The organism is Endozoicomonas sp. ISHI1 (assembly GCF_024606225.1).
Taxonomy (GTDB): Bacteria; Pseudomonadota; Gammaproteobacteria; order Pseudomonadales; family Endozoicomonadaceae; genus Endozoicomonas_A.
In genome coordinates, this window is the sequence record NZ_JAGRPU010000004.1 from 57,312 (window position 1) to 114,982 (window position 57,671).

The window sequence follows — 57,671 nt, forward strand, 5'->3', positions numbered from 1 at the left end:
CGGACAAGACTGTGTCTGTTTCAGACTGATCATAATGAGAACATTTTTTCATCGACAGCGCTGAGACATCGACTCATGACCCGAGATTGCTCCCTGAGGAATTGACATGACTCTGAGAATTAATGACGTTGCCCCTGATTTTGCGGCTCAAACTACCCAAGGCTCCATCCACTTTCATGACTGGATAGGTGATTCCTGGGCCATCTTATTCTCCCATCCAAAAGACTTTACACCCGTTTGTACGACAGAGCTTGGCTATATGGCTCGACTGCAACCAGAGTTCGAAAGACGCAATTGTAAGCTCATTGGCCTGAGTGTGGATCCTGTTGATGATCATGAACGCTGGGCCAGAGACATTGAGGAAACCCAGGGGTACCTGCCCCAGTACCCAATGATTGGCGATACGGACCTTAACGTAGCGAAGCTATACAATATGTTGCCTGCTGACGCTGGAGATACCTCAGAAGGGAGAACAGCTGCCACCAATGCTACGGTAAGAACCGTGTTTATCATTGGGCCTGACAAGCAGATTAAACTGATGATGACCTATCCAATGACCACTGGCAGAAATTTTGATGAGATCCTTCGCTCACTGGATTCTATTCAGCTAACCAGCCGTTGCAGCGTGGCTACGCCAGTGAATTGGCAGCCTGGTGAGGATGTGATCATTCCACCTTCGGTTACGGAAGAAGAAGCCAGAAAGCAATTCCCGGAAGGTTGGATGACACTGAAGCCTTACCTGAGGATGGTAGCTCAGCCTGATTGATGCTGGAATGAATGTCTAAACCACAAATAAAAACAGCAGACCATGAATCTGCTGTTTTTGTTTGTGGTTTGCAGTTTCAAAAAATGGGTCTGGCGGCCTTTCAAACTCATGGCAAGAAGGCAAGAAGGCAAGAAGGCAAGAAGGCAAGAAGGCAAGAAGGCAAGAGGCTGGGCTCTCTTTACTGAAATTCATGCTCTAAAGACTGCTTCCGACGGGCTCCCGGGAGAAGTGATTCGAGGTTTTCAAATGCTTCCCCAGTGATAAAATTCAACCTACCTCAACATGTTGTGAGCAAAAGGCGAATGGCCAGTTCTGTCGTAGTACAAAATCATCCGGATCCTGATAAGCAGGCCTATCTTGATACGCTGCTTCGTGCAATGGATGAAACCTGTCTTATTATGAATCCAGCTGGCTGTGAGGAAGATCAACTTCTTCTTGGTTTTGAAGATGATCGTCTTTCCCTGAAGCGGGCTAATGGCAAGGAAAACCCCATCAGTGTTGACTTTGTGGGTGGCAAGGCGGGCCATAGAAGAAAGTTCGGCGGCGGGAAAAGCCAGGATATAGCCAAAGCGGTGGGCTTGAATAAAGGTGTCAAACCTCATGTGCTGGATGCCACAGGAGGGCTTGGTCGAGACGCATTCGTGCTGGCCTCGCTGGGTTGCAAGGTGACCATCATTGAGCGTTCTCCCGTCATCGCCGCTTTGCTGGAAGACGGTATCAGAAGGGCGATGGAAGATCGGGAGGTCTCGGAGATTGCCGGACGTATGCTGTTGATTAAACAAGACAGTCGTCGTGCAATGGAGTCGAGTATGTCCGCTGGAAAACAGTTCGATGTCGTCTATCTGGACCCCATGTTTCCGCATAAAGGGAAATCGGCACAAGTTAAAAAGGAAATGAAAATCTTTCAGGCGTTATTATCGGGTGATCCTGATGCAGATGAGCTGCTTGAGCCTGCGCTGAAACTGGCCCGATACCGGGTAGTGATTAAAAGGCCCAGGCTATCACCGGAATTGGGCAATGCTTCGCCCACCTACAAACTGCAAGGGAAGGCATGCAGGTACGATATCCATGCTCTTAAGGCATTTGAGTAAAGGTTGTGAATTAAGTATCCAGCGACCGCCATCTTTCAATATCCGCTAAATCCGATGGTGAAAGATGGCGTCTGCACGGGCGCTGTAACGGCAGTGAGTTAATGCTCTTTGATAGGAGTAGGTTGTGTTTTGGTGGTTTGCAGTATGCTGTGGCGGACTTCGCTGGTCAGAACCTTGAAGGCTTCATCGGCGACCATTTTGACTTCATCGCCAAAGTTGAGTTTGTTAGTCTGGGTAATCTCCACTACGTTATTGAGCCGTAATTGCTCGATAAAGTTTTTGAACAGAGCTTTGTCAAAGAACTCGGGAGCATTCAACCCGTGGATAATGGACAGCCTCTGAGCCAGGACTCGACTCTGGTTTTCCAGTGTCTCCTGTTTAATGTTGCCATTGTCATTACTGATCAGCAGGCTGATGACCATGAAAAAGCGCTCGAGCGTCTGGGCAATGGCACGGGAAAGCACTGTCAGAGTGACAAACTGAGCTGAACTGTACTCAGGCTGACGGTAGTAGCCGTCATGGTCGCTGATAATCAGGCCTTCGCTTTCCAATGTTTCCAGCCATTTGACGACCACTTTCAGGAAACTTCTTTTGCTCCACTTCAGAAAGAGTTCAGATTTAAGATAAGGGTACAAAATGGAGCAGACCCGGAAAATTTCTCTCTGCGTCATGGCGCTGTTATTAATAAACAGACAACTGAGCAGGGAAGGCACGGCAAACATATGCAGTACGTTATTCCGGTAATAGGTCATCATGACAGCGGTCTTTTCGTCAAGGCTGTAGACATCACCCAGAGAATCACTGAATTTATTGAGTAAATCCAGCTTCTCCGCATAGCGGATGACGCCATAGCCATCCATATCAGTAATAACGGTCTTGTCGCTGTAGGGGGATTTGCTGAGCAGCCGCTGATAGATCTCTATCAGCAATACCAACTCCTGTTCACCCAGGGCATGACGAGGCGATGAAAGCAGGGCCATGGCGACCAGGTTAACCGGGTTGATGACAGCAGCTGAGTTGATCTCGCTGGCAATTTTGAATGCCAGAGTATTGGTCGCTTGCTTTAACCACTTTGGTTTAAAGCCTTCAGACTGATCTTCCTGCCATTGAGGAACTTCCTTATCCATGAATTCACCCATGCTGACAGGGTTGCCAAAGTTGATCCAGGCTTTGCCAAACTGATCCTTCAATGCTGCCAGTGTTCGCACAACGTCCAGAGGGGACTCTTTTTTCTTACTTTTGCCCCTTAGTTCACTCATGTAAGTGCTGACTTCCAGCAACTTCTCATAACCAATATAAACCGGCACAAACACTATGGGCTTGCGATTATCTCTAAGGTAGCTTCTCATGCTGATAGAGAGCATGCCGGTTTTCGGGTTCAGAGTCCGACCGGTTCTGGAGCGGCCGCCCTCAACAAAATATTCAATGGGGAATCCGCGACTGGACAGGGTATGCATGTATTCATGAAAGACGGCACTGTAAAGGGGGTTGCCTCTGAAGGTTCTTCTCATGAAGAAAGCCCCACCTTTACGGAGAATGGTACCCACGATGGGCATATTCAGGTTGATACCGGCAGCAATATGGGGAGGCGTCAGTCCCTCATAGTAAAGAGCATAGGAAAGCAGCAGGTAGTCGATATGGCTGCGGTGACAGGGCACGTATACAATACTGTGCTTCCGGGAAAGTGCTTTGATCGGTTCAATGTTATTGATCGACAGGCCGTCGTAGAGTTTGTTCCAGAACCAGGTCAATAGAATATCCAGGAATCTGAGGACCGGATAAGAATAGTCAGATGCGATTTCATTGGCGTACTGCCGAGCCTTGTTTTCAGCCTCAATCAGGGTAATTTCCTGGGCGGCGGCTTCGGTCTCTATGGCTTTGCGAATCTGTGGAGTATGGAGCAGACCATTGACCAGTATTCTCCGGTGAGAGAGATCAGGACCAATGACAGACTCCCTGAGCTGACGAAAGTGTACCCTGAGAATTCGACCCACCTTGCGTAGTGTGCGGGTATGTTCCTGACCTTCATCCACCATGTCTCTCAGGGACATGGCCGGGTTAAAGTGAACCATGGTCTGTCTGCCATGAAGCAGGATGGCCATAAACTTTCTGAAGCGCCCTCCCAGACTGAAGTTCCAGTCAAAAAGGAGTTTCAGGGCGGACTGCTCTTTATCCGGAGCCCGTCCCCAGAAAATACTAACAGGAACCAACTGTACGTCCCGGTCGGGATGCTCCTCGGTTTCCTTGAGCAGGTTTGCCAGTGTATCTGCCGTTTCCGGATGCTCTCGCTGAAGCAAAACACCTCGTTGTTGAGTCAGGTAAAAATAGGCTTGATCACCGTTCTTGCACTCTTTGTGAATAAACGCATAGGGACGAGGAAGACCGGCTTTTCGACACTCCTGCTCAACCACCATCAGATCAGACAGGGAGCGGTTACGAAGTACGTAGCAGACAGTCTTGTCTGGTTGAATCCCAAGACTTTCTGTAGTGTTGTTATGAACTGTTGTTCTGACCCAGATGAATAACAGCTTTCTCAAGCTATGAAACAAAACGCGACTGAGAGTATTGGGTTTGTGCATTGGGCTGGCTGCGGCCTGAAATCAAGAGGGTAAATGGCTACCGGTGGATTCTAGCTTGAATAGAGGCAGTGGCGCAAAGAAGAAAGTGTATATTTGCCGGATCGAAAGCACGCCCGTAAGGCAATTATTCTTTCCTGACAGGGAAAGCCATGGGTAAAAACCAGAGATGCTGAGTAGCTTCTCTGGCGGCAATAAGATGTCAGAGGGCATTTGGCCAGGAAACTGTGCTTTCTTCACCTGTTTCCGTCATCTGCCACCATTCATCCATATCTTCACCGTCTGACCAGGGGGCCGCATTGGCTCTCACCCGGCATTTGGCAAACTGGTTCAGGCTTCTGGCACAGGCCATGTCATCACTCCATGGGGTTTTATTGGCTTTGAACCAGATGCTGGTCCAGGCTTTGCCAACAGCGCCCTCAACAATCATGACGGGCGCTGATCCTTCCTCGCCATGCAGCAGAAAGTCGTGAACTTTCTTGCCGCTACTCAGCACTTCAAGAGTATCAAAATGAGCTCTGAGCCATTTCCGGATCATCTCCAGGCTCAGGTCTTTGGCATAGATTTCAATATCTTCAATGTTATTCATAGAGGGTTATAGCGTTATAAATGGAGCATAAATTTACGTCAGGAGTCGCTTCAGGATGCCCTGATAAATCCTGTCGAGATGATTAAGGTCACCGGCTTTGATGCATTCATTTACTTTATGGATGGTTTTATTGACCGGCCCCAGCTCAACCACCTGGGCACCGGTTGGCGCTATGAAGCGGCCATCGGAGGTACCACCGGAGGTCGACAGCTCAGCATCCAGGCCGGTTTCAGCTTTGATGGATGCTTTGGCGGCATTTACCAGTGCACCGGGGCGGGTAAGGAATGGCTGGCCGCTGACATGCCATTCAATATCGTATTCAAGGTCATGTCTATCCAGAATGGCCAGCACTCTTTCTTGCAGCGCTTTATCAGTGACTTCGGGAGAAAAACGGAAGTTAAAGTTGACTTCGCACTTTCCGGGAATCACATTGCTGGCACCTTCTCCGGCATGAATATGCCAGATCTGGAAGCTGGTGGGCGGGAAGAACTCATTACCCTGGTCCCACTCTTCGCCAGTCAACTCTGATAGCGCCAATGCCACTTCATGAACCGGGTTTCTCGCCAGATGTGGGTAAGCGACGTGTCCTTGAATACCATGAATTACCAAGTGACCGTGCATTGAGCCGCGGCGTCCATTTTTGATGATATCGCCCACCTGATGGGTGCTGGAGGGTTCGCCTACGATGCACCAGTCTATCTTTTCGTTACGGGCTTCCAGGTACTCAATGACTTTTACGGTTCCATGCCGGGCAGGGCCCTCTTCATCGCTGGTAATCAGGAAAGCGATAGAGCCTTTATGGTCAGGGTTTCCAGCAACAAAAGTCTCACAGGCTGTCACCATGGCAGCCAGACTGCCTTTCATATCGGCTGAACCACGTCCCTGCAACATGCCTTTTTCATCGACAAAGGGAGAAAAGGGAGGGTTATCCCACTTTTCTACAGGACCCGTGGGGACAACGTCGGTATGACCGGCAAATGCCAGTACCGGCGCAGTGTCTCCCCTGCGAAGCCAGATGTTTTCGACGTCGCCAAACCGCAGTTTCTCTACTTTGAAACCCAGTGGTTCCAGGCGGCTGATCATCAGATCCTGACAGCCCTCATCTTCGGGAGTGACGGAGGGACGCTGAATCAGATCTATGGCAAGTTCAATCGTGGGGGTCATGTGCGGTTTGTCTGTTCTATGGTTTACAGTTTTTCACTTGGAACGGTGATTGTACCACGTCATGAACTTGCCAGCCGAGCCAATAAAGTCTCCGGAATACCAGGGTTTTCAGTTTTGTTGCCCTGGCTATCAACAAGACATTGGCTCAGCCCAAGATCAAGACCAAAGGCTTAATCGATCTTGATCTTGGTAGGGTCGGCCAGATCCGATAACGCTTTTAGCGTCATTGATTTCTGTAATTCATCGGTTGAAGACTGCTCCAGTTTTTCACAAGCATTCTCGAAGGCCTGTGGCTCAAGGTAACACACCTTAAAAATTGTTTTCAGCCTTTCTGCCAGTTCAATTCTTTCCGCACGAACACAAAAGTCAATGAGCGGGTTGAGCAGGAACAATTTGTCTTTGACCGGTCCGGAAAGCAGACAGGTATAACACCGGATGAAACTCTCGAAACCTACAATCTTGTGAGGTTCCATGCGATCAACATCGACCAGAGTTTGTTGCAAAATATCCAGAACGGTGTCTTTAATTATCTGATGGTCAGCTGCCCCGGGATATCCCTGTTCTAGCAGTTTCACGACAGAGCCCCGGTAAAATGGATCCCTGAGGGCTTTGCAAAGATCCTTGTCGTTAAGGCGGATACTGACCGATGCAATTTCTTTATCCCATTCATTCGCCCATTTCTCCGCCCAAGTGAAATGACCCCTGGTAACCAAGAGATTCAGGAGGGAGTAAGCCAGCTCTGCATCCTTGATGCCGAATTTGAAAAATTCCATAAAACACTTCCCAATATCCTCAAAATCTCTTTCGTCCAGTTTTCGCAGCCATTTGGAGTCTCCCAGGCATTTTTCCAGCCCGTCAGCGAGCGTTTTCCTGGCAATCTCCATGGTTTGATGATCTTGCATATTTGCCAGGGCCAGTATCGCTTTGCCGTGGTCATGAAAGTAGTGTCCGTGAGGTTCGTCGGTATGTTTAGTGTATGGCGCTTCATTCTGGACCAGTTTAGCGAGGGCTACCTGAAAATGATTTGCTTCCAGAGTTGCCTGATGTTTATTTTTAAAATACTGGGCATGTGGCAAATCTCCCCGGACGACAAAAAGATTCAGAGCTGAATTCGCCAGTGCATTACCACCATTGCCACAGCTGGTCACCAAAGAGTCGATAAGCTTTTTCAGCTTTACGTACTCTTTTTCGGGTATTTTACGAATAGATGGATAATTATCCTGCAAAATGGTTTTAAGGTTATCTTTGGCTAATTGCGCAGCTTGATCCGGAGATGACAGTTTCAGCGATGCCAGCAATGATTTTACCCGGGCGGCATCTTTTGCATCTATGGCCTCTGCCAGAGCAGGTAAAACCTCTGTTAGTTCCATCGGACTTACTGGTTGTGAATCGGCTGTCAGTTTGGAGCCCGTGTGTGCGGAGCTGCCGGAGACAGAAGAAGCGATTGTCCTTTCCGAAAGCGCTGCTGCAGCAGTCACTGTACCCGTTTCTCCGTAGCCAATAGCGCGGAAGAAACCGTTATAGATAGCGCCAAACCAGCTGTTTACAGCCCTTCCGTTTTCAGCCCTTCCTGAGCTTTCTGTTGACTGGACAGATAGCTCCTGCCTGATCGAGCTGTTCTGTTGCAGTGTTGATTGGGAATTAACAGGTTGCATAATTTGTACCTCTCTGAGTTTAATTGAATTTAATTTAATATTGTCAATGTCATCTTGGACAACACAAAGTGCAACTAGTTCCAGACAATCAAAATAGAAGAGCCAAACGTGTTTTCTCTTTCAATCATTGCAGGGACGATACCGATAATCCCATTATCAACCAGCACACTGGCAAAGTACTTACCAGACGGATTCTGCTAACAAGGGTGTCCATTTCTCTGACCTATAAATGAACTCTTCGGAACCTTCTGGCGTCTAATTAATAACGAGCGGTATCGCAATACCTGACTTGCTACTCAAGGTGCTTTTCAGAGGAGTCAAAGTGCTATGAATCGATTACACCATTTATTACTGACGAGTCTGCTATTTTTTTCTGTCCAGGTTTTTGGCGGGGAATTCTCACCCGGCTATCCGTCGGCATACCGCTACTACCCAGAGCTGGCAGGTGCACTTGATAAAGACTTGGATGGCTTGCTCTCTTATGATGAGCTTATTGAGGGCTACCATGCACCGTATCTGAACAAAGACCTTTATCAAACCATCAGGCTCTACCTTGTTAATTTCGAGTCATGGCAAAACCCTGTCACTGCCTCATTAAACAGGGAGAGCATCGAGCTGGCTGAACTGTCGGGGCGAGTCGCAAAGTATCACCACGAGAAAGACAACATCTTCTGGGATGCCTGGCTTGCAAAGCCCGAACGGCAACTGTTTGCCGAGGGCTATAGACGACTTTTTCCCCACGGTCTGACCAGTGTTACTGCGGATAATCTCCTGCAGGAGTATTTTCCAGATTGTGTTCTGATCGCTTCGCTGACCTCAATAGTCAGCTCAGAAACGGGAAAAAGGCTCACATTCAATTACTTTTACCCCATCGATGAACAGACGTTTGAAATTGTTTTTCCCGGGATTGGTAGAGGTGAGGTGATTCAATTCAGAGAAGTTGAGCGTTACTCACACTTTGCCAAAACACGCGACGGCGGTAACTGGCTGGCGATGCTGGAGGCCGCTTTTGCTCATCTGTCGAAAAGATATTATAACAAACGCGGAGGAGATGATCAGGTGCGATTCCAGTATCATCAATATTCTGAGCTGGACCGGGTACTCCCATCAATAGCCATTGAGGCACTCATGAATTCGCCTTCCTGGCACATCAACCCGCAATTTGATACTCAGTATCGGTTAAAGAAACTACTCAACTCTTTTGTGGATGATGAAAAAATAGCAACTTTTTATATTGCCCCAGAGTTGTCAGCCCCCTTGAAGCTAAGGCCATTCGCGGGAATCAAACCCCAACACAGCTATAGTCTGATTGGTTATGACAAAGAAAAAGAGATTGTTTATATTCGTGACCCCCATGGTCAGACTGGTGCGCGTGAAAATCTCTTTACCATTAATCGACATATCCAACCTCTTTCTTCAGAAAATAGCGTCATATATGAATACATGGCTAGTAATCCAAGTTCCCCTGATTATGGATTCGCTTTAGGCCTGACGAAGTCCCAAGTAACCGTTATTCTTAATCAAACTTATCCGGAGGAAATGGCTGCAAGACCGGGTGTCATTCCTTCAAATATTGCAAGGTCGAAGTCTACATCTGAGAGAAGCCCCGCGAATACCGGCATCATCGAAATGACCGTACAACAAGTCATTGATACCTTTAATCTCATGTACATCAGTATTTGCGGGCCGTACCAATGCCCAAATGACTAATGAGAATAAACCGATAAAAAAATACATCGTACAAATACCGTCTACACTCCTCTGCCCTATCTACCAATAAACATAGAGTTGTTATGACTAAATTAATGACGACTTTGTTTTGACCTTGCCAGAAAAAAACGATGAATTTTTGCTTTTATTCCCTTTAATTCTGGAAGGTTGATAGCAGGTTTTTCAAAATCAACCGTGATCTGTTGAGTCATTGACAGGATTACTAACCGGAATACTTTGATTTGAATTTCGGAAATCTGGCTCAGCCCTGAAAAACTATCGAAAACAATACAGGCAGACTCATAAGGAAAGAGTTTTCACAGCATTTTAAAAGGCCCACGATGATTCTGCTAACAAGAGTGTCGATTTCACGAACCCATATATGAACTCTTCGGAACCTTCTGTTATCTAATTAATAGCGAGTTGTATCACAATAACTGACGAGCTACTAAGGTGCTTTTTTGAGGAGTCAAAGTACTATGGATTGCTTATACCATTTATTACTGACGAGTCTGCTGTTTTTTTCTGTCCAGGTTTTTGGCGGGGGAGGGGGGCCAGGCTATCCGTCGGCACACCGCTACTACCCAGAGCTGGCAGGTGCACTTGATAAAGACTTGGATGGCTTGCTCTCTTATGATGAGCTTATTGAGGGCTACCATGCACCGTATCTGAACAAAGACCTTTATCAAACCATCAGGCTTTACCTTGTTAATTTCGAGTCATGGCAAAACCCTGTCACTGCCTCATTAAACAGGGAGAGCATTGAGCTGGCTGAACTGTCGGGGCGAGTCGCAAAGTATCACCACGAGAAAGACAACATCTTCTGGGATGCCTGGCTTGCAAAGCCCGAACGGCAACCGTTTGCCGAGGGCTATAGACGACTTTTTCCCCACGGTCTGACCAGTGTTACTGCGGATAATCTCCTGCAGGGGTATTTTCCAGATTGTGTTCTGATCGCTTCGCTGGCCTCAATAGTCAGCTCAGAAACGGGAAAAAGGCTCACATTCAATTACTTTTACCCCATCGATGAACAGACGTTTGAAATTGTTTTTCCCGGGATTAGTAAAGGCGAAGTGATTCAATTCAGAGAAGTTGAGCGTTACTCACACTTTGCCAAAACACGCGACGGCGGTAGCTGGCTGGCGATGCTGGAAGCCGCTTATGCTCATATGTTGAAAAGATATCGTAATGTACGCAGACGAAATGATCGGGCGCGATTCCAGTATCATCAATATTCTGAGCTGGCCAGAGTACACCCATCATTAGCCATTGGGGCACTCATATATCCAACTACCGGGCACACCAACCCGCAATTTGAAACTCAGGATCGGTTAAAGAAACTACTCAACTCTTTTGTGGATGATGAAAAAGCAGCAGCTTTTTTTATTAACTCAGCGTTTTCAGCCCCCTTGAAGCTAAGGCCATTTGCGGGAATCAAACCCCAACACGCCTATAGTCTGATTGGTTATGACAAAGAAAAAGAGATGGTTTATATTCGTGACCCCCATGGTCGGACGAGTGCGCGTGAAAATCTCTTTACCATTAATCGACATATCCAACCTCTTTCTTCAGAAAATAGCGTCATATATGAATACATGGCGAGTAATCCCGGATCCCCTGACTATGGATTTGCTTCAGGCCTGACGAAGTCCCAGGTAACCATTATTCTAAATCAAACTTTTCCAAAGGAAATGGCTGCAAGGCAGGGCGCCATTCCTGCAAATGTTGCAAGATCGAAGACTACAATCAAGAGAAGCTCTGCCAATACTGGTATCATTGAAATGACCGTACGACAGGTCATTGATACCTTTAACTTCATGTACATCAGCATGTGCGGACCCTACCAATGCCCAAATGAGGAGTGAGAATAAACCGATAAAAAAATACATCACATAAATACCGTCTATACTTCTTTGCCCTATCTACCAGTAAACATAGAGTTGTTATGACTACATTAATGCCGACTTTATTCAGCTGCCCCAAATGGAGTTTCAAAGAGTATTGGCAGTCTCTCAGGTCTAGTATACGACATGGTTTTTTTAAAAAAGTCTATCGATCCGCCTTTTTTGTTCTGGCTCTGATATTTCTCAGTCCCGCAGTGTTATCAGACACCCTGAAAGTTGCGGTTGCATCCAACTTTTACCCGACCGCTGTTGAATTGAAAAAAGTCTTTGAAAAACGCCATTCGGACATTGATCTTATGCTTGTGATGGGTTCGAGTGATGACCTGTTCGGCCGTATTGTGAATGGTGAAAACTTTGACGTCTTTCTCAGCGCAGATGAAACCCATCCGGCCACGCTGGAGCAACTGGGTAGAATCAAGAAAGATTCACGGAAAACCTTTGCCTTTGGCCGACTTGCATTCCTGCACAAGATGGGTAACCAGACCGATGATCATGGTCACGGTCATGGAAAAGAGACAATATCGGTGAAGGAGTTGAGTGAATTTATGGCCAAGCATAGCGGTCAGGACGTCTATATTCCGGATCCTCAGGATTCTCCCTATGGCAAGAGGGCAAAAGCGCTGCTTGACTCTACAGGGTTGTACTATTCCCTTAATGAAACGGGGAGAATCAAGATCGAAGACAGCGCTCATGATGTCTGGGATAACAGCAAGAATAAAACGGAGGTATTTGCCTTGCTCCCGGCCTCGTTAGTGTTTCACGGAGATGATGATCACTCCGCGGATACTCATGACGTAAAGCACGGTTACCCCGAAGTCGATGAAGTGTCCCTGTTAAAAGACACTGATTTTCACCGTCTCAAGCAGCAGATGGTGATACTCCGTAACGCTGCTAACAACAAAGCCGCTGAAACCTTTACAGCGTTTATGCTGTTACCCAGTATTCAGTCCTATATTGGCGATCATGGTTACTATCCGGCAAGTTATTCTGATGAATGCAATCCTGTTGATGCTTCATCCGCTGTTTCTTATGTTTCAGCTATTCCTTCTGGCGGTGTTTTGTATGTTGTTGTTTCCGCAGTCGTTGTTTCCTTTATTAACGGAGGTTATCGCCGTTTCTAATTCCCGGCTTTGAGCTTGTCGAAGTCTTTCGACAAGCTCAGGACGAGAGGGGGCTCTATGTCTTGGATCAGGAAATCTTTTCCTTGAATTCACACAAATCTTCGATAATACAGCTGCCGCATTGAGGCTTTCTGGCTTTGCAGACGTAGCGTCCATGAAGAATGAGCCAGTGATGGGCGTCCAGAAGAAAGTCTTTGGGAACCAGTCTGACCAGTTTTTTTTCTACTTCGAGCACATTCTTGCCCGGAGCAATTCCGGTGCGGTTGGAAACCCGGAATATGTGAGTGTCCACAGCCATAGCAGGCTGTTTGAAAGCGGTGTTCAGCACCACGTTTGCAGTTTTTCTACCCACACCGGGTAGTGCTTCCAGGGCTTCTCGGGTATCAGGGACTTCACCGTCATGCTGTTCCAGCAGCATTTTACAGGTTTTAATGACATTTTCGGCTTTGGCATTGAACAGGCCAATAGTTTTGATATATTCCTTCAGGCCTTCAACACCCAGATCAAAAATGGTCCGGGGTGTATTGGCCACCGGGAATAATTTATCCGTTGCCTTGTTCACGCCAACGTCCGTTGCTTGAGCTGAAAGAATCACAGCGATCAAAAGCTCGAAGGATGAGGAGTAATTCAGTTCTGTCGTCGGGTTAGGGTTTTGGTCCCGCAAACGGCTAAAAATCCGGGTTCTTTTTTCCTTATTCATCGGATATTTCCAGTCACTCGAACACGTTTACTGCCAACCTCTGATAACGGTTCTTGAGCTTTTCTGGCTTCTTCCTGCTTTTTGTCGATGACATTTTTGATAGCAATCAGAAACCCCATAAAGACAAAGGCTCCCGGGGGGAGGATGGCGAACAGAAACTGTTTGTAATCCTGGAAAACGACAATTGACCAGTTTTGAGCGGCAGGGCCCAGAAGCAGATCCATGCCCGAGAACAGTGTTCCCTGACCAATCAGTTCCCGAAGTGCTCCCAGCAGAACCAATATGGCAGCAAAGCCTGCTCCCATCATCAATCCATCAAAAGCGGCAGGAATCACAGGCTGTTTAGAGGCGTAGGCATCTGCACGTCCCAAAATAATGCAGTTGGTGACAATCAGGGGAATGAAAATACCCAGAATTTTATACAACTCATAGGTGTAAGCCTGCATCAAAAGCTCGATACAAGTGGTAAAAGAGGCGATGACCATAACAAAGACAGGCAGGCGAATCGCATCAGTCACCTGATGTCGAATAAGGGAAACAACTATGTTTGAGCCCATGACCACCAGCATGGTAGCAATACCAAGCCCAAGAGCGTTAACCACACTGTTGGATACACCCAGAAGGGGGCAAAGACCCAGCAGTTGGACCAGGGCCGGGTTGTTATGCCAGAGCCCGTTCCAGGCAATCCTGGCGGCTGATTGATCGGCGAACAACGATTTTTTCTGCAGCGCTGAATCAGTAGCAACATCATCCGTCATTGTTCTGCTCCTTTTCTCGAAACTTTTGGCTGTGCCAGTGTTTCCATGGCTGCTTCACCCTCTTTAAAGAGTGTATCCCTGTGAGAGGCAAAATAGTTCAGGGTTCGATAGACGGAGCCCACAACAGCTCTGGGGGTAATAGTAGCCCCGGTGAACTGGTCAAACTGGCCGCCATCCTTCTTGACTCCCCAGTCTTCAGGGGCAGGGTCTGTGAGAGACTTACCCCGGAACTGCAAGATCCAGTCAGACACTTTGGTGTCTATTTTATCACCGAGTCCAGGCGTTTCCTTGTATTGGGTGGCTCTTACTCCAGCCAGAGTCCCGTCGGCGTATATGCCCACCAGTAGCTCTATTTTTCCAGCATAGCCGTCAGGAGCTATGGCGGGAAGAATGACAGCAACAGGCTTGTGATGCTTGAAAGCTACGTAGCCATATTTTTCAGTAGAGGTTGCCAGTAAATCATTGGCCGGGATGACTATCCGGGCATCCAGAATGCTGTTGTCGTGTGTGTCATCCGGAAGAATTTCTTTCAGAGCCCTGGCTTCAAAGGCGCGAACCTGGGCATGAATCTTCTCTTGCGTGAAAACAAAAGTCAGAGCAATGAGGCCCACGGTGAGAATGGCAAACATACCCAGTGTCAGACTGTTGCGAACGATGCTGCTGGCAAGGCCGGCAGAAGGTATCTTCCGTTCAGAAGATGGATTTGGGTCATTTTGACTTTCTTTATCCGTGGACATTCGTGAGTCACTCATTTCACATTCATTCACTAAGGGCTGCTTGGCTCAGGGCTGCTTGGCTCAGTGCTGCTCTGGCAGCCCCTTGTTCGGCTTCTTATGACCATAGGTTCTTGGCTGGGTATAGTAATCAATCATGGGCGCTGCCATGTTCATTAGCAGCGTCGCGAAGGCGACACCGTCAGGGTACCCGCCCCAGGTGCGGATAACATAGACAAGAATGCCTGTTCCGGCACCAAAGATCAGCCTTCCCTTGTTGCTGGTAGCACTGCTGACGGGGTCGGTAATAATGAAAAAAGCACCCAGCATGGTGGCACCACTGAATAAGTGGAACAATGGCGAACCGTGGCTGCCAGACCCGGCTCCGCCCCAGAAAAGGGTAGACATTACCAGCAGAGCTGCCAGCATGCCCATCGGGGCGTGCCAGCTAAAAACCCTTTTGTAGAGCAGAAAAAGGCCACCCAACAGATAGGCAAGGTTGATCCAGAGCCACCCACGACCTGCAAAATATTGGAAGGCCGGATTTTCTGACCAGAGCTCTTTCATGGTCAGGGAGGTATTTTCCCGAACAATATCCAGCGGCGTTGCCATACTGATGGCGTCAATATTAATGGGGTGACCGAAGAGTGGGAAAATAGTGAAAAGTGCCTCGCTGAAGCTTTTCACAGCAGTGTGGCCTGCTGCACCCACCGGAGGTAGCCATTGAGTCATTTCCTGAGGGAAGGAAATCAGCAACAGCACGTATCCCAGCATGGCCGGATTAAATGGATTGTTACCCAGCCCCCCGTAGAGTTGCTTGCCAATGATAATGGCGAAAGAAATTCCAATCAGGGTTAGCCACCAGGGCGAGAGGGGGGGCAGTGCCAGAGCCAACAACACGGCGGTGACAATGGCTGAACCATCAGTGAGATAGAAGCTGATGGGGCGTTGTCGTATTTTCAGCACCAACGCTTCTGAGCCCACTGCAATCAATATGCACCAGACGAGATTGATCAGCGTTCCCCAGCCAAAAAAGACTGTCTGCATGGCCAGGCCCGGCACTGCTGCCAGTAGGACCCATTTCATTATCTGCTGCGTGCTGTTGGGACTGCGAGCATGGGGGGATGTCTGCCTTACCAGGGTCATCGTAAATACCGACTGTTTATCAAGAGAGAATCAACTTGCTGCGGCCAGAGCATTTTCTGCTTCAGCTGCTTTGGTTTGTGCTTTGGTCAGGGCCGCTTCCAGGGCCTGGGTATCGCCTTCGGCGTTATCCAGTGCCCTTTGGGCTTTCTTGAGTGCAGCTCTGGCCATAGCGTTCTCAATTTTCAATTTCTTAAGGTCGTCGCTGGTTTCAGTCTTTACCGGGTATGACGAACTGGTCGCTCCCGTTGCGTTATCAGCGACGGATGGTTTTCCGGATTCCAGTTGTTCAAGTTTTTTACGACATTCGTCTATTTTGTCCTGAAGGGAGAGAGTGTCATCGGAGCCCAATTCCTGAGCTTTTGTCATTTCTCGCTCAGCCTTCTTCAAAGCCGCTTTGGCCATCGCCTGTTCAACTTTCAGCTTTTTGTCATCTGCTGAGGATTTTGCTGGCTTTCCTGTGTTGGCATCAACTAATTCTTTGGTCAGGCTGTCTGCTTTCTGGCGGTACTCTTCCACTGCGTCTCTGAGGGCTTCCGTTTCAGAACTGCCTTCTTCAAGGGCTGTAGCCAAAGCTCTTTCCGCTTTTTTCAATGCTGCTTTAGCCATAGCGGATTCTATTTTCAACTTTTTGGCAGCTTCGTTATCAAGGTTTTTTTCAGCTCTCGGTTGCTGTCGTATAGCTGAAGGCTGTTCTATGGCTGAAGGCTCTGAAACAGCTGCCGTTTCAAATTCTTTTTGCAGTTTGGCTACCTGAGCTTCCAGCATGCTGACATCAGCACTCAGCTTGTCAATGTCGCCTTCTCCCTTCTCCTGAGCCTGAGTCAGGGCTCTGCGGGTTTTCTTCAGCTGGGCGCTGGCCAGTGATAACTGAATCCTGAGTTCTTTTTGATCTGCAGACAGTGTCGTTTTTGCCGGTTTGTTGGTAGTTGTGCTTGCTGCCACTTTTTTGGCCTTGGCTCTTTCAATGGCTGCCTGAACAGGATCCGGGACTGCAGACGATTCTTTATTGCTTGATGCTGCCTTCTCAGCTTTCAATCTGGCAGCACGTTCTGCATTAGCCTTGCGCTTGGCTTCTTTTTCAGCCTGCTCTCTTTCAAGACGGGTCTGGCGATGTTCGTAGCGCACCCTGGAGCGTTCTGCTTTGGCATGTCTGGCTTCCTGAGCCCGAATTTCACCCTTGGAGGCTCGATAGTATTGAACCAGTGGAATACTGCTGGGACACACGTAGGAACAAGCACCGCATTCGATACAGTCAAACAGGTTGTGATGTTTCAGCTGCTCATGGTTTTCTGATTTCGCATGCCAGTAAAGTTGTTGAGGTAGCAAAGACGATGGACAGGCTTCTGCACACATACCGCAGCGAATACAGGCCTGAGCCGGCATGGCCGGAGGGAATTCTCCACGGGTTCCGGCAATCAGACAGTTGCTGGTCTTGATGACAGGGACATCCTGCCCGTTCAGCGTGAAACCCATCATAGGGCCACCCATAATCAATGCGTCCAGTTGACGATCGTTGATGCCTGCTGCGGACAGAAGGTGTCTGGCAGGTGTTCCCAGAAGAACTTCAAGGTTGCCCGGTTTTGAGAGCGCTTCGCCAGTCATGGTGGTGATTCTGGAAATCAGCGGCTTGCCATGCTGGACAGCATCACAGACAGCCACCGCTGTGCCAACGTTTTGAACAGCAATACCCAAATCGGAAGGTAGTTTTCCTGAGGGAACTTCCAGGCCTGTCAATATTTGAATCAGCTGCTTTTCGCCACCCGAAGGGTATTTGGTTGGGAAGACAACCACTTTTATTTGATGACCGTTGCTGCTCTGGGCAACGGCTTTTTTGAGGGCTTCAATCGCCTCTGGTTTATTGTCTTCAATGCCGATCAGACAACGTTCACTAGTGAGAAGGTGTTGTAAAATCTCTGCGCCGGTCACAATGCTGTCGGCACGCTCTCTCATGAGCATGTCATCAGCCGTGATATACGGCTCACATTCAGTGCCATTCAGAATCAGTGTATGTATCGGGCTTCTTGGTGACAGCTTGACTGCGGCTGGAAAGCCTGCTCCGCCCATACCTGCAATACCCGACTGGCGGATAAGCTCAACCAGAGTTGATGGCTCAACAGATTTATAATCGTTGATTGGCTGGAGCTGACACCATTGATCTTTGCCATCCGGAATTAATGTAATGCACTCGTCGTGCATTCCGGAGGGATGGGGTATCGCTTCTGAACTTATTGCAGACACAGTGCCCGAGGTAGGGGCGTGAACGGGCACGCTGACAAAGCCGGTAGCTCTGGCAATCATTTGTCCTTTTAGCACTCTGTCTCCAACAGCAACAATAGGCTCTGCAGGAGAGCCCGCATGCTGTGACAATGGCAGAATTAACTTATCCGGCATTGGGACAGACTTGATAGGCACGCTGGTAGATTGGCGCTTGTTTTCCTCAGGATGAATGCCTCCCGTCAGAGGCCAGACTCTGACTTTGACTTCGGGCATGTGCCTGGATTCAGTGATATCCCTGAGAGGCAGATTCATACGGTTTGTCCTCTCATATCCGTGGCTATCAGACCGGGTTCTGCTTCCCTGGAGGGCAAGGTCCAGCTCCAGGTATGGGGGGTTGTTTCGATGGCTACCATGTCTATGCAGTCAACAGGGCAGGGTTCAACACAAAGGTCACAGCCAGTGCACTCATCTTTCATGACCGTGTGCATTTGCCTGGCAGCGCCCAGAATGGCATCTACTGGGCAAGCCTGTAGGCATTTGGTGCAACCAATACACTCATCTTCCCGGATGTAGGCAACCATGGGCGGCTTTTCGGCACCATGCTCTTCGTCCAGTGGTTCAGGCTCCACATCCAAAAGATCGGCCAGTGCATTGATAGTGGACTGACCACCTGGAGGGCAACGGTTGATGGGTTCACCACTGACAATCGCTTCTGCGTATGGACGACAGCCCGGAAAGCCACATTGACCGCACTGGGTCTGAGGCAGCAGCTCATTCACCTGATCAATAATAGGGTTGCCTTCCACCTTGAAGCGGACACTGGCAAAACCCAGTATGGCGCCAAAAACAAGTGCCAGAGCAAGAAGGGCGATAATGGCAAAAATGACGATTTCCATAATCCTTGACAGATCTCCCTTACAGTTTGATCAGGCCAGTGAAGCCCATAAAGGCCAATGACATCAGGCCAGCGCTGATCATTCCGATGGCAGCGCCCCTGAAAGGAGCAGGAACATCGGCAGCAGCAATACGTTCACGCATGGCAGAGAACAAAACCAGCACCAGTGAAAAACCGGCAGCGGCACCAAAGCCATAGGTAGCGGAATCAACCAGTGAACTGTTTAATCGGTTGCTGTTCAGCAGAGCGACACCCAAAACAGCACAGTTGCTAGTGATCAAAGGCAGGAATACGCCAAGGACACGGTGCAGCAGAGGGCTGACTTTTCTAACCACCATTTCCGTAAACTGAACCACTACCGCGATGACAAGGATAAAGGCAATGGTTTTGAGAAATTCCAGACCCAGGGGAATCAGAAGGTACTGATAAGTCAGGTAGCTGCAGATTGAGGCCAGAGTGAGTACAAACGTGGTGGCCAGAGACATTCCCATGGCTGACTCCAGTTTGTTGGAGACACCCATAAACGGACAGAGGCCCAGAAACTGTACCAGTACAAAGTTGTTGACCAGGATGGCACTGATCATAATCAGTACCAGTTCGCTCATCTGTTCCATTTTGACTCTACCGAGAGTGTGTTCGAGGGACAGACAGGCTGCGGGGTGCTCTGTCCAGACGTCAGTAGCGTCAATACCCGAATGTGGCCGCTCATTATATATGCCATAAAAATGCAGTTAAATGATCTTTAAAGATCTAAAAGAAATAAATATAAAACGGTTCATGCCACTGTCTGACCATATTTCATGGTGAAAACTGCGGGATTATAGCGGGATTAGAAGGCTGATGCATTGTGGAAATCCATGGCCCGGCTTCTGGCTAAGGTCTTCAGCTTTTATAACGAAGGAATTATTCGGCTGAGAGGTTGTTTGTAAAGTAACTGGATTGGTTGAAAATCAAGAAATAATGGCCTAGTTTTCCGATCAATTCGATTAAACAGGTCGACTATTCATAAAAACCTGAGTGAAAAATCTGACTCGTTCTACTGAACTCGCAACCTTTTGCGCCCTCCTCATCTATTGCAAGGATTGGGTTCAGGCAGTCTGGTTAGATTGTGTGTTTGCTTTTTGCAGGCATTTTCCCATTGATGGCCTGGGATACTGTTAACCTTAAATCCATTGATAAAGGTGCTGATCATGCTGGAGTGGAGTTTCATTCAACAGTCATTAGTTAAAGCCCTGATCTTACCTGCTCTGATAATACTTACATCTATCTGCTCAGAGGCAAGTGAGGAGACAGGGGTCATTATCGGTATTGACCTGGGGACCACTTACTCCTGCGTGGGTATTCGTCGGTCTGGGCGAACAGAAATCATCGCCAATGACCAGGGAAATAGAATAACACCATCCGTTATTAGCTGGACTCCCGAAAATGAGCGCTTTGTAGGGGATGCCGCCAAGAACCAGGCCACCAGAAATCCGGAGCTTACGGTATTTGATGTCAAGCGCATTATCGGTCGCGACTTTGATGACCCGAAATTACAGGCAGATATCAAGCACTTCCCTTTCAAAGTTGTGAATGTGAATGGTCAGCCCAGAATAGAAATGACAACCCTTCAGGAACATTTTTCATTTACTCCGGAAGAGTTAAGCGCAATGGTGCTGGGCAAAATGAAAACGACTGCGGAAGATTATCTCGGGGAGAAAGTCACCCGTGCGGTTGTCACTGTGCCTGCCTATTTCAACGATGCTCAGCGTCAGGCTACCAAGGATGCGGGCAGAATAGCAGGGTTAACTGTTGAGCGTATCATTAATGAACCCACCGCAGCGGCATTGGCTTATGGTTTAGACAAAAGGCTCAAGGGTGAAGAAAACGTACTGGTGTTTGATTTTGGTGGCGGCACGTTTGATGTATCAATACTGACGATTGATAATGGTGTCTTTGAGGTGCTGGCTACTGCTGGCGACACTCACCTGGGAGGGGAGGACATTGACCAGCGACTGGTGGATTACTTTAGTAAAATCGCTAAACGAAAATACGGTCTTGACCTGACCCATAACAAGCGTGCCCAGCAGAAATTACGCCGGGAGGTGGAGAAGGCCAAGCGTACTTTGTCAACGACCCATCAGGTGCGGGTTGAAGTTGAGTCACTGGCCGATGAAAAGGACTTCAGCGCGTCCTTGTCAAGGGCGAAATTTGAAGAACTCAATTTGGATCTGTTCCGAAAAACACTGACTTCTGTAAAGAAGGCCCTGCAAGATGCTGGTCTTGAGCGTCAGGATATCAATGAGATTATTCTGGTCGGGGGCTCCACCCGTATCCCCAAAGTTCGGGAGCTGTTGAGAGAGTATTTCAATGGCAAAGCTTTAAATCATAGTGTTAACCCGGACGAGGCTGTCGCCTATGGTGCTGCTGTTCAGGGAGCGGTGCTCAGTGGCGATAAGTCAAACAACGACATACTTCTGCTTGATGTAATCCCTCTTTCTCTGGGGATTGAGACAGTAGGTGGGGTTTTCGCAAAAATACTGACCCGCAACACGGTCATTCCCACCAAGAAACATCAGATCTTCAGTACCGCCAGTGATCGCCAGACTACAGTGACTATCAAGGTCTACGAGGGGGAGCGCCCCATGACCAAAGACAATCACCTGTTGGGTAATTTTGATCTTACCGGTATCCCACCCGCTCCCAGAGGTGTTCCTCAGATAGACGTGACTTTCTCTGTAGACGAGAACAGCATATTGACCGTGAAAGCTCAGGAAAAATCGAGTGGCAGTAACAATATCGTTATTAATAAAGATACTGGCCGGCTGAGCGAAGAGGACATTGAAAAAATGATTCAGGATGCCGAAAAATTCTCGGAGCAGGATCAGCGGGCACAAAAAAAGGTCGAGGCCCGTAACAAGTTGGAATCTCTTGTTTATTCGCACCGCTCTCAATTAAAGGATGACAGTGACGGCTGGGTCAATAAACTCTCTGCCGAAGACAAGAGTCTTCTTGATAATACCATTCAAGAGTCAATTTCCTGGCTTGAAGACAATACTGAGGCCAACACAGAAGAGTTAGAGGAAAAACATCAGGAAGTCAGTGATGCCATTCAGTCAATAGCTTCCCGGGCGGATAGTTCTTCTGAGGACAAATCTGAGGACAAATCTGAGGACAAATCTGAGGACAAAGATGAACTATGAGTAGCTGAAAGATAGCTCAGCTGCTGTTGACGACAAAATAAAAAAACGGGCTTGACAGCCCGTTTTTTTATTTTTTTGTTTCTTTGTTCGGGCTTAATCTAAAACCTGTAAGCATTTGTATGGTGGTAGATAAGGCACAAAAATAATGCAGTAGTCTTTGCCAGGAATTGAAACTCTCTAAACAGGGGTTGCATATGTGCCATGACCATTGGAAAGTCTTCGCTAGTGCCATTCAGAAATTCAACCCTGAAAGAACTTAAGTCATCGAATTCAGTGGCATTTTTTAGTTGAGATACAAAACACTCGTCGTTAAACGAATCATCAACAGAGTAAAAACTCCATGCTGGAAAGCTAAAAAAATGTCTGTATTCATGAACTACCACATAACTTCTATTATCCGATTCTGATCTCACATAAAACTTTTTGGTGTAGAACAGGTGTAGAACACTTCAGCATAAAGATTAAAACTTAATATCTGAAAGAAGGATAGAGAAAAAATAAAGGAAATATGCCTGGATAATTTTAAATGTTTGGAGACAATATTCAGTTTTCTTGTTCTGCTTGCAGTTTTAAAATGGCTGAAAATATTTTTATCATTTAAAACCTCAAAATGACTGTTTTTATTCGTCTGAAGATCAACGGGTACTATATCCTCTTGCATTCTCTCAGCCTCAGAAATAAATGAGATATCAGTATAGATGCGGACTCGTATACCCACCTGTCGATCTCGATGATCGGCTACGTCTGAGGCCATGATGTCTGTTGCAGGGCAGTGCCTTTAGGTGAGACACTGAGCATCGCCTGAGGTTTGTTTCTCAGCAATATCTCTCTGTGCTCAAGAGCGATGCCTGAGTAAGTCAGTGCCAGTCTGGCACGCATGGCGTAAGGGCATCGACGAAAAGAGTAAAGGATGGGTTGATTGCTGTCGTTCACTGAGGTTCTCTTTGCAGGAGTGCTGTGGCGTCATGCAGCATAGCACTCAGCGTTCCTTCTGGAGTATTTCGGCTCATGGCTGTTTTGAACATTTTGCATGAACCTGTTCAGGTTGGCCAGCTTCTGTGTTCATTGTTGATGACGAAGCGGTTGCTGTGTTCGACTGCTATGACGGCTATCTATGGTGGCGGCTATCTATGGTCGCTATCAGGTAGCTGATCAGTCCTCTAGATAATAAAGACTGATGAATGTTCAAACCAAAAGGTATTTCTGCAAGGGGAGGGCTGAAGGTAGAGTATCACGGAATTCTCATCGGCTTCGGACTTATGCTGAATGTGATTTAAGTTCTGGCGGATGAATACTCACGAGTTGCAAAGCCTACAGGAATCTCTCATGACAAAACCATTGGTTGTGATTACCGGTGCCAGTTCCGGAATTGGTGAAGCCATCGCCCGTCAATTCAGCGCCCAGGGTCATGCACTGTTACTGCTGGCAAGAAGAATTGAAAAGCTGGAAGCCCTGGAACTGCCCAATACCCTCTGCAGAAAAGTCGATGTGACTGATCGCGAAGCTTTTTATGCGGCAGTGGATGAAGCAGAATCGGTTTACGGTGAGACTGAATGTTTGGTCAACAATGCGGGTTTGATGCTGCTGGGTAATGCTGATGAACAAGACCCGGTCGAGTGGGATAGAATGATCAGTGTGAACGTCAATGGTGTACTAAATGGTATTGGTGCGGTTATTGGCAAAATGAAAAAGCGCAAGGGCGGTACCATTATTAACCTGAGCTCCATTGCTGGTATCAAAGGCTTTCCTAATCATATGGCCTACTGCGGCACCAAGTTTGCGGTTCATGGCTTGTCTGAAACACTGCGTGAAGAAGTTGCGGACGACAATGTCAGAGTGATTACCGTTGCTCCCGGTGCAGTAGAAACTGAGCTGCTGAGTCACACGACATCCGGTGATATCAAGGAAGGTTATGAAAGCTGGAAAGACAGCATGGGGGGGGTTATTCATCCAGAAGACATCGCCAGCTGTGTGAGCTTTGTTTACAACCAGCCACAAAATGTCTGTGTGCGTGAGATTGTTGTTTCGGCTACACGTCAGCAGCCATAGGGCTCAGAGCGTTGGTGTATTGATCTGCGTCCGCATTATCAGGATAAATACGGGTTGGCTCGTGCAGCTGCCACCCTGTGTTTATGGCGAACCAGAACAGACTGTCCAGATGAGTCAGTGGCAGTGTACCGCCGTCAATACCCAAATTGGGTCCTCTGGCTCTGGATGAACGCTGCAATCCCCGATCGGTAAGGTTGTCTGTATCCGGGTTCAAATAGTCAGGGTCAAAGCTTTGATTTGGATGATCCGGATAAACCTCGTCAGGAAAACGGCCTGATTTGATATCCTGTACATAGCGGAATTTCGGGTCACACCAGTAACCACACTCAAGTGCAGCCCGGCTCAGCGACTCTGCCGGGAATTCCTGACCTATCTTTGCTTTCATGGCCTGCGTCTTCATTTTATAGGCACTGCCAAACAGATCAGCGGCAATCGTCGCCAGCTCTTCCTGCAACTGCTGCATCTGCAGTGTGTTTTTGTAATCCAGATGGTCGGTGTCATGGCGAACCTTCAGCCAGTTAATTACCAGCCCGTAAAAGGCTTTCCCTAGCTCAGTAATCCGCAATTCGCCCTTTCTTTCACTATCGGTTGTAAAATAGAATTCTCTCATACCAAAACTGGAGGAGGTTTGTTCAGCAAATGAGCGAACGTCAGCCCAGTCTCTCATCCCCACCGGGGCGGGTGCTATGTTTGGGTAATCCTGGCCACTCCACTCTCCCATCGTGCCGGGAAGACCCTGAAATCCAAAAAAGGGCGTTGGTACCCACTGTCTTTCATCTTCAGCATTATGAAATGAGCTTAATGTATCCGGTGCCTGAAAATTGTGTTGCCAGAGACGACCCGCATCTCTGGCAAACAGCCTGAGGCCCTCAAACGATGCCTGCACTGAGAGCCCTGCCACTCCTTCAGTTTCATAAGGGTAGTGGTGATACAGGCGGGTGTTTTTTTCATCATCAAAGACTTGCAGCAGTGCCGAACCATCTGGCTCCAGGGCAATGGCTGACAAGGTTTCATCAGGTAATCGACAGGCTTTGAGCTTATCAAGAGCATTGTTCAGACGATAGATGCCTCGTGGTTTCAGTAATGCGCTTTCAAGGCCCAGATGATCCTTATGGGTTCGAAAAAAATCCAGCTGTGGCTGCTCGCGGACAAAATCATGCCAGTCTTCTGTGGCGCCCCGTTGGCGTTTCAGGAACTTGAAACGGCGATACCCCTGAGGTACCTCTGTGGAAGGAAAAGCCAGACTGCGGCCGTAAATTTCAATATTCCTGCTGTTGATCAACTCTGCTTCCCAAAGCCTGGAAATTTCCGGAACAGTCTCTTTTGGATGTTTCCTGCCAAACTCAGCAATCTCATGGCGGAAACGTTCACAATAAAACCTGTCTGGACCCGGTGCACACCCAGCACCAACACCAAGGCCAATCAGATACCATGGATAGTAATGTCTTCCCTTATAAGCTACATCGTAGTAACGCTCAATAAACAGTGAGTCGCGATCATCAGCTGTTGCTGAAAGTTGCGCGAGCAGTTTTTTTTGCATGCCCGGAGTGACAACCCGGAGCACCTGTGCAGAATATTCAACCGGCAACCCGTTCTGATCTATTAACCTCATTAATTCCAGTGTTTGCTGCTCATCCCTTAAGGCGTCAGGGTGGTGCTCAAAATAGTTGACAACAGGTTGAAGTAACTGTGTTGCACAGGGCAAGGGTTTGTGACGCAGTTGTGTGACATATGCATGCTCGGCAGGGCGCAAGTTGACTGCTTTAAAAGTAGCGGGTGGCAGGGATTTAAAGAGTTGCAGAAACTCAGCAAACCAGTTGACATTCAAGGGGAATGTTCCGCCTAAATGCTCCTGCATACAATCAATGAGATGTTCAGGAACGGTTAGCTTGATCAGTGCGCTGCGGCGGGCTCTGGCCAGCTGACTGTCTTCCGCTTTGGACATGGCCACTGCCGATAGTGGCTGGCAGTTATGACGGTATAAAAGCAAGAGTGGTGTTGCGCCGCTGTTGTCTCTTTGGTTGGCCAGAGTCCTGGCGGGCAGATATTGAAACAACTGGTCATAGCGGGAAGGATAAGCATTCAGATGGGAAAAGTTGCGTAGACTGCCGCGGGAGTTCATGCCCGGAATGGCTGTCGCCATAAGGTGCAGAATATTACTGCCGTTATGAAACGTCTGGTTAAGAATATTGGCTGAAGAGGCTGGCAGCAAACGTTTAAACAGTTCCAACTGGCCCAATATAAAGGCACACACCAGCAGCTTTTCCCGCTCTTTATCATCCAGCTTTTCCACTTCTTCCAGAATCAGTTTTTCATGCCTTTGGGCATTCACTTCCAGCAAACAAAGCTGCAATGTAAAAATCTCTGAAGCCATTGCGGTGGTGATACTCTGGCAGAAATCCTGTGACGTTTGAGGTTTGCCATGCCTGACGTCTGGCGATTCGAAAATAGCTTTTATCAGATAAGGTGCTGCACCATCCGAAAGTTGTAGAGATTGATTGAGTTCTTTTAGAGAAAAGTAATATCTTTTCAGTTGACCCAGAAGCTCTCGGGCAGTTTTCTGCAGCTGCCAGCGGGGCAGGTATTTCTCCAATATTTCCATAAAGCCCGGATCAGGCTTAAACATAATTGTTGCGGCAAGATTGCCAAGAATGTTCAGCACTGCTTCATGACGTGTGTTATCCAGGAATTGTTTAAATAATTGGGGAGGTATCATTACCTTGGATTCGATCGGCTCGCCCTCAAGTCCCAGTCCTAAATCAGCCAGCGTTTGCAGAACGGAAATATTTTCAGGCAGGCAAGGATTCTCGACGAGGTAGCTGATCAGCTTTTGCAAAGACGGCAGATGGAATTTTACATCCTTTGCGACGAGATTCTGACTCATTCTATTAAGATCAAGACGGGCATTTTTTACCTGTTCTCGCAGCAATTTATGGTCATATGGAATATCAATATGACCTAATGCATTCTCAACAAGAGATATCCATTCACGACGCTGGTCGGCAGTGGTAGTGATGTGTCGCCGGTGTACAGAGCGAGCAGAGGGCGCATCCGATCGAGCTGTCTGGTTACTCAAGCCGGAAGTGGAAGCAGGAGTGGAAAAATCTGTTTCCGGAGCGGTCCGACTGGATAGGTTTAAGGGGGTATTGCAGGGCATCCGTGGCAGCATAATTAATTCCATTAATAACTAGTTTTCTGAAGTTTCCAAATCAATAGACCAGCAAAGGTTGATTTGGTTCAAAATTACCCGGAAAACATCACCAGCGGTGTGAACTTTGTTGACACCAGCCTCAAGATGTCTGTGTACGTGAGAGGGTTGCTTTTTGCTGCACGTTAAGCAGGTTCAGGGCTCAGAGGGTGGGTGTACTGATCTGCGCCGACCATAAAAATGCCATTATCAGGATATCCTTCAAATCAGTGGTTGCCGACGGGCAAGCCACTGGATTTTGTTGGTAGGTGGCGTGTTAGTTGTTGGTCAATCTGGACAGGATGAGCTTTAAGGTTTCTTTGATTTCCACATTGTCAGCTTTCAACTCTGCGTTGTCAGCTTTCAACTCTGCGTTGTCAGCTTTCAACTCTGCGTTGTCAGCTTTCAACTCTGCGACGTCTGATTGCAGTGCAGCAATATCTTTGCCTTGCTGGTCAAAGCGTTTGTCTATATGAGCGAACCCCCGGTGCATTTCAGCACGGGTTTTACTGGCGTAGCTGACAATACCCGTCAGGGTATCTCGAATATGGTCAAGCTCTGTTTCGGGTGGTTGTTCAGCATTCAAGCTCATGCTGTACTCCTGACAAATTAATGAGAAGGACAGCATAGCAGACATTGAGAGATTGCTCAGAGACACCTAACACCGGGATGGCTCGTGCACTTGCCACCCCGTATGCAGGGCAAACCAAAACAAACTGTCCAGATGGGACAGCGGCAGGGTACCGGTGTTAATACCCAAATTGGATCCTCTGGCTCTGGATGAGCGTCGCAATCCCTGTTTGGTAAGGTTCTCTTTGCCTGCGTTCACTGAGTTCAAAAAGTCACGGTTAAAGCTTTTATCCGGATGATCCGGATAAACCTCATCAGGAAAACGGCCTGATTTGATATCCTGTACGTAGCGGAATTTCGGGTCACACCAGTAACCACACTCAAGTGCAGCCCGGGTCAGCGACTCTGCCGGGAATTCCTGATGTATCTTTGTTCTCACGGTCTCCGTCTTCATTTTATACGCACTGGCAAACAGATCAGCGGCAATCGTCACCAGCTCTTCCTGCAACTGGTTCATCTGCACGGTGTTTCTGTAATCCAGATGGCCGGTGTCGTGGCGAACCCTCAGCCAGTTAATCACCAGCCCGTAAAAGGCTTTCCCAAGCTCAGTAATCCGCAATTCACCCTGTCGCTCACAATCGGTTGTAAGATAGCGTTCTTTCATACCAAAGCTGGAGGAAGTTTGCTCAGCAAATGAGCGGATATCAGCCCAGTCTCTCATCCCAACCGGGGCCGGTGCTATGTTTGGGTAATCCTGGGCATTCCACTCTCCCATCGTGCCGGGAACGAATTGACATCCAAAAAAGGGTGTGGGTACCCAGAACCTTCCATCAGCGGCATTGTGAAATGAGCTTAATGTATCCGGTGCCTGAAAATTGTGTTGCCAGAGACGACCCGCATCTCTGGCAAAAAGCCTGAGGCCTTCAAACGATGCCTGCACTGAGAGCCCTGCCACTCCTTCCGTTTCATAAGGATAGTGGTGATACAGTTGGGAGTTTTTTTCATCATCAAAGACTTGTAGCAGTGCCGAACCATCTGGCTCCAGGGCAATGGTTGCCAGGGTTTCATCAGGTAATCTGCAGGCTTTGAGCTTATTCAGGGCATTGCTCAGACGATAGATGCCCCGTGGTTTCAGCAGTGTGCTTTCAAGGCCCAGCTCAGCTTTATGCGTTCGAAAAAAATCCAGTTGTGGCTGTTCACGGACAAAATCATGCCAGTCTTCTGTGGAACCAGGCTGTTGTTTCAGAAACTTGAAACGGCGATAACCCTGAGGTACCTCTGCGGAAGGAAAAGCCAGACTGCGACCGTAAATTTCAATATTCCCGCTGTTGATCAACTCCGCTTCCCAAAGCCCGGACATTTCCGGCACCGTCTCTTTTGGGTGTTTCCTGTTAAATTCAGCCACCTCCCGGAGGAAACATTCGCTATAAAACCTGTCTGGATTAAGTGCACACCCGGCACCAACCCCAAGGGCAATCAGATGCCATGGATAGAACTTATTGCGATAATATAGGTCGCAGCGCCGTTCAATAAACAGTGAGTCGCGATCATCAGGTGTTGCTGACAGGTGCTCAAGTAGTTTTTTTTGCATGTCCGGAGAGACAACCCGGAGCACCTGCGCAGCATATTCAACCGGTAACCCGTTCTGATGTATTAACCTGATTAATTCCAGTGTTTGCTGCTCATCCCGTAAAACGTCTGTGTGATGCTCAAAATAGTTGATAACAGGCTGAAGTGACTGTGTTGCACGGGGCGGGGGGGGGTGTCTTAGTTGTGCGCCGTATGAATACTCAGCAGAGCGCAAGCTGACTGCTTTGAAAGTAGACGGCGGCAGGGATTTAAACAGTTGCAGGAACTCAGTAAACCAGTTGACATTCAAAGGGCGTTTTCCGTCTAAATGTTCCTTCATACAATCAATGAGATGGCCAGAAGTGGTTAGCTTGATCAGAGCGCTGCGCCGGGTTCTGGCCAGTTGACTGTCATCCTTTCCGGATAGGTGTGTTGAGGCTAATTGCGCACAGTGATGTCGGTATAAAAGCAACAGCGGTGTTGCGCCGCTGTGGTCCTGTTGATTAGCCAGAATTCTGGCGGGCAGATATTCAAACAGCTGGTCATAACGGGGGAGATAAGCCTCCAGACAGTGATATCTGCATAATTCGCCGTTAGAGTAACTGCTCGGAAGTGCTGTCGCCATAAGGTGCAGAATATTACTGCCGTTATTAAATGTCTGATTAAGAATTGTGGGTAAGGCGCCTGCCAGCAACCGCTTGAAAAATTCCCGCTGGCCCAGGATAAAGGCACAGACCAGAAGCTGTTCCCGCTCCTGATGATCCAGCTTTTTCAGTGCTTCCAGAATCAGCTTTTCATGCCTTTGGGCATTCACCTCCAGCATACAAAGTTGCAATATGAAAAACTCTGAACCCAGTGCCGTGGTGATGGTCTGGCAGAAATCCTGTGACGTCTGAAGGTCGCCATGTCTGATGTCCAGTGATTCGAAAATAGCGGTTATCAGATAGGGCGCTGAGCCATCGGAAATCCGAAGAGATTGATTAATTTTTGTTAGACGAGGGCAACGTTGTTGTGCCATCTCACTCATAAGCTCCCGGGCTGTTTTCTGCAGTTGCCTCGGGGTCAGGTATCTGTCCAATATTGCCATAAAGTCCGGATCAGCCCTGCACATCATTGTTTTGGCAAGGTTGCCAAGAAGTCTCAGCACTGTTTCATGGCGTGTGTTACCCAAGAGTTGCTTTAGTAATTGGGGAGGTATATTGATTGTACAAATCATCCAATCAGCATCAAGTCCCAGCCCCAAATCAGCCAGCGTTTGCAGAACGGAAATATTTTCGGGAAGGGTAATATCGCTGACAAGGGTTTTGATCAGTGCTTGCAAGGAAGACAGATAGAATCTTTGATTGTCCCCGGGATGGTCCTTACTCAACCTTTTAAGATCATACTGGGCTTTATCTATCTGTTCTCGCAGCAATTTATTACCAAATGGAATGTCAATATTGCCTATTGCATTCTGAACCCGGGATACCCATTCACGACGCTGGTCGAGAGTGGAAGTGATGTGCCGCTGGTGTAAAGAGCAACCGGAGGACCCACCCGATCGAGCCGTTTGATTGCTCAAACCCGAAGTGGGCACATTAGAGGAAACATCTGTTTCCGGAACGGTGCGACTGAACAGGTTAAAGAGAGTAGCGCGGGACATCCATGGCAGCATCATTCATTCCATCAATAATTTGTTTTCTGAATTTTCTAAATCTTCAGACCAGCAAAGTTTGATTTGGTTCATAATCATCCAGAAAACATCGCCAGCGGTGTGAACTTTGTTTACCAAATTGAGCGGAAAGCCCCGTACTTCTAGTTCGGGGATGGATAGCTCGCAGTCTGAAAGACTGCCTATGCAAAATACTTGCTGTATTTACAGCTTTCATTGTAAAATGTAAGCATGACTAAGCGAGCCTATAAATACCGATTCTATCCGACACCTGAGCAGAAAATACTTCTTGCTCAGTCGTTCGGTTGCGCTCGGTTTGTCTACAACAATACGCTTCGTTTTCGCACTGATGCCTACTACAAAGAAGGGCAATCCGTCCCACACTCTGAGGCAGAAAAACGGCTGGTTTCGCTTAAGAAAGAGTTTCCATTTCTGGCTGATGTTTCCAGCGTAATCCTGCAACAAACACTCAGGGATCAACAAGAAGCTTTCAAAAACTTTTGGGCTGGCAGAGCCAAATATCCAAAGTTCAAAAAAAGACATTCAAGACAAAGTATCCGGCTAACAAAGGCTGCATTTAGCATGAAGAGTGACCAGCTATTCATTGCCAAAAGCAAAGAGCCACTGAGTATCCGCTGGAGCAGAGAACTGTCTTCTGAGCCTTCCAGTATCTCCATCAGCAAAGATCGTGCAGGTCGGTACTTTGTTTCCATGCTGTGCGAGTTTGAAGCTAAACGGGGGCGCCCTAGCCCAATGCCTGTTTGTAACAAGACAGTGGGCATTGATTTAGGTTTGCATGATCTGTTCATCACTTCAGACGGTGAAAAATCCGGTAATCCAAGGCATACCAAACGTTACGAGCGAAAGCTTGCCTACCTCCAGTGTCAGATGTCAAAAAAGCAGAAAGGCAGCAGCAACAGAGCCAAAGCAAAGCTCAAGGTTGCCCGCCTTCATGCCAAGATCGCCGATTGCCGGATGGATGCCACTCACAAGGCATCCCGCAAACTGATTAACGAAAACCAAGTGGTTTGTGTAGAGTCTCTGAACGTGAAGGGCATGATTAAGAATCCAAAACTAGCGAAGCACATAGCCGATGCCAACTGGGGAGAATTTGTCCGACAGTTGCAGTACAAGGCGGAGTGGGCAGAAAGACAAGTTGTTGAGATCGACCGATTCTTTCCAAGCTCCAAGCGTTGCTCCGGTTGCGGGTTTGTTCATGAAAGTCTGCCGTTGTCTATTCGTGAATGGGAGTGCCCAGAGTGTAAAACCCATCACGACAGGGACATAAATGCAGCCATTAATATCAAAACCGCCGGGCTGGCGGGGTTAGCCTGTGGAGCGACTGGAACGGGGATGGCTGCGTAAGCAACCATCTAGGGAAGGCGTGTTGAAACAGGAAGCCTGTTAGGTGACTAACGGGAATCTCGCTCCTTCAGGGGCGAGAGGATGTCAAAAACAGCCTCTGAATGTCTGTTTGAGAGAGTGGCGTTCATGCTACACGTCAGCAGGCTCAAAGGGTTGGTGTATTGATCCACGCCGACCATAAAAATGCCATTATCTGGATATCAGCGCGATGGCTCTTGCACTTGCCACCCCGTATGCAGGGCAAACCAGAACAAACTGTCCAGATGGGGCAGCGGCAGGGTACCGCTGTTGACACCCAAATTGGGTCCTCTGGCTCTGGATGAGCGTCGAATTCCCTGATCGGTTAGGTTCTCTGTGTTTGGATTCAATTGGACACGCTCAAAGCTCTGATTTGGATGATCCGGATAAACCTCATCAGGAAAACGGCCCGACTTGATATCCTGCACATAGCGGATTTTCGGGTCACACCAGTAACCGCACTCAAGAGCAGCACGGGTCAGCGACTCTGCCGGGAATTCCTGACCTATCTTTGCTTTCATGGCCTCTGGCGTCATTTTATAAGCACTACCCAACAGATCAGCGGCAATCGTCACCAGCTCATCCTGCAACTGGTTCATCTGCGCGGTGTTTGTGTAATCCAGACGGTCGATGTCATGACGAACCCTCAGCCAGTTAATGACCAGCCCGTAAAAGGCTTTTCCAAGTTCAGTAATCCGTAATTCGTCCTGCCGCTCACAATGGGTTATAAAGTAGGATGTTGTCGAACCAAAACTGTAGGAGGTTTGCTCTGCAAATGAGCGGACATCTGCCCAGTCTCTCATCCCCACCGGGGCAGGTGCTATGTTCGGGTAATCCTGGGCATTCCACTCTCCCATGGTGCCGGGAACAGTCTGATTAGCAAAAAAAGGCGTGGGTAGCCAGGCTCTCCCTTCGGCAGTGTCATGGAATGAGCTTAATGTATCCGGTGCCTGAAAATTGTGTTGCCAGAGACGACCTGCATCTCTGGCAAACAGCCTGAGGCCTTCAAACGATGCCTGCTCTGAGAGACCGGCCACGCCTTCCGTCTCATAAGGATAGTGGTGATAAAGGCGGGTATTTTTTTCATCGTCAAAGACTTGTAGCAGTGCCGAACCATCAGGCTCCAGGGCAATGCTTGCCAGGGTTTCATCGGGTAATTGACAGGCTTTGAGCTTATCCAGGGCATGGGGCAGACGATAGATACCCCGTGGTTTAAGCAGTGCGCTTTCAAGGCCCAGCTGATCCTTATGGTTTCGAAAAAAATCCAGCTGTGGCTGCTCGCGGATGAAGTCATGCCAGTTTTCTGTGGAACCAGTTTGTTGTTTCAGGAACTTGAAACGGCGATACCCTTGAGGTACCTCTGTGGAAGGAAAAGCCAGACTGCGACCGTAAATTTCAATATTCCTGCTATTGATCAACTCTGCTTCCCAAAGCCAGGACATTCCCGGAACAGTCTCTTTTGGATGTTTCCTGTCAAATTCAGCCACCTCCCGGAGGAAACGTTCACAATAAAACCTGTCTGGATTAAGTGCACAACCGGCACCAACCCCAAGGCCAATCAGATGCCATGGATAGTAACGTTTCCCCTCGTAGATCACGTCGTAGCATCGTTCAATAAACAGTGAGTCGCGATCATCAGGCGTTGCTGACAGGTGCTCAAGTAGTTTTTTTTGTATGCCCGGAGTGACAACCCGGAGCACTTGCGCAGAGTATTCAACCGGCAACCCTTTCTGATGTATTAACCTTATCAGTTCCAGTGTTTGCTGCTCATCCCTTAAAACGTCAGGGTGAAGCTCAAAATAGTTGATAACGGGCTGAAGTAACCGTGTTGCACGGGTCGAGGGTTTGTGTCTCAGGTAGTCGTGGTATGAACACTCAGCAGAGCGCAAGCTGATTGCTTTAAAAGTGGATGGCGGCAAGGATTTGAAGAGTTGCAGGAACTCAGCAAACCAGTTGACATTCAAAGGGAATTTTCCGTCTAAATGATTCTGCATACAACTCATCAGATGCTCAGAAGCGGTTAGCTTGAGCAGGGCGCTGCGTTGGGCTCTGGCCAGTTGACAGTCTTCCGCTTTGGAGATGCTCGCTGATGCTAATTGCTCGCAATGATGTCGGTATAACAGCAACAGCGGTGTTGCGCCGCTGTTGTCCTGTTGATTGGCCAGAGTCCCGGCGGGCAAGTACTGAAACAACTCGTCATAGCGAGGGGTATAAGCTTTCAGCCAGGAAGAATTGCATGCCTCTCCGTGAGCTTTCATGCTTGGCAGTGCTGTCACCATAAGGTGCAAGATATTACCGCCGTTATTAAACTGATGCCCAAGTATTGTGGGAGAGGAGCCCGCCAGCAACCGCTTAAACAGTTCCCACTGGCCTAATACAAAGGCAGATACCAGAAGCTGTTCCCGCTCCTTATCATCCAGCTTTTTCAGTTCTTTCAGAATCAGTTTTTCATGCCTTTGTAGATTAACTTCCAGTGTAGAAAGCTGAAATGTAAAAAACTCTGAAGCCAGTGCAGTGGTGATTCCCTGAAGGAAATCCTGTGACGCCTCTGGGTTGCCATGCCTGATGCCCAGTGATTCGAAAATAGCTGTGATCAGATACGGTGCTGAACCCTCCGAAAGTCGCAGAGATTTATTGAGTTGCTCAAGAAATATGTGATGTTTTTTCAGCTCACTCAAAAGCTCATGGGCAACTTCCTTTAGGTACATACGAGGCAGATATGTTTCCAGAATTTCCATAAAGCCCGGATCAGCCTGAAACATCATTCTTTTGGCATCCTTGTCAAGAATCTTCTGCACGGTTTCAAGGCGTGTGTTAGCAAAGAGTTGTTTTAATAATTGGGAGGGGATCTGTATTTTATAATTCATCGACACCCCCTCAAGTCCCAGCCCCAAATCAGCCAGGGTTTGCAGAACGGAAGTATTTTCAGGAAGTCCAGGCTCCTCGGCGAGGTAGTTGACCAGTTTTTGCAGGGACTGTAGATAGAGTTTTTCATCCTCCCCAGGACGGTTGTGACTCATCCTGTTAAGATCATACTGGGCATTTTCTACAAATTTTTGAAATTTTTTATTGCCAAATGGAACATCAATTTTGCCCAGTGCATCCTGAACATGGGATATCCATTCACGACGCTGGTCACGAGTGGAAGTGATGTGTCGCTGCTGTAAAGAGTAACCAGAGAGCCCACCCGATCGAGCTGTCTGGTTGCTCAAGCCCAAAGTGGACGCAGGGGGGGAAACCACTGTTTCCGGTTCGGTCCAGCCGGGCAGGTTTAAGGGTGGAGTATTGGTCATCCGTGGCGGCATAATTTATTCCCTCAATAATTTGGTTTTTTGAAACGCCTGAATGAATAGACCGCTAAAGGTTGATTTCGTTCAAAAAGTGGAAAATCATGCCCGATCCCGGGAGTTTGATGGAGGTTAAGCCCTGACTGGCTGAAAAAACCATGGATGTGGTAGTCTCTGCCCTTATTTAACGTTAATCAGACAGACAGATTATTAATGAGTGATTCTGTAGACCCCAATGAGCTGAACAAAGCCAAACTCAACCTGGAAACCGCAAAAATTGCCTGGGAAGACCTTCAGCGCTACTTTGCTTCCGGCCACCTTCTGGCGGTTGCTCCGGATCTGGATATTGTTGCCGTCGCTCACAGCATCTCCATTGATGATAAAGCGACAGTAGAAGTCTGGTTGAATGAAAAAAAACTGGGACCGGTCAGTGACGATCAGGCCAGAAACTGGCATGAGCAAAAAGCGGATTTATGGGCCGTGGTGGTGCGACCGTGGGTGCTCGTTCAGGATAGAAACTGAGTGATATGCTGAAGATTTCCAATACCGTTACGATTCCCTCCGATGACATTGAGTTTAATTTTGTCCGTGCCCAGGGGGCGGGGGGACAGAACGTGAATAAAGTTTCTTCGGCGGTCCACTTAAGGTTTGATATCAGAGCTTCTTCCCTTCCTGACTTTTATAAAGAACGGCTTCTGACTTTCAATGACCAGAGGATTTCTTCCGAAGGCGTCATTGTGATCAAGGCACAGTCGTTCAGAACTCAGGAGAAAAATCGTCAGGATGCTCTGAATCGATTACTGGGTCTGATTCAAAAGGCGACGGTGGTGACTAAAAAAAGAAAAGCTACCAGGCCTACCCGTTCTTCGCAGAAAAAACGCATGGATCGAAAGCATCAGCGTGGTCAGACAAAAGCATTGAGGGGGCAGGTAAAAGGCTGGTAATGAGACAGCTCAGATAAACCGGACAACCATTCATTCCAATAGTTTACTGATCCCTTAACCGTCCTGTGGAAATCATTTGCGCATTCCACTCAGGAACTTTATCGCCACCCGATGACTCCAATGCAATCAGCCAGTGTGCTCGCAAAAATGAGCGACAGAGTGGATGTGGCGATACAGCTCGACTGGCACAAAGCCTATGAGGACAAAAAGGGAGATCCGCTCGGGCTGAATGAATGGAAATTTGAGGATGACCCGTTTGACGAATAGGGAGAGGCTGCCTGCCGATACCCCCAATAGATGAATCTACTTCCGCGCCCGCCCCGGACAATGGTGCTTGCGGAACAGTCGTTTTCAAAAAAAGCACTCAACTCACTCCGGTGAACAACCAATCAGAACCCCTTCAGGAAAAAGGTACTCAACTAACAGAGTTGTCAGATTTACTGTCAGAAACGGAACATTCCGTTGTGGAGAGTGTCTAGGCTTTATGAGTCATGGAATGCACAGGAACAGGAACAATGGATAGGCTTTCGACTTCGGACACATCCTCATTGAATCTTGTGTCGACAAAAGACGCTGGGGCCAGTGAGGATAAAACGGATAAGGCTGGCGCAAAATACAGTGTTGTGACACAGGATCATTGTTATATCAGACTTCCGCAGGAGCCTACTGATACAGCAACGACCAGAGGAAAAAAAGCTGTTCTGAAAAGAGTGGCAACTCCTTACGTCACCCCAGAGCCTCCTGCAAGAAAAGTATTGAAGTCTTCATCAACAGCCGGGAGCCTACCGGGTTGTAGCTACGGCAATGCCTGTCAGCTTCATCGAGTTGTACAGGAAGGTGGTGTTATAAAAGTCGAAACAGAAACTGTTTCCGGGAAACCAGGGCCTTCTTCATCCACAGCAGTTGGAAGCAATAAGCCAAGGGGCAAAAAAGCAAGACCATTTGAAGTAAGAAGGCAGATGAACAGGGATGCTGCTCGAAAATTTAGAGAAAATACAAAAATTCGCATGGAATACTTGCAAGAAGAAGCGGATAACCTTCGAATGCAAAATTTGCTTCTGACTGTTCAGAACATTGAACTGACAGACAAGATTTGCAATACGGAGGAAGAAAATCGGATTTTAAGTCAATTAGTCTCAGAGAAGGAATCTGTATCTAAGAAAACTGAATTTGTTCCAGGTTACTTCGAACTGGATGATCAAGGAATATTTGATACCGATGATGATGCCAGCTAAGTTCCTGCTGCATGTTTGACACCTTCTCAAAATAAGGGGTTCTGAACTCATTCGATAAATCCCCAACCAAGGACAACCGGGTGAAAGTGCGGAAACATGGCCGGTTATCGAATGAGCGTAAAACCCCGTACTTCCGGGAGGCTGAACGAGAATAGCACCCGTCCGGGCTCCAGGGTGATCAGGCGTGATGAACGACCGGCAGTCAGGCAAGGGCCAAAGACCCGGCAGGCAGGAAACAACAGGACAAGACCTCTGCAGCCACCCGGAGTGATTCGCAGTCTTGTCAGATCAGGCAAACCATTAAAGCCAGAAGTCTGGGCATCACTGGAACACTATGCCCATACTGGCCAGCTCACTGCCAACCCTCATTCAGCCACCATCTGTGATCAATGAACTGAACTTTGACGCAGCGATGAAGGCATTGAATCATTTTCAGGGGCTGGAAGAAAAAGAACTTGAAATGCTGGAACTTTATCGCCATCAGATGACTCCAACACAATTCGCCACAGTGCTAAAAAAAATGAGCGATAGAGTGGATGTGGCGACACAACTCGAATGGCACAAAGCCTGTAAGGATAAAAGAGCGATCCGCTCGGGCTGAATGAATGGCTATTTGAGGATGATCCATTGGGCGAATAGAGAGATATTTCATGCCGTTACCCCCAACAGATGGGTCTACACCCCCACCCCCGGACAATGGCGCTTTGGCAAGCAGTGCTTCTCAAGAAGAGGGCTCTCAAAAAAAAGGTGCTCAACAACCAAAAAGAAAGCGCACCCGGGCAGGACGTCAGGCTGAGCCGACAGCGGGTGCCTCCAATATACCTCAGCATCAACAGAGTCCTGAACATCCATCACCAAAACTAAGGCGTGTTGATCAGGATCGCTGGAGTGTGGTCTCAGCCAGTGAGAGTCTGAACCCTGCCGCCACTCAGACGGACCCGGCTCCGATAGAGGAGACGATTGAATCCATGGAAGATGAAGATTCTGAAGACGCCACAGACATTCCCCCTGAGGTGCTCTCGGTGTTGGTACCAAGGCATCAGGGCATATTACAGAGACACTTTAGCGGTGAAAATCCAGATACCGCTGAACGTGCGGGAAGGGTGGTCCAAAGTGCTAAAAAACTGCTGAAAACCCTCCGGATAAGAAAGATCGGATTTTCTTACAACAGGGACAAGCCGCCATTGCCCACCCTTTTTGCCAGGATGAAAGTGTTTAGCATTATTAGTCAGGCTGAGCTTTTCACAAGCTATTTTGACAAAGCCACGGTGTTCTTCTCGGCGGTCAATACGGATCAAATTAAAAACACCGGCTGCCTTTCCAGTATGTTAGAAACGCCACCCCAATTAGAGCGCTTTGCAAGACTGTCTGATGAAGAGATCAGGGGCATTGCCGCTCATCCATTCCTGAAACAGATTGCTTCCATGTCCTCTAGCAGAGGCTTCCCGACGGAGCAGCAAGTGATGGCCTTTATGACCATGGCTTGCCTGAAAGTGGGCTGGCAGCCGGGCAACGACGAAGCCGTTCAGGGCAATCCGGTCGACCAGAAGCTGCTGGTGCATATTTCCTCCATGCACAGTGGCAGGGGATTCCCGAAAAAGGAAAAAGTGGAGGCCTTCCTCAGTATGCCCTGTCTGAAGGTGGGCTGGCAGCCGGGGCTTGATGAGGCCGTTCAAAACAACCCGATTGACCGGGACCTGCTCGTGCACATTTCCTCCATGTGCAACGGCAAGGGATTTCCGGGCAAGGAACAACTAGAGGCCTTCCTCAGCATGCCTTGTCTGAAAGTGGGCTGGACGGAGGGCTGCGATGAAGCTGTTCAAAACAACCGGATCGATCGAGAACTGCTCATGCGCATTGCTTCCATGAACTCTGGCAAAGGTATCCCGACAGAAGGACAAGTGAAAGCCTTTGTCACCATGCCTTGCCTGAAAGTGGGCTGGAAGCCGGGCCTTGATGAGGCCGTTAAAAACAACCCGATCGACCTTAAGCTGGCGATATGCATTGCCTCTATGAATCATGGCAAAGGGTTCCCGCCGGAGGCACAAGTGAAAGCTTTCATCACCATGCCTTGCCTGAAAGTGGGCTGGCGGCCGGGCCTTGATGAGGCCGTTAAAGACAACCCGATCGACCATAAGCTGCTCAGGAGTATTGCCTCTATAAACCATTCCAAAGGGTTACCGAAAGAAGCACAGGTAAAAGCCTTCATGTCGATGCTTTGCCTCAGGGTAGATTGGCAGCCGGGCAATGATAGGGCGTTACAAGACAACCCGATTGACCGGGAACTGATCACTCACATCGCCTCCATAAATCATGGCAAAGGCTTCCCGACGAAGAAGGAGGTAGAAGCCTTTATCTCTATGCTCTGCCTGAGAGAGGGCTGGCAGCCGGGCCTTGATGAAGCCGTTCAAAACAACCCGGTCAACCGGGAACTGCTCATGCGCATTGCTTCCATGCGTCATGACAAAGGCTTCCCGACGAAGGAGCAGGTGGAAGCCTTTATCTCTATGTCCTGTCTGAAAGAGGGCTGGCAGCCGGGCCGGGACGAGGCCGTTAAAGACAAGCCCATCGACTGGGAACTGCTCAGGAACATTGCCTCCATGAACAATGGCAAAGGCTTCCCGACCAGGGAGCAGGTGGAAGCCTTTGTCTCTATGGCCTGCCTGAAAGAGGGTTGGCAGCCGGGCCGGGACGAGGCTGTTAAAGACAAGCCTATCGACAGGGAGCTGTTAGTGCACATTGCTTCCATGAATAATGGCAGAGGCTTCCCGACGAAGAGACAGGTGGAAGTCTTTATGTCTATGTCCTGTCTGAAAGAGGGCTGGAGGAAGGGTTTCGATGAAGCCGTTCAGAACAACCCCATCAACCGGGAGCTGCTCATTTATATTGCCAGCATATGTAATAGTAGAGGCTTCCCGGTGGAGGCGAAGGTAATCGCTTTTGTTCAGTGGTTGCCTGTGAAGAACAAGAAACATTGCCTGAAGATGGCCAGCAGGGTGTTTGCAGCTTCCGGATTGCCTGAACAAAAGGAGTTGGCTGCCAATGAGAGAAGCATCCGTCAATATCTTCCTGATCTTCCAGGGCTATCCACAGAGAGTGACGACGACATCAGTGATGGAGAGGATGAGCTGGAAGAAGACGATGCAATGAATACATTGCCGTTGTTCAGTTCAATCCCCCAAAAGTGGCGTATGACGATTGGGGAGACCCTAAAAGCCCTGGCGTTGTTCTGCTCTGCTCCTCCAAAGTGGCGCATGACCATTGCGGAACTTGAACAATACCTGACCGCTTTCACAGATGACCGCAGTGAAAGAACGCAGGTGCTTTATGCCCTGGCATCGCTGATACCCATGCTCTTCCATCATGGTGGCGCGGGCGCACGCTTATGGCTGGCAAGACATCATGAAAACCAGCAAGACCAGAACGTACTGGCCAGGGCGCTCTCAATTTACGCTCCTCTGGATAACGTTAAGTTTGCCCTGACGCAGCTGCCTGAATCCGAGTGTCTGGATTACATTACACTGTGCAGAAAGCTGAATCCTGCCCCGAACAAACTGCAATGGGTGGCATTGGAGCCACTGAGGCAAAAACTGAATCAGCGATGTTCTCTGACACTGAGTAAAGCCAGGGTGTTGGAGATTCTCTGGTCGCAGCCAGAGGCTAAACGCTCAGGGTACGTAGAAAAGCTCGACAGCTTCTTCGAAACGGTGCCTTCTGTCCGCCAACTGTACTTGATACACCAGACATTCAAGCCGCAAAAAATGCAGGATTTCCTGGAAGCCTGTATTGCCCGGCAGAGCACTCACACCCTCAATGTAAAACAACAGGAGCTGCTACTGGAAGGGCTGCTGCTGGCACACTATTACCTGACTGACCACGAACAGATACCGGATCTATGCTTTTCATCGCAGGAGGCCAGTGCCGATGGCAAAGGAGTCATTATCAACGGTGATGCGCTCATGCCGGGACAAAAGCGGCTGTGGTACTTTATCGTTGCCCTGCTGATTGAGCTTGAACAGGCGCCAGAATATAAGTTTGAAAAGAACCGGCTGACGGTGCTTTCTAACGACAGAAGCATTGTATTGCCAAAACCGGAATTCAGTCTCGTGGGTAACGGTTTTATGATCAAAAACTGGTCGTTGGAACAGCTAAGAACATTTTTCGAGGCCAAAGACTTCACCGAACAGTGGTACAAGCCTCCACAGGATGAGCGGGAACTCTATGTCATCCAGCGAGATGAGAGACTGCCACGCAATAGCGCAAGCGTCCGTGAGACCCTTAATGAAAAAGCGAAGCCGCTGGCACCCAGTGCCATTCTCAGCATTATCAAGTCAGGCTTGCCATTAAAACCCGCAGTCTGGGCGTCACTGGAGCACTACGCCAATCTTGGTCAGCTCACCACCCGATTGTGCAGGGCGTTGGCTCCGGTGATTCAACGGCAGATGGAAGAGGCTCCGGATAGCGTAAAAAACGCCGTCACCGCAAGACTGACAGAAGGTGCAGATGAGGCCGTTGTCAGCCAGAGTTATTTTGCAACGGCGATGGACGCGGTGATAGACGCATTGAATCGTTTTCAGGTGCTGGAGGAAACAGAACTTGAAATGCTGGAACTTTTTCGCCACCAGATGAGTCCAAACCAACTCGCCACAGTGCTCCAAAAAATGAGCGATAGGGTTGATTTGGTAACACAGCTCGACTGGTACAAAGCCTATGAGGGTAAAAAGCAAGATTTGCTTGGGCTGAATGAATGGCTATTTGAGGATGACCCACTGGACGAATAGGGAGAGTTTACGTGCCATTACCCCCAATAGATGGATCTACGCCGCCACCTTTGGACGATGGGGCTTCGGTGAGTAATGGTTCTCAAAAAGAGGGCTCTCAAAAAAAAGGCGCTCAAAAACCAAAAAGAAAGCACACCCGGACAGGGCGTCAGGCTGAACCGGCAGCCAGTGCCTCCAATATATTGCAGCATCAACAGGCCTTTGAACCATCTCACATTCCCCCCATAAAGCTACGGCGTGTTGATGAGGGTCTCTGGCGTGTGGTCTCTTCCTTCGCAGTTCAGTCCACACAAGATCCATTGGAAACTGAATCGGTTATAACGGCTGACGAAGAGCCTCAGCCAATGGCTGTAATCGAACCGGAATCAGAAACTCCACCACCCGCCAGTGACAGTATGACCCCTGTCACCGGTGAAATAGAAGATGAAGATTTTGAAGACGCTTCAGAAATCCCTCCTGAAATTCTCTCGGTGTTTTCACCCAAACATCAGGCAGTGTTGAAGAACCACTACAACGATAGCAACCCGGATACAGCCCAGGCTGTGAGAAGCGTGGTCCAAAGTGCCAAAAAACTGCTGAAAACCCTCCGCAGGAGAAAGATCGGATTATCCTACAACAGAAGTAACCCTCCATTTCCCACCCTTTTTGCCAAATTGGAAACATTGAGTGTTATTAAGCAAGCTGAGCTTCTCTCAGCGTTTTTTGCCAAGGCGACGGTCTTCTTTTCGGCGGTCAATACGGATCAAATTAAAAACACCGGCTGTCTCTCAAGCATGTTGAGATGGCCGCGTCATATAGAGCGCTTTGCAAATAAAAATGATCATGAGATTCAAGCTGTTGCCGGACATCCATTCCTGAAACAGATTTCTTCTATGCGCAATAACAGAGGCTTCCCGACCATAGGCGAAGTGGATGACTTTATGAACATCGCTTGCCTGAAAAAAGGCTGGCAACCAGGCAACGATGAGGCCGTTCAGGACAACCCCATCGACCGGGAGCTGCTCGTGCACATTTCCTCCATGAATAATGGCAAAGGGTTCCCGACAGAGGAACAAGTGAAAGCCTTCATCACCATGCCCTGCCTGAGAGAAGGCTGGCAACCGGGCAATGATGAAGAGGTTCAAAACAACCCGATTAACCGGAGGCTGCTCAGGCATGTCGCTTCCATGAACAATAGCAGACGTTTTCCGTCAGAGCCTCAGGTGAAAGCCTTCATCACCATTCCTTGCCTGAAAATGGATTGGCAGCCGGGCCTCGACGAGGCGGTTAAAGACAAACCGATCGATTGGGAACTGGTTGCGCATATTGCCTCTATGAACAGTGGCAGAGGCTTCCCTGCGAAGGAGCAGTTAGAAGCCTTCATGAACATGCCTTGCCTGAAAGAGGGCTGGGAACCCGGCCATGACGAAGCCGTTCGTGGCAAACCGATCAACCGGGAACTGCTCATACGCATTTCCTCCATGAATAATGGCAAAGGATTTCCGACAAAAGAGCAAGTGGAGGCGTTTCTTAGCATGCTTTGCCTGAGAGAGGGCTGGCAGCCGGGTAATGACGAGGCCGTTAAAGACAGCCCGATCGACTGGGGGCTAGTGAAGAATATTGCTTCTATGAATAATGGCAAAGGTTTCCCGAAAGAAGCGAAAGTGAAAGCGTTCATCTCTATGATTTGCCTGAGAGAGGGCTGGCGGCCGGACCGCGACAGGGCGGTTAAAGACAATCCGGTCGACCGAAAGCTGCTCATGCATATTACCACCATGCATTGTGGCAGAGACTTCCCGACGCAAGAGCAAGTAAAAGCCTTCATCACCATACCTTGCCTGAAAGAGGGCTGGAAGCCGGGCCTTGATGAGGCTGTTAAAGACAACCCAATCGACTGGGAGCTGATTAAGAACATTGCCTCCATGCATAATGGCAGAGGTTTTCCGACAGGGCCGGAAGTGAAAGCGTTTGTGAGTATGCCTTGTCTTAAAGTGGGCTGGCAGTCGGGCAATGACGAGGCCGTTAAAGGCAATCCGATCGACCGAATGCTGCTAAGGCTCATTGCCTCCATGCATAATGGCAAAGGCTTCCCGACAGAGTCGGAATTAAAAACCTTCATGACCATGCCCTGCCTGAAAGTGGGTTGGCAGCCGGGCTGCGACGAGGCCGTTAAAGACAGCCCGATCAACCAGAAACTCTTCATGCTCATTGCCTCCATGAATAATGGCAAACGATTCCCAAATAAGGAGCAAGTGGAGTCTTTCCTGAACATGCCTTGCCTGAAAAAAGGCTGGCAAGAGGGTCGTGACGAGGCTGTTAAAGACAACCTGATCGACTGGGAGCTGGTCATGCATATTGCCTCCATAAATGCCAGCAGAGGTTTCCCGAAAGAGTGGCAAGTGAAAGCCTTCATCACTATGCCTTGCCTGAAAGTGGGTTGGCAGCCGGGCTGCGACGAGGCCGTTAAAGACAGCCCGATCGACCGGAAACTATTCATGCACATCATCTACATGAATTATCGTCTGGGCTTCCCGACCAGGGAGCAAGTGAAAGCCTTCATTACTATGCCCTGCCTGAAAGAGGGCTGGCAGCCAGGTCAGGATGCTGCTGTTAAAGACAAACCAGTCCACCGGGAGCTGCTTGGACACGTTGCCGCCATGTATTATGGTAAAGGCTTCCCGGTAGAGGCGGACGTAATAGCCTTTGTTCAATGGCTGCCCCGGGGTGACAAGAAGCTTTTCCTGAAGATGGCCAGCCGAGTGTTATGCAAGTCCGGGTTACCCGGGCATAGGGAGTTGGCAGCCAATGAGAGGTTATTTCGCTTACGCCTTCCAGATCTTCTGGAACTCTCCGGAGACATTGACTACGACATTGATGACTCCGATGATGAGCAGGAAGAAGACGATGCAATGAACTCATTGCCGCTGTTCAGTTCGGCTCCTAAAAAGTGGCGTATAACCATTGCACAGACCATGAAAGTCCTGGCGCTGTTCTGTTCTGCTCCTAACAAATGGCGTATGACGATGGCAGAGTTTGAACAATACCTGACCGCTTTCACAAACGCCCACAATGAAAGAACCCAAGTACTTTCTGCGCTGAGATCGTTGATACCGACGCTTTACAACCATGGTGGCGCAGGCGTACATTTCTGGCTGAAAAGGAAAAATGAAAAACCGCAAGACCAAGACTTGCTCACTAAGGCACTCTCCCTTTCCGCCCCCTTGGAAACCATAAAGCTTGCCCTGACGAAGCTTCCTGAACCCGAGTGTCTGGAGTACATCAGAGTGTGCAAAAACCTGAGTCCTGCCCCGAACAAAGAGCAATGGGAGGCATTGAAGCCACTTCGGGAAAGACTTGGTCAGCGATACCCCCTGAAACGAAGTAAAGCAATGATGCTGGAGCTTATCTGGTTGCAGCCAGAGGCCAAGCGCTCAGACTTTGCCCAAAAGCTCGACAGCTTCTTCGACACTGTCCCCGGGACTCACCAACTGTACCGGATACACCAGACATTCAAGCCACAAAAAATGCAGGATTTTCTGGAGGCCTGTATTGCCCGACAGACCTCCAATGCCCTTCAGGTAAAAGAACAGGAGCTTATATTGGAAGGGCTGCTGCTGGCACACCATTACCTGACTGACCACCAACAGATACCGAACCTTTGCTTTTCATCGCAGGTGGCCGGCACCGGTGGCAAAGGGGTGGTTATCAAAGGTGATGCGGTCATGGAAGGACAGAAGCGGCTGTGGCTCTTTATAGCCGCCATGCTGATTGAGCTTGAACAGGTACCTGAGTATAAGTTTGAAAAGCAACAGCTGACGATACTTTCCGGTAGTGGAACCATGACATTGCCAAAACCGGAATTCAGTCTCATCGGTAACGGTTTTATGATCAAGAACTGGTCGCTGGAGCAGCTAAACGCTTTTTTCGAGGCCACCGACTTCACTGAGCGTTGGTATAAACATCCTCAGGACGAGCGAGAACTCTATTTAGTCAGGCGTGATGAGCGACTGGCTGGCAATCGGGCAGGAGTCAATGAGACCGGACAGGATGGGAATCAGAAGTTGCTGCCACCCGGAGTCATCCTCAGTCTTATCAATTCAGGCAAGTCATTAAAACCCACAGTCTGGTCGTCACTGGAGCACTACGCCAATAATGGCCAACTCACCGCCCGATTATGCAGGGCGCTCGCTCCGGTCATTGAAAATCAGGCGGTTATCGTCCCGGATACCGTTAAAAACACCGTCACCGCAATGCTGGCAGAGTTGGATACAGAAGAGGCAATCCTCATTCAGCCAACTCCTGTAATAAACGAGTTGACCTTTAAAGCTGCGATGGACGCATTGAATCGTTTTCAGGTGCTGGAAGAAACAGAGCTTGAAATGCTGGAACTTTATCGCCCCCAGATGACTCCAATGCAACTCGCCACAGTGCTCAAAAAAATGAGCGACAGGGTGGATTTGCTGACACAGCTCGAATGGCACAAAGCCTATGAGAGTAAAAAGCAAGATTTGCCCGGTCTGAATGAATGGCTACTTGAGGATGAACTGTTTGATGTATAGGGAGAGGCTGCATGCCGTTACTGCCAATAGATGGATCTTCGCCGCCACCCCCGGACAGTGGGGCCTCGGTGAGGAATGGCTCTCAAAAACCAAAAAGAAAGCGCACCCGGACAGGGCGTCAGGCTGAACCGGTAACCGGTGCCTCCAATATACCGCAGCATCAACAGACCCCTGAACAGCCATCGCCCATTCCAGCCATTAAGCTAAGGCGAGTTGATGGAGAGCATTGGCGTGTGGTCTCTCCAATGGCCACTGAACCGGAATTGGAAAATCCACCACCCGTCAGTGAGAGCATGACCCCTGTCACCAGTGACATGGAAGATGAAGATTCTGAAGACGCCACAGACATTCCCCCTGAGGTGCTCTCGGTGTTGGTACCAAGGCATCAGGGCATATTACAGAGACACTTTAGCGGTGAAAATCCAGATACCGCTGAACGTGCGAGAAGGGTGGTCCAAAGTGCTAAAAAACTACTAAAAACCCTCCGGGTAAGAAAGATCGGATTCTCTTACAACCGGGACAAGCCGCCATTGCCCACCCTTTTTGCCAGGATGAAAGTGTTTAGCATTATTAGTCAGGCTGAGCTTTTCACAAGCTATTTTGACAAAGCCACGGTGTTCTTCTCGGCAGTCAATACGGATCAAATTAAAAACACCGGCTGCCTTTCCAGTATGTTAGAAACGCCACCCCAATTAGAGCGTTTTGCAAGACAAACTGATCAAGAGATCAGGGCCATTGCCGCTCACCCATTCCTGAAACACATTGCTTCCATGTCCGCTAGCAGAGGCTTCCCGACGGAGAAGCAAGTGAAAGCCTTTATGACCATGGCTTGCCTGAAAGTCGGCTGGCAACCGGGCAACGACGAAGCCGTTCAGGGTAATCCGGTCGACCAGAGGCTGCTGGCGCATATTTCCTCCATGAACAGTGGCAGGGGATTCCCGAAAAAGGAAAAAGTGGAGGCCTTCCTCAGTATGCCCTGCCTGAAAGTGGGCTGGCAGCGGGGGCTTGATGAGGCCGTTCAAAACAACCCGATTGACCGGGACCTGCTCGTGCACATTTCCTCCATGTGCAACGGCAGGGGATTTCCGGACAAGGAGCAACTAGAGGCCTTCCTCAGCATGCCTTGCCTGAAAGTGGGCTGGACGGAGGGCTGCGATGAAGCTGTTCAAAACAACCCCATCGACCGGGAGCTGCTCATACGCATTGCCTCCATGAACTCTGGCAAAGGTATCCCGACAGAAGGACAAGTGAAAGCCTTTGTTACCATGCCTTGCCTGAAAGTGGGCTGGCAGCCGGGCCTTGATGAGGCGGTTAAAAATAACCCGATCAACCTTAAGCAGGTGATATGCATTGCCTCTATGAATAACGGCAAAGGGTGCCCGCCGGAGGCACAAGTGAAAGCTTTCATAACCATGCCTTGCCTGAAAGTGGGCTGGCGGCCGGGTCTTGATGAGGCCGTTAAAGACAACCCGGTCGACCAGAAGCTGCTCAGGAACATTGCCTCCATAAACCGTCGCAAAGGGTTACCGACAGAAGCGCAGGTAAAAGCCTTCATGTCGATGCTTTGCCTCAGGGTAGATTGGCAGCCGGGCAATGACGAGGCAGTACGGGACAACCCGGTTGACCGGGAACTGCTCACTCACATCGCCTCCACAAATCATGGCAAAGGCTTTCCGAAGAAGAAGGACGTAGAAGCCTTTATCTCAATGCTCTGCCTGAGAAAGGGCTGGCAGCCGGGCCTTGATGAGGCCGTTAAGGATAATCCCATCGACCGGGAGCTACTCGGGCTCATCGTCTCCATAAATCATGACAAAGGCTTCCCGACGAAGAAGCAGGTGGAAGCCTTTATCTCTATGCCTTGCCTGAAAGAGGGCTGGCAGCCGGGCCTTGATGAGACCGTTAAAGACAGCCCGATCAATCGGAGACTGCTCAGGCATATTGCCTTGATGAATCATGGGAAAGGCTTCCCGACGAAGGAGCAGGTGGAAGCCTTTATCTCCATGCCCTGCCTGAAAGAGGGCTGGCAGCCGGGTCGGGACGAGGCCGTTAAAGATAAGCCCATCGACTGGGAACTGCTCATGCACATTGCTTCCATGAATAATGGTAGAGGCTTCCCGACGAAGGAGCAGGTGGAAGCCTTTATCTCCATGCCCTGCCTGAAAGAGGGCTGGAGCGAGGGTTGCGATGAAGCCGTTCAAAACAACCCGATCGACCGGGAACTGCTCATGCGCATTGCTTCTATGAATAGTGGCAAAGGCTTCCCGACCAGGGAACAGGTAGAAGCCTTTATCTCTATGCCCTGCCTGAAAGAGGGCTGGCAGCCGGGCCTTGATGAGACCGTTAAAGACAGCCCGATCAATCGGAGACTGCTCAAGCATATTGCCTCGATGAATAATCACAGAGGCTTCCCGACCAAGGAGCAGGTGGAAGCCTTTATCTCCATGCCCTGCCTGAAAGAGGGCTGGCAGCCGGGTCGGGACGAGGCCGTTAAAGATAAGCCCATCGACTGGGAACTGCTCATGCGCATTGCTTCCATGAATCATGGCAAAGGCTTCCCGACCAAAGAGCAGGTGGAAGCCTTTATCTCCATGCCCTGCCTGAAAGAGGGCTGGAGGGAGGGTTGCGATGAAGCCGTTCAAAACAACCCGATCGATCGGAAACTGCTCATGCGCATTGCTTCCATGAATGATGGTAATGGCTTCCCGACCAAGGAGCAGGTGGAAGCCTTTATCTCTATGCCCTGCCTGAAAGAGGGCTGGCAGCCGAACCTTGATGAGACCGTTAAAGACAGCCCGATCGATCAGAGACTGTTCGCGCATATTGCCTGCATAAGTTCTCGACAGGGCTTCCCGGCTGAGGCGGACTTAAAAGTGTTTGTTCAGTGGCTGCCAGTGAACAACAGGAAACATTGCCTGAAGATGACCAGCCGGGTGTTTAAAGGCTCCGGGCTGCCCGAACAAAGCCTGTTGACGGCGAACGAGAGAGCATTTCGCCCATATCTTCCCGATCTTCCGGAACTCGCTATAGAGAGTGACTGCGAGATCAGTGATTCCGATGATGAGTGGGAGGAAGACGATGCAATGAATGTATTGCCGTCGTTCAGTTCGGCTCCCAAAAAATGGCGTATGACGATTGAAGAAACCATGAAAGTCCTGGCGCTGTTCAGTTCAGCCTCCAGAGAGTGGCGCATGACGATAGCGGAATTTGAACAATACCTGACCGCTTTCACAAACGCCCGCAACGAAAGAATGCAGGTGCTTTATGCCCTGGCATCGTTGATACCCATGCTCTTCAATCATGGCGGCGCCGGTGTTCGCTTCTGGCTGGCGAGACATAATGAACACCAACAAGACCAGAACGTACTCAGCAAGGCGCTCTCAATTCCCGCCTCCCTGGATACTGTAAAATTTGCCCTGACGCAGCTGCCTGAATCCGAGTGTCTGGATTACATTACGTTGTGTAAAAACCTGAGCCCGGTTCCTGACAAAGCGCAATGGCAGGCACTGGAGCCACTGAGGCAAAAGCTCAAGCGGCAATTTATCCTGACACAAAGCAGTCGATGGACGGTAGAGATTATCTGCTCACAGCCAGAAGCTAAACGGCCGGGCTATGTTGAAAAGTTCGATAGTTTCTCCGAAACGGTTCCTTCCATCCGTCAACTGTACCGGATACACCAGGCATTGGGATGGCGGAAAATGCAAGGTTTCCTGGATGCCTGTATTGCCCGGCAGACTGCAAATTCCCTCAATCTGAAAGAACAGGAGCGGCTACTCGAAGGGCTGCTGCTGGCACACCATTACCTGACTGACCACGAACAGATACCGGATCTCTGCTTTTCATCCCGGGTGGCCAGTGCCGATGGCAAAGGGGTCATTATCAAGGGTGATGCGCTCATGCCGGGACAGAAGCGGCTGTGGTACTTTATCGCCGCTCTGCTGATTGAGCTTGAGCAGGTGCCAGAGTACAAGTTTGAAAGACAGCGGCTGACGGTGCTTTCTGGCGACGGAAGCATTGTATTGCCAAAACCGGAATTCAGTCTCGTCGGTCCCGGTTTTATGATTAAGAACTGGTCGCTGGCACAGCTGAACGTTTTTTTTGAGGCCACCGACTTCACCGAACGCTGGTATAAGCATCCTCAGGATGAGCGGGAAGTCTACGTGATCAGGCGTGATGAGCAAGTGGCTGTTCGGGCAAGGGCCAATGAGACCCGGCAGGCTGGAAATAATAGAGTAACGCCACTGCTGCCACCCGGAGTTATTCTCAGTCTTGTCAAGTCAGGCAAGCCACTAAAACCCGCAGTCTGGGCATCGCTGGAGCAGTACGCCAATAATGGCCAGCTCACCGCCCGATTATGCAGGGCATTAGCCCCAGTCATTCAAAGTCAGGCAGCTACCGTTCCGGATATCGTTAAAAACGCCGTCACCGCATCGCTGGCAGAGGTGGATGCGGCCACTCCCACTCAGCCATCTCCCGTGATCAACGAACTCACCTTTGAAGCAGCAATGGAGGCACTGAATCGTTTTCAGGTGCTGGCGGAAACAGAGCTTGAAATGCTGGAACTTTATCGCCCCCAGATGACTCCAATGCAACTCGCCGCGGTGATCAACAAAATGAGCGACAGAGTGGATGTGGCGACACAGCTCGAATGGCACAAAGCCTGTGAGGATAAAAAGAGGGATCCGCTCGGGCTGAATGAATGGCTATTTGAGGATGAACTGTTTGATGTATAGGGAGAGACTGCATGCCGTTACCGCCAGCAGATGGATCTACGCCGCCACCTTTGGTTTCCCGGTTAGCCTCTCGATTACCAGAGGCTCCAGCTCTTGATTAAATCCGCAACGAGCGCAACACTCGCTGTTATGGCTAAGGTTCATGGGAGCGAGTCAATAAACTACTCATAGGGATTCACTCCGTTTAAGGATACCAGTCTTCAGACATCATTTGCTCGTAAGACCACGGGCATTTGTCTGGATAGCTGCTGTTGTCCAGTTTTGGGCATTGGGCGGGTATATGAAGATTCATTTCCCAAATTGCGTCTTTTTTTCCTTCGGGATACGAGTTTTCTAATATATTCTCGATTCTTGGTTTTAAACAGGGATTTTTTCTTATTAGTTTATTGATGTTATTCCTTGATCTATATATGGTTTTTACCCACCCCTTAGGGAATCTCTCGGCGGCTATCGTATCCCTTAATACGGTCGTTTGGTAATCACATTTAAGAAGATGGGTTATCAAAGTGGATAGATAATTCTCAAGATTATCGACTTTAGCCTCTATACCCAACTCCAACTCCTCCAACAGATTTTCAAGGTCTAGCTGGTCAAATTGTTTGTTAGCCAGTAAGCCTACTTGCTCGGTCAACCATTTGTGATGGTCGGTTTCGTATAAGCTATTCATCGTTTTACCTCAACCGGATACCCTGTTAAAAAAATACCTCCATTGCCCTACCACTGTAGGCAACTAACAGAAAGGACGCAAAATGAATCACCAAAGCACAGATGCCTTTCACCTCGTTCCCGCGCTAGTATGTCACTTCAATGAGTTTGATGTGAACAATCTACGACATCAGTGATTTGGATGATGAGTGGGAGGAAGGCGATGCGGTGAACGCATTACCGCTCTTTAGCTCTTTCCCCCAGAAGTGGCGTATGACCATTGCGGAAAACATGAAAGTCTTGGCATTGTTCAGTACAGCCCCTCTAAAGTGGCGCATGACCATTGCGGAATTTGAACAATACCTGACCGCTTTCACAAACGCCCGTAATGAAAGACCTCAGGTGCTTTCCGCGTTGGCATCCTTGCTGCCGATATTACATAACCATGGTGGAGCTGGCGTACGTTTATGGCTGGCAAGACACAATGAAAGCCGACAAGACCAGAACTTACTCAACAAGGCACTCTCAATTCCCGCCCCTTTGAATATCGTAAAGTTTGCTCTGACTCAGCTGCCTGAATCTGAGAGTCTGGAGTACATTGAACTGTGCAAAAACCTCAGCCCCCCCCGAACAAAGCTCAGTGGGAGGCACTGGAACCACTGAGGCAAAAGCTCAACCGGCGATTTATCATGGCACGAAGTAGAAGATGGACGTTGGAGATTATCTGGTCGCAGCCAGAAGCCAAAAGCCCAGACTATATTGAACAGCTCGATAGCTTCTTCGAAACGGCTCCATCCATCCTCCAACTGTATCGTATACACCTGTCGTTCGGGCAGCAAAAAATGCAGGGTTTCCTGGATGCCTGTATTGCCCGGCAGACTGCAAATTCCCTCAATCTGAAAGAACAGGAGCGGCTACTCGAAGGGCTGCTGGTGGCACACCATTACCTGACTGACCACGAACAGATACCGGATCTATGTTTTTCATTGCAGATGGCCAGCAACGATGGCAAAGGGGTGATTATCAGGGGTGATGCGCTCATGTCGGGACAGAAGCGGCTGTGGTACTTTATCGCCGCTCTGCTGATTGAGCTTGAGCAGGTACCAGAATATAAGTTTGAAAAGCAACAGCTGACGATACTTTCTGGCAGTGGAACCATGACATTGCCAAAACCGGAATTCAGTCTCGTCGGGAACGGTTTTATGATCAAGAACTGGTCGCTGGAACAGCTGAACGCTTTTTTCGAGGCCACCGACTTCACTGAGCGTTGGTATAAACATCCTCAGGACGAGCGAGAACTCTATTTAGTCAGGCGTGAGCGACTGGCTGGCAATCGGGCAAGAGTCAATGAGACCGGACAGGATGGGAATCAGAAGTTGCTGCCACCCGGAGTCATCCTCAGTCTTATCAATTCAGGCAAGTCATTAAAACCCGCAGTCTGGTCGTCACTGGAGCACTACGCCAATAATGGTCAGCTCACCGCCCGATTATGCAGGGCGCTCGCTCCGGTCATTGAAAATCAGGCGGTTATCGTCCCGGATACCGTTAAAAACACCGTCACCGCAATGCTGGCAGAGTTGGATACAGAAGAGGCAATCCTCATTCAGCCAACTCCTGTAATAAACGAGTTGACCTTTAAAGCTGCGATGGACGCATTGAATCGTTTTGAGGTGTTAGAGGAAACAGAACTTGAAATGCTGCAGCCTTATCGCGACCAGATGACGCTCAACCAATTAGACAGTGTGATCCATAAAATGGGCCATAGTGTCGATCTGGAGACACAGCTCGATTGGCATATAACTTATGAGGACAAAAGCGAGGTCCGCTTGGACTCAATGAATTGAGGCCTGATTTATTCCATTGATTTACGCAGTTTTTTTATGGAATAGCTTGCAATAAATTTCACTCTCCATAGGATGAAAGCCCATGGGTATTGGAAACAAGAGACTCTCAGATTGATGATTAAAAGGTTTGCTTCTTTTATGGCCATTATCATGGCCTTCAGCTTCGTCTTTAATGTGCCGGTGGCTGATGCCAAAAAGTTTGGAGGGGGCAAGAGCTTTGGACGTTCCTATAATACGGCTCCCGCTCCCAAACAGCCGGCTGCAGCTCCTCAGCAGGGCAGCAAACAGACAGCGGCTCAAAGTTCTCGCAAAGGCCTGCTAGGTGGACTGTTAGGCGGCCTGCTGGCGGGTGGACTGATCGCAGCTCTGTTCGGTGGTGCCTTCAGTGGTCTGCAAGTGATGGATATTCTGATTATTGCTTTGCTGGCTTTTGTACTCTTTAAGGTATTCCGCAGTATGAACCGTGCCAAAGCCATGGCAGCCGGTCATCATGGTGGGAATGACGCTCACTTCACTCCGGAACAGTCAGGGCAGAATCAGACACCTTCTTCATTAGGACAACTGTTTGGTCAGAACAGGGAACAGCAGGAAGATTACTTTGGTCAGGCGGCCCAAACACCCCTGCCTCAAACCGGTTTTGGAACCAGTGATGTCCCCATGAATCTGCCAGAAGGTTTCAATCTGAGTGCTTTCATGAATGGTGCCAGAGACCATTACCGTAAGCTTCAGGAAGCCTGGAACAAGAATGACCTGGACACCATGCGAGAGTATTTGGAACCTGAACTGTTTTTGCAGCTAAAAGCAGAAAGGGCCTCTCTGGGTGGCGATCAGCATACCGAAGTGATGTTTGTGGATGCCGAGTTGGGCCGAGCTGATTACAATGACCGCGTTGCCGAGATCAGTGTGCGTTTTTCAGGTAAGTATCGCGATACCGTTGAGGGTGTCGAAGAAGATATTACCGATATCTGGCACCTGCAACGCAGCCTCAAAGAGCCCGATGCGCCCTGGCTGATTGTGGGAATTGAAACCTGATCGAATCGAAGGGAAAGGTGTTCTGCCTTTCCCTGATTCAGCTGTATCGTCTATAGGCTTCATGAAACGTACCCGAATGGTTTGTTTCACACAGGTAGGGTCGAGGAGTGCCATGCACTAGCAGCCTGTCGGACTTAAGGCTGTCCTACTGCGGTTGCAATAAATTGGTCTAAAAATTCCTGCTTCTTCGTCAAATAGCTCGCTATTCTCCTCAGAAGCAGAAATTTTTACCCTCAATTTCTTGCAATCCTCGCTACAGACGCTTAAGTCCGACAGGCTGCTAGCTGCTGGCGACCCCCTGACTATTGACCATGACCTGTTCATACTTTTGAGTCAGAACTTGCATTTTCTTGAGAATGGATTCAGTGGTGACAGAGATGGCTGTTGGCATGTAACGTCCCTCTTTATATTGCGTAAAACCTGATTTGGAAAAAAACCATTGTGCTTTAACCTTGGCGAGCAGTTTTCTGATTTCAGGAGTATTCACCGGGGACTGGTCGAGTTCATTCAGTGAGCTTTCGAACAGAGCCATGGATTCTTCAAAATCTCTCTCATAGTCGTCACCCACGCCCCAGGCCAAAGCCTGATAATACATGGCAATTCTCTGGCTGAGTGCGCGCTGTCGACCTGAAACGTTGATGAGCCTGGCTTTACTGGTGGCCGAGTGCTTTTCAATTAATGTGACCAGATCATTGCTGCTGTTGAATACAGTCAGAGCCTTTTGAATGAGTTCGGTAGCTGCTCCTCTGTCGGGTGTCGACAGTGCTATTTTTTTGTAGCTTTTCCAGTCTTTCTCAATGACTCTTAGCTGGTGTTTGATTTCATCGTTGGGCGCGTAATTTGATAAAGCGTGAAAATTATTTTCAAAGAGAATAATGCTTTTATAGAGCTGCTCTTTAGCTTCTTCTGAGTTAATGTCGGCCCCGATCATCAGGTAACTTTTAGCGACTCGCTGAGAAAGCATCCGTTGCAGACCGGATGTGTTGACCGCCTCGGCATCGTTTAAAGCGGCTGAAGTCACCCCTGAGTATGCCATTAAAAACACCGTTACGAAGCCCAGGTGCGTACAGCAACATAAAAGTGGGCGAAAGTCGGGAAGTATTCTGGAAATCTGCACTGTTTTGATCGCTCCTTGCGCTATTTCGGGTCATCCTGATGAGTTATGGATTCAACAGGTTGCGTTGCAAGGGGAAGTGCAGAATATATGCCAGAGCTGGGTAATTATGCGAAGTATTATGAGGAGTATGAGGGGCAGCTCACCAGATGATCATTGACCATCCCCATGGCTTGCATGTAGGCATAACAAATAGTGCTTCCTACGAATGAAAAACCTCTTTTTTTCAGGTCTTTACTCATGGCGTCGGATTCCCGGGTGGTGACAGGCACTTCAGACATTGTTTGCCATTGATTCCGGACCGGAGTGTGATTCACGAAGGACCAGATATATTGCTCAAAAGTGCCAAACTCTTCCTGAACTTCCAGGAAGGCCCGGGCGTTCTTGATGGCACTGTTGACTTTCAGTCGGTTTCTTACAATGCCTTTATTGTTGAGCAGCCTTTCTACATCCTGTTCGGTGAATTGGGCAACTGCTCCGGGATTAAAGCCCGCGAAGGCGTTCCGGTAGCCCTCCCGGCGTTTAAGTATGGTGATCCAGCTAAGACCTGCCTGAGCCCCTTCCAGAATCAGAAACTCAAAAAGCTTCTGATCGTCGTAGCAGGGAACGCCCCACTCTTCATCATGATATCGAATGTAATCCGGGTCTTCCGTGCACCAGGGGCATCGTTGTTCTGTCAAAAGGGTGACTCCCATGGTTATTGCAGAGCAGGTTGGAGCAATAGTGAACAGGTCAATGGCACTAATTACCTGTTGTTAGGATAAGCGAATTAAGCATAAAGGCATACTCACTGCCACGCCGGACGAACCCTGTCAGCTCAGCGTACGTTATCTTTACGGTGTTGAAGGCTTGGCTGACGACCCGGCCAGAGCTGAATAGTTGTTTCAACAGGTTTGCAGAAGAGGTGAAAACAGGGCTCTGGTTC

The 57,671-nt window shown here is 48.9% G+C and carries 40 protein-coding genes; 20 read left to right on the top strand and 20 right to left on the bottom strand.

From position 1 onward, the window contains the following. Window positions 1-106: 106 nt before the first annotated feature. From KBW69_RS04555 to KBW69_RS04565, 3 genes are all read left to right on the top strand, one after another. Complete coding sequence (locus KBW69_RS04555; RefSeq protein WP_257255441.1) at window positions 107-766, top strand: peroxiredoxin; 660 nt, start codon at window positions 107-109, stop codon at window positions 764-766. A gap of 11 nt (window positions 767-777) precedes the next feature. Further along, a complete protein-coding gene (locus KBW69_RS04560; RefSeq protein ID WP_257280082.1) occupies window positions 778-951 on the top strand; it encodes a hypothetical protein in 174 nt (57 codons plus the stop codon). A gap of 117 nt (window positions 952-1,068) precedes the next feature. Next, window positions 1,069-1,857, top strand: a complete 789-nt coding sequence (locus tag KBW69_RS04565) for a class I SAM-dependent methyltransferase (protein ID WP_257255439.1) — start codon at window positions 1,069-1,071, stop codon at window positions 1,855-1,857. Between the two features lie 98 nt (window positions 1,858-1,955). Here KBW69_RS04565 and plsB read toward each other — a convergent pair whose 3' ends face one another. From plsB to KBW69_RS04585, 4 genes are all read right to left on the bottom strand, one after another. Then, window positions 1,956-4,436, bottom strand: coding sequence for a glycerol-3-phosphate 1-O-acyltransferase PlsB (gene plsB, locus KBW69_RS04570; RefSeq protein ID WP_257275428.1), 2,481 nt, complete (start codon window positions 4,434-4,436; stop codon window positions 1,956-1,958). Between the two features lie 199 nt (window positions 4,437-4,635). Next, complete coding sequence (locus KBW69_RS04575) at window positions 4,636-5,022, bottom strand: hypothetical protein (RefSeq protein WP_257254534.1); 387 nt, start codon at window positions 5,020-5,022, stop codon at window positions 4,636-4,638. Between the two features lie 33 nt (window positions 5,023-5,055). Continuing rightward, on the bottom strand, window positions 5,056-6,186 hold the full coding sequence (gene dapE, locus KBW69_RS04580) for a succinyl-diaminopimelate desuccinylase (protein WP_257254533.1): 1,131 nt from the start codon (window positions 6,184-6,186) through the stop codon (window positions 5,056-5,058). A gap of 170 nt (window positions 6,187-6,356) precedes the next feature. Beyond that, window positions 6,357-7,841, bottom strand: a complete 1,485-nt coding sequence (locus tag KBW69_RS04585; protein ID WP_257254532.1) for a hypothetical protein — start codon at window positions 7,839-7,841, stop codon at window positions 6,357-6,359. Between the two features lie 327 nt (window positions 7,842-8,168). Here KBW69_RS04585 and KBW69_RS04590 point away from each other — a divergent pair, with 327 nt between their 5' ends. From KBW69_RS04590 to KBW69_RS04600, 3 genes are all read left to right on the top strand, one after another. After that, complete coding sequence (locus KBW69_RS04590) at window positions 8,169-9,551, top strand: hypothetical protein (RefSeq protein WP_257280083.1); 1,383 nt, start codon at window positions 8,169-8,171, stop codon at window positions 9,549-9,551. 479 nt (window positions 9,552-10,030) lie between these two features. Further along, window positions 10,031-11,416: a hypothetical protein gene (locus KBW69_RS04595; RefSeq protein ID WP_257280084.1), complete on the top strand. Its 1,386-nt coding sequence runs from the start codon at window positions 10,031-10,033 to the stop codon at window positions 11,414-11,416. 233 nt (window positions 11,417-11,649) lie between these two features. Next, window positions 11,650-12,576: a substrate-binding domain-containing protein gene (locus KBW69_RS04600; protein WP_257280085.1), complete on the top strand. Its 927-nt coding sequence runs from the start codon at window positions 11,650-11,652 to the stop codon at window positions 12,574-12,576. Window positions 12,577-12,643: 67 nt separating this feature from the next. Here KBW69_RS04600 and nth read toward each other — a convergent pair whose 3' ends face one another. From nth to rsxA, 7 genes are read right to left on the bottom strand one after another with little or no spacing between them, the layout of a single operon-like run. Further along, the gene (nth, locus tag KBW69_RS04605; protein ID WP_257254402.1) at window positions 12,644-13,276 is read right to left on the bottom strand and encodes an endonuclease III; all 633 of its coding nucleotides are present in this window, start codon (window positions 13,274-13,276) and stop codon (window positions 12,644-12,646) included. After that, window positions 13,273-14,034, bottom strand: coding sequence for an electron transport complex subunit E (locus KBW69_RS04610; RefSeq protein WP_257254401.1), 762 nt, complete (start codon window positions 14,032-14,034; stop codon window positions 13,273-13,275). Before KBW69_RS04610 ends, nth begins: the two co-directional genes overlap by 4 nt. Beyond that, on the bottom strand, window positions 14,031-14,771 hold the full coding sequence (rsxG, locus tag KBW69_RS04615) for an electron transport complex subunit RsxG (RefSeq protein WP_257280086.1): 741 nt from the start codon (window positions 14,769-14,771) through the stop codon (window positions 14,031-14,033). The genes KBW69_RS04610 and rsxG overlap by 4 nt, the downstream gene beginning before the upstream one ends. A gap of 60 nt (window positions 14,772-14,831) precedes the next feature. Then, window positions 14,832-15,893, bottom strand: a complete 1,062-nt coding sequence (gene rsxD, locus KBW69_RS04620; protein WP_257280087.1) for an electron transport complex subunit RsxD — start codon at window positions 15,891-15,893, stop codon at window positions 14,832-14,834. Between the two features lie 30 nt (window positions 15,894-15,923). Beyond that, window positions 15,924-18,422, bottom strand: a complete 2,499-nt coding sequence (gene rsxC / locus KBW69_RS04625; RefSeq protein ID WP_257280088.1) for an electron transport complex subunit RsxC — start codon at window positions 18,420-18,422, stop codon at window positions 15,924-15,926. Beyond that, a complete protein-coding gene (gene rsxB, locus KBW69_RS04630) occupies window positions 18,419-19,006 on the bottom strand; it encodes an electron transport complex subunit RsxB (protein WP_257280089.1) in 588 nt (195 codons plus the stop codon). Before rsxB ends, rsxC begins: the two co-directional genes overlap by 4 nt. 19 nt (window positions 19,007-19,025) lie before the next feature. After that, on the bottom strand, window positions 19,026-19,610 hold the full coding sequence (gene rsxA, locus KBW69_RS04635) for an electron transport complex subunit RsxA (protein WP_257280090.1): 585 nt from the start codon (window positions 19,608-19,610) through the stop codon (window positions 19,026-19,028). A 585-nt stretch (window positions 19,611-20,195) separates the two neighbouring features. Here rsxA and dnaK point away from each other — a divergent pair. Beyond that, window positions 20,196-22,187: a molecular chaperone DnaK gene (gene dnaK, locus KBW69_RS04640; RefSeq protein WP_257252438.1), complete on the top strand. Its 1,992-nt coding sequence runs from the start codon at window positions 20,196-20,198 to the stop codon at window positions 22,185-22,187. Window positions 22,188-22,596: 409 nt separating this feature from the next. Here dnaK and KBW69_RS04645 read toward each other — a convergent pair whose 3' ends face one another. Both KBW69_RS04645 and KBW69_RS04650 read right to left on the bottom strand, forming a co-directional pair. Beyond that, entirely contained in the window at window positions 22,597-22,941 is a 345-nt protein-coding gene (locus tag KBW69_RS04645; RefSeq protein ID WP_257280091.1) for a hypothetical protein, read from the bottom strand. After that, entirely contained in the window at window positions 22,926-23,120 is a 195-nt protein-coding gene (locus tag KBW69_RS04650; protein WP_368736425.1) for a glutathione S-transferase N-terminal domain-containing protein, read from the bottom strand. Before KBW69_RS04650 ends, KBW69_RS04645 begins: the two co-directional genes overlap by 16 nt. 393 nt (window positions 23,121-23,513) lie before the next feature. On the opposite strand from KBW69_RS04650, the gene KBW69_RS04655 reads away from it, so the two are divergent. After that, on the top strand, window positions 23,514-24,236 hold the full coding sequence (locus KBW69_RS04655) for an SDR family oxidoreductase (RefSeq protein WP_257280092.1): 723 nt from the start codon (window positions 23,514-23,516) through the stop codon (window positions 24,234-24,236). On the opposite strand, the gene KBW69_RS04660 is transcribed toward KBW69_RS04655, so the two are convergent. The 3 genes from KBW69_RS04660 to KBW69_RS04670 all read right to left on the bottom strand — a co-directional run bounded on the left by KBW69_RS04660 (window position 24,217) and on the right by KBW69_RS04670 (window position 31,219). Further along, entirely contained in the window at window positions 24,217-27,417 is a 3,201-nt protein-coding gene (locus KBW69_RS04660; protein WP_257280093.1) for a hypothetical protein, read from the bottom strand. The two genes, KBW69_RS04655 and KBW69_RS04660, sit on opposite strands and share 20 nt — an antisense overlap. A gap of 283 nt (window positions 27,418-27,700) precedes the next feature. Then, window positions 27,701-28,015 (bottom strand): cell division protein ZapB, encoded by a 315-nt coding sequence (gene zapB / locus KBW69_RS04665; protein ID WP_257280094.1) that lies wholly within the window; start codon window positions 28,013-28,015, stop codon window positions 27,701-27,703. Window positions 28,016-28,081: 66 nt separating this feature from the next. Further along, window positions 28,082-31,219 carry a hypothetical protein gene (locus KBW69_RS04670; protein ID WP_257280095.1) on the bottom strand — a complete coding sequence of 1,046 codons (3,138 nt, stop codon included), beginning with the start codon at window positions 31,217-31,219 and terminating at the stop codon, window positions 28,082-28,084. A 225-nt stretch (window positions 31,220-31,444) separates the two neighbouring features. Between KBW69_RS04670 and KBW69_RS04675 the strand changes: the two genes are divergently transcribed. Continuing rightward, window positions 31,445-32,578, top strand: coding sequence for a transposase (locus KBW69_RS04675; protein WP_257280096.1), 1,134 nt, complete (start codon window positions 31,445-31,447; stop codon window positions 32,576-32,578). A 200-nt stretch (window positions 32,579-32,778) separates the two neighbouring features. Here KBW69_RS04675 and KBW69_RS04680 read toward each other — a convergent pair whose 3' ends face one another. Then, complete coding sequence (locus KBW69_RS04680; protein WP_257280097.1) at window positions 32,779-35,901, bottom strand: hypothetical protein; 3,123 nt, start codon at window positions 35,899-35,901, stop codon at window positions 32,779-32,781. Window positions 35,902-36,096: 195 nt separating this feature from the next. Between KBW69_RS04680 and KBW69_RS04685 the strand changes: the two genes are divergently transcribed. From KBW69_RS04685 to KBW69_RS04720, 8 genes are all read left to right on the top strand, one after another. After that, window positions 36,097-36,405 carry a DUF2288 domain-containing protein gene (locus tag KBW69_RS04685; RefSeq protein WP_257280098.1) on the top strand — a complete coding sequence of 103 codons (309 nt, stop codon included), beginning with the start codon at window positions 36,097-36,099 and terminating at the stop codon, window positions 36,403-36,405. 5 nt (window positions 36,406-36,410) lie between these two features. After that, window positions 36,411-36,827, top strand: coding sequence for an alternative ribosome rescue aminoacyl-tRNA hydrolase ArfB (gene arfB / locus KBW69_RS04690; protein ID WP_257280099.1), 417 nt, complete (start codon window positions 36,411-36,413; stop codon window positions 36,825-36,827). A gap of 515 nt (window positions 36,828-37,342) precedes the next feature. Beyond that, entirely contained in the window at window positions 37,343-38,062 is a 720-nt protein-coding gene (locus KBW69_RS04695) for a bZIP transcription factor (RefSeq protein ID WP_257280100.1), read from the top strand. Window positions 38,063-38,173: 111 nt separating this feature from the next. Next, window positions 38,174-38,455 carry a hypothetical protein gene (locus KBW69_RS04700; protein ID WP_257280101.1) on the top strand — a complete coding sequence of 94 codons (282 nt, stop codon included), beginning with the start codon at window positions 38,174-38,176 and terminating at the stop codon, window positions 38,453-38,455. After that, entirely contained in the window at window positions 38,445-38,663 is a 219-nt protein-coding gene (locus KBW69_RS04705) for a hypothetical protein (protein WP_257280102.1), read from the top strand. Before KBW69_RS04700 ends, KBW69_RS04705 begins: the two co-directional genes overlap by 11 nt. Before the next feature lie 49 nt (window positions 38,664-38,712). Continuing rightward, a complete protein-coding gene (locus tag KBW69_RS04710) occupies window positions 38,713-42,843 on the top strand; it encodes a hypothetical protein (protein WP_257280103.1) in 4,131 nt (1,376 codons plus the stop codon). A gap of 11 nt (window positions 42,844-42,854) precedes the next feature. Then, entirely contained in the window at window positions 42,855-47,381 is a 4,527-nt protein-coding gene (locus tag KBW69_RS04715) for a hypothetical protein (RefSeq protein WP_257280104.1), read from the top strand. A gap of 11 nt (window positions 47,382-47,392) precedes the next feature. Beyond that, window positions 47,393-52,111 carry a hypothetical protein gene (locus KBW69_RS04720; RefSeq protein WP_257280106.1) on the top strand — a complete coding sequence of 1,573 codons (4,719 nt, stop codon included), beginning with the start codon at window positions 47,393-47,395 and terminating at the stop codon, window positions 52,109-52,111. A gap of 184 nt (window positions 52,112-52,295) precedes the next feature. On the opposite strand, the gene KBW69_RS04725 is transcribed toward KBW69_RS04720, so the two are convergent. Beyond that, entirely contained in the window at window positions 52,296-52,778 is a 483-nt protein-coding gene (locus KBW69_RS04725) for a DUF29 domain-containing protein (protein WP_257254089.1), read from the bottom strand. A gap of 206 nt (window positions 52,779-52,984) precedes the next feature. On the opposite strand from KBW69_RS04725, the gene KBW69_RS04730 reads away from it, so the two are divergent. The 3 genes from KBW69_RS04730 to KBW69_RS04740 all read left to right on the top strand — a co-directional run bounded on the left by KBW69_RS04730 (window position 52,985) and on the right by KBW69_RS04740 (window position 55,632). Continuing rightward, window positions 52,985-53,419, top strand: coding sequence for a hypothetical protein (locus KBW69_RS04730; RefSeq protein ID WP_257280107.1), 435 nt, complete (start codon window positions 52,985-52,987; stop codon window positions 53,417-53,419). A 26-nt stretch (window positions 53,420-53,445) separates the two neighbouring features. Beyond that, window positions 53,446-54,600, top strand: coding sequence for a hypothetical protein (locus tag KBW69_RS04735; RefSeq protein WP_257280108.1), 1,155 nt, complete (start codon window positions 53,446-53,448; stop codon window positions 54,598-54,600). A 114-nt stretch (window positions 54,601-54,714) separates the two neighbouring features. Next, window positions 54,715-55,632, top strand: coding sequence for a Tim44 domain-containing protein (locus KBW69_RS04740; RefSeq protein WP_257280109.1), 918 nt, complete (start codon window positions 54,715-54,717; stop codon window positions 55,630-55,632). 280 nt (window positions 55,633-55,912) lie between these two features. On the opposite strand, the gene KBW69_RS04745 is transcribed toward KBW69_RS04740, so the two are convergent. Continuing rightward, the gene (locus KBW69_RS04745) at window positions 55,913-56,668 is read right to left on the bottom strand and encodes a type IV pili methyl-accepting chemotaxis transducer N-terminal domain-containing protein (protein WP_257280110.1); all 756 of its coding nucleotides are present in this window, start codon (window positions 56,666-56,668) and stop codon (window positions 55,913-55,915) included. Window positions 56,669-56,865: 197 nt separating this feature from the next. Then, window positions 56,866-57,426: a DNA-3-methyladenine glycosylase I gene (locus KBW69_RS04750; RefSeq protein WP_306674487.1), complete on the bottom strand. Its 561-nt coding sequence runs from the start codon at window positions 57,424-57,426 to the stop codon at window positions 56,866-56,868. Between the last annotated feature and the right edge of the window lie 245 nt (window positions 57,427-57,671).

Excerpts from the sequence above, each read along its gene's own strand:
- KBW69_RS04555 (WP_257255441.1), top strand. The coding sequence starts at position 107 with ATGACTCTGAGAATTAATGACGTTGCCCCTGATTTTGCGGCTCAAACT.
- KBW69_RS04560 (WP_257280082.1), top strand. The coding sequence starts at position 778 with ATGTCTAAACCACAAATAAAAACAGCAGACCATGAATCTGCTGTTTTT.
- KBW69_RS04565 (WP_257255439.1), top strand. The coding sequence starts at position 1,069 with ATGGCCAGTTCTGTCGTAGTACAAAATCATCCGGATCCTGATAAGCAG.
- plsB (WP_257275428.1), bottom strand. The coding sequence starts at position 4,436 with ATGCACAAACCCAATACTCTCAGTCGCGTTTTGTTTCATAGCTTGAGA.
- KBW69_RS04575 (WP_257254534.1), bottom strand. The coding sequence starts at position 5,022 with ATGAATAACATTGAAGATATTGAAATCTATGCCAAAGACCTGAGCCTG.
- dapE (WP_257254533.1), bottom strand. The coding sequence starts at position 6,186 with ATGACCCCCACGATTGAACTTGCCATAGATCTGATTCAGCGTCCCTCC.
- KBW69_RS04585 (WP_257254532.1), bottom strand. The coding sequence starts at position 7,841 with ATGCAACCTGTTAATTCCCAATCAACACTGCAACAGAACAGCTCGATC.
- KBW69_RS04590 (WP_257280083.1), top strand. The coding sequence starts at position 8,169 with ATGAATCGATTACACCATTTATTACTGACGAGTCTGCTATTTTTTTCT.
- KBW69_RS04595 (WP_257280084.1), top strand. The coding sequence starts at position 10,031 with ATGGATTGCTTATACCATTTATTACTGACGAGTCTGCTGTTTTTTTCT.
- nth (WP_257254402.1), bottom strand. The coding sequence starts at position 13,276 with ATGAATAAGGAAAAAAGAACCCGGATTTTTAGCCGTTTGCGGGACCAA.
- KBW69_RS04610 (WP_257254401.1), bottom strand. The coding sequence starts at position 14,034 with ATGACGGATGATGTTGCTACTGATTCAGCGCTGCAGAAAAAATCGTTG.
- rsxG (WP_257280086.1), bottom strand. The coding sequence starts at position 14,771 with ATGTCCACGGATAAAGAAAGTCAAAATGACCCAAATCCATCTTCTGAA.
- rsxD (WP_257280087.1), bottom strand. The coding sequence starts at position 15,893 with ATGACCCTGGTAAGGCAGACATCCCCCCATGCTCGCAGTCCCAACAGC.
- rsxC (WP_257280088.1), bottom strand. The coding sequence starts at position 18,422 with ATGAATCTGCCTCTCAGGGATATCACTGAATCCAGGCACATGCCCGAA.
- rsxB (WP_257280089.1), bottom strand. The coding sequence starts at position 19,006 with ATGGAAATCGTCATTTTTGCCATTATCGCCCTTCTTGCTCTGGCACTT.
- rsxA (WP_257280090.1), bottom strand. The coding sequence starts at position 19,610 with ATGAGCGAACTGGTACTGATTATGATCAGTGCCATCCTGGTCAACAAC.
- dnaK (WP_257252438.1), top strand. The coding sequence starts at position 20,196 with ATGCTGGAGTGGAGTTTCATTCAACAGTCATTAGTTAAAGCCCTGATC.
- KBW69_RS04645 (WP_257280091.1), bottom strand. The coding sequence starts at position 22,941 with ATGGCCTCAGACGTAGCCGATCATCGAGATCGACAGGTGGGTATACGA.
- KBW69_RS04655 (WP_257280092.1), top strand. The coding sequence starts at position 23,514 with ATGACAAAACCATTGGTTGTGATTACCGGTGCCAGTTCCGGAATTGGT.
- KBW69_RS04660 (WP_257280093.1), bottom strand. The coding sequence starts at position 27,417 with ATGGAATTAATTATGCTGCCACGGATGCCCTGCAATACCCCCTTAAAC.
- zapB (WP_257280094.1), bottom strand. The coding sequence starts at position 28,015 with ATGAGCTTGAATGCTGAACAACCACCCGAAACAGAGCTTGACCATATT.
- KBW69_RS04670 (WP_257280095.1), bottom strand. The coding sequence starts at position 31,219 with ATGATGCTGCCATGGATGTCCCGCGCTACTCTCTTTAACCTGTTCAGT.
- KBW69_RS04675 (WP_257280096.1), top strand. The coding sequence starts at position 31,445 with ATGACTAAGCGAGCCTATAAATACCGATTCTATCCGACACCTGAGCAG.
- KBW69_RS04680 (WP_257280097.1), bottom strand. The coding sequence starts at position 35,901 with ATGCCGCCACGGATGACCAATACTCCACCCTTAAACCTGCCCGGCTGG.
- KBW69_RS04685 (WP_257280098.1), top strand. The coding sequence starts at position 36,097 with ATGAGTGATTCTGTAGACCCCAATGAGCTGAACAAAGCCAAACTCAAC.
- arfB (WP_257280099.1), top strand. The coding sequence starts at position 36,411 with ATGCTGAAGATTTCCAATACCGTTACGATTCCCTCCGATGACATTGAG.
- KBW69_RS04695 (WP_257280100.1), top strand. The coding sequence starts at position 37,343 with ATGGATAGGCTTTCGACTTCGGACACATCCTCATTGAATCTTGTGTCG.
- KBW69_RS04700 (WP_257280101.1), top strand. The coding sequence starts at position 38,174 with ATGAGCGTAAAACCCCGTACTTCCGGGAGGCTGAACGAGAATAGCACC.
- KBW69_RS04710 (WP_257280103.1), top strand. The coding sequence starts at position 38,713 with ATGCCGTTACCCCCAACAGATGGGTCTACACCCCCACCCCCGGACAAT.
- KBW69_RS04720 (WP_257280106.1), top strand. The coding sequence starts at position 47,393 with ATGCCGTTACTGCCAATAGATGGATCTTCGCCGCCACCCCCGGACAGT.
- KBW69_RS04725 (WP_257254089.1), bottom strand. The coding sequence starts at position 52,778 with ATGAATAGCTTATACGAAACCGACCATCACAAATGGTTGACCGAGCAA.
- KBW69_RS04735 (WP_257280108.1), top strand. The coding sequence starts at position 53,446 with ATGGCACGAAGTAGAAGATGGACGTTGGAGATTATCTGGTCGCAGCCA.
- KBW69_RS04740 (WP_257280109.1), top strand. The coding sequence starts at position 54,715 with ATGATTAAAAGGTTTGCTTCTTTTATGGCCATTATCATGGCCTTCAGC.
- KBW69_RS04745 (WP_257280110.1), bottom strand. The coding sequence starts at position 56,668 with ATGGCATACTCAGGGGTGACTTCAGCCGCTTTAAACGATGCCGAGGCG.